21 protein-coding genes are annotated in these 57671 nt (G+C 67.9%); 6 read left to right on the top strand and 15 right to left on the bottom strand.

Annotated elements, in window-relative coordinates; all coding sequences use genetic code 11:
- Positions 1-146: 146 nt before the first annotated feature.
- The 6 genes from CAG33_RS17815 to CAG33_RS17840 form a co-directional block, all read right to left on the bottom strand.
- A complete protein-coding gene (locus CAG33_RS17815) occupies positions 147-356 on the bottom strand; it encodes a hypothetical protein (RefSeq protein WP_139833021.1) in 210 nt (69 codons plus the stop codon).
- Between the two features lie 216 nt (positions 357-572).
- Positions 573-2528, bottom strand: a complete 1956-nt coding sequence (locus CAG33_RS17820; RefSeq protein ID WP_085639780.1) for a MacB family efflux pump subunit — start codon at positions 2526-2528, stop codon at positions 573-575.
- Positions 2529-2530: 2 nt separating this feature from the next.
- The gene (gene macA / locus CAG33_RS17825) at positions 2531-3679 is read right to left on the bottom strand and encodes a macrolide transporter subunit MacA (protein WP_085583613.1); all 1149 of its coding nucleotides are present in this window, start codon (positions 3677-3679) and stop codon (positions 2531-2533) included.
- 66 nt (positions 3680-3745) lie between these two features.
- Positions 3746-18412 carry a non-ribosomal peptide synthetase gene (locus tag CAG33_RS17830; protein ID WP_085639782.1) on the bottom strand — a complete coding sequence of 4889 codons (14667 nt, stop codon included), beginning with the start codon at positions 18410-18412 and terminating at the stop codon, positions 3746-3748.
- A complete protein-coding gene (locus tag CAG33_RS17835; RefSeq protein ID WP_085639784.1) occupies positions 18409-31476 on the bottom strand; it encodes a non-ribosomal peptide synthetase in 13068 nt (4355 codons plus the stop codon). The genes CAG33_RS17830 and CAG33_RS17835 overlap by 4 nt, the downstream gene beginning before the upstream one ends.
- Before the next feature lie 158 nt (positions 31477-31634).
- Entirely contained in the window at positions 31635-38048 is a 6414-nt protein-coding gene (locus CAG33_RS17840; protein ID WP_085639787.1) for a non-ribosomal peptide synthetase, read from the bottom strand.
- Positions 38049-38523: 475 nt separating this feature from the next.
- Between CAG33_RS17840 and CAG33_RS17845 the strand changes: the two genes are divergently transcribed.
- From CAG33_RS17845 to CAG33_RS17860, 4 genes are all read left to right on the top strand, one after another.
- On the top strand, positions 38524-39318 hold the full coding sequence (locus tag CAG33_RS17845; RefSeq protein ID WP_085583607.1) for a helix-turn-helix transcriptional regulator: 795 nt from the start codon (positions 38524-38526) through the stop codon (positions 39316-39318).
- A gap of 68 nt (positions 39319-39386) precedes the next feature.
- Positions 39387-40799, top strand: a complete 1413-nt coding sequence (locus tag CAG33_RS17850) for an efflux transporter outer membrane subunit (protein ID WP_085632687.1) — start codon at positions 39387-39389, stop codon at positions 40797-40799.
- Positions 40800-40940: 141 nt separating this feature from the next.
- Positions 40941-41546, top strand: coding sequence for an SCO family protein (locus tag CAG33_RS17855; protein ID WP_085583603.1), 606 nt, complete (start codon positions 40941-40943; stop codon positions 41544-41546).
- On the top strand, positions 41546-42025 hold the full coding sequence (locus CAG33_RS17860; RefSeq protein ID WP_085639790.1) for a copper chaperone PCu(A)C: 480 nt from the start codon (positions 41546-41548) through the stop codon (positions 42023-42025). The genes CAG33_RS17855 and CAG33_RS17860 overlap by 1 nt, the downstream gene beginning before the upstream one ends.
- A gap of 49 nt (positions 42026-42074) precedes the next feature.
- Here CAG33_RS17860 and CAG33_RS17865 read toward each other — a convergent pair whose 3' ends face one another.
- Positions 42075-42491: an organic hydroperoxide resistance protein gene (locus tag CAG33_RS17865; RefSeq protein ID WP_085639793.1), complete on the bottom strand. Its 417-nt coding sequence runs from the start codon at positions 42489-42491 to the stop codon at positions 42075-42077.
- 194 nt (positions 42492-42685) lie between these two features.
- On the bottom strand, positions 42686-43714 hold the full coding sequence (locus CAG33_RS17870) for a sterol desaturase family protein (protein ID WP_085583597.1): 1029 nt from the start codon (positions 43712-43714) through the stop codon (positions 42686-42688).
- 273 nt (positions 43715-43987) lie between these two features.
- Here CAG33_RS17870 and CAG33_RS17875 point away from each other — a divergent pair, with 273 nt between their 5' ends.
- Entirely contained in the window at positions 43988-46198 is a 2211-nt protein-coding gene (locus CAG33_RS17875) for an LTA synthase family protein (RefSeq protein ID WP_085639796.1), read from the top strand.
- 49 nt (positions 46199-46247) lie between these two features.
- Here the strand turns inward: CAG33_RS17875 and CAG33_RS17880 are convergent, their stop codons facing one another.
- On the bottom strand, positions 46248-48278 hold the full coding sequence (locus tag CAG33_RS17880; protein WP_085639799.1) for a TonB-dependent receptor: 2031 nt from the start codon (positions 48276-48278) through the stop codon (positions 46248-46250).
- Between the two features lie 327 nt (positions 48279-48605).
- Between CAG33_RS17880 and katG the strand changes: the two genes are divergently transcribed.
- A complete protein-coding gene (gene katG, locus CAG33_RS17885) occupies positions 48606-50873 on the top strand; it encodes a catalase/peroxidase HPI (protein ID WP_085583591.1) in 2268 nt (755 codons plus the stop codon).
- 203 nt (positions 50874-51076) lie between these two features.
- Here katG and pepN read toward each other — a convergent pair whose 3' ends face one another.
- From pepN to CAG33_RS17915, 6 genes are read right to left on the bottom strand one after another with little or no spacing between them, the layout of a single operon-like run.
- Positions 51077-53734 carry an aminopeptidase N gene (gene pepN, locus CAG33_RS17890; RefSeq protein WP_085583589.1) on the bottom strand — a complete coding sequence of 886 codons (2658 nt, stop codon included), beginning with the start codon at positions 53732-53734 and terminating at the stop codon, positions 51077-51079.
- A 10-nt stretch (positions 53735-53744) separates the two neighbouring features.
- On the bottom strand, positions 53745-54575 hold the full coding sequence (locus CAG33_RS17895) for a DUF2797 domain-containing protein (RefSeq protein WP_085583586.1): 831 nt from the start codon (positions 54573-54575) through the stop codon (positions 53745-53747).
- Positions 54572-54832, bottom strand: coding sequence for a YeaC family protein (locus tag CAG33_RS17900; RefSeq protein ID WP_085583584.1), 261 nt, complete (start codon positions 54830-54832; stop codon positions 54572-54574). The genes CAG33_RS17895 and CAG33_RS17900 overlap by 4 nt, the downstream gene beginning before the upstream one ends.
- Before the next feature lie 33 nt (positions 54833-54865).
- Positions 54866-55735: a rhomboid family intramembrane serine protease gene (locus CAG33_RS17905; RefSeq protein ID WP_085583582.1), complete on the bottom strand. Its 870-nt coding sequence runs from the start codon at positions 55733-55735 to the stop codon at positions 54866-54868.
- On the bottom strand, positions 55732-56706 hold the full coding sequence (locus CAG33_RS17910) for a metallophosphoesterase (protein WP_371857687.1): 975 nt from the start codon (positions 56704-56706) through the stop codon (positions 55732-55734). Before CAG33_RS17910 ends, CAG33_RS17905 begins: the two co-directional genes overlap by 4 nt.
- Positions 56703-57593 (bottom strand): NAD(+) kinase, encoded by an 891-nt coding sequence (locus CAG33_RS17915; RefSeq protein ID WP_085583578.1) that lies wholly within the window; start codon positions 57591-57593, stop codon positions 56703-56705. Before CAG33_RS17915 ends, CAG33_RS17910 begins: the two co-directional genes overlap by 4 nt.
- Positions 57594-57671 lie beyond the last annotated feature (78 nt).

The raw sequence follows: 57671 nt of genomic DNA on the forward strand, positions 1-57671 counted from the left end.
CAGCGCATAACGCACCGGCACGACGAACAGCTCGGCCTGGCTCGCCGGGCACGGCATCACCGGGCTGTTGATGTCCACATGGGGCTGGGCTCTGGCCGCACGCTCGGCCTGAGCAGCCTGGTCAACCATGGCCAGTTTTTCGGCGCTCATGGGGCGAGGCCCTTGTCAGTCAGTAACCGCTGCGTCAATGCGCTGTTGAGGCGATCCAGGCGCTGACGGGGTGTGAAGCCGGGCTCAACGTGGATGCGGCAGGAGGTGCCGAGGGCTTCGGTGCTGCTGAAGGCCAGCACCCTGGAGTCGTGACGGAAAGGGGGAATCCGCAACGCGAAGTGCGCCGCGTCGGACGGCCGATACATACGCTTATCCTTGCGCAATGAGGAAAGGAGCGCGATGTCCAAACCCTCCATGGTTCGTGCTCGCGAGAATGGGCGGGCACGCTACCAAGGCCAAAAACGGATAGATGTAGGGATAATCTCCAAGTTTTGAAGGACGCTTCCGGTACGAGGATCCGCTGTTCAACAAGCGCAAAAAAAGCCGCGATCATGTCGCGGCTACTTTTCATGAACGCCCGTTCAGTCCCGGGCCAGCGCCTCGATGGGGTCGAGCCTGGACGCGTTGCGCGCCGGGACGAAGCCGAAGACGATGCCGATCAGGCTCGAACAGACCACGGCGGTGAGCACCGCCAAAGGCGAGAACACCATCTCCCATTCCTTGATGAACACCGAGAACAGGTGGCCGATGGCGTAGCTCAGGGCGATGCCGACGGCGCCGCCGAGCAGGCAGACCATCACCGCCTCCACCAGGAACTGCTGGCGGATGTCCGACTGCCGGGCGCCGACGGCCATGCGGATGCCGATCTCGCGGGTGCGCTCGGTGACCGACACCAGCATGATGTTCATCACGCCGATGCCGCCCACCACCAGGGAAATCACCGCGATCAGCGACAGCAGCAAGGCCAGCGAGCGGCTGGTCTTCTCCACGGTCTGCATGACGCTGTCGAGGTTGTTGGTGAAGAAGTCCTTGGTGCCGTGGCGCTGCAGCATCAGTTTGGTGACGTTGTCCTCCACCACTTTGCTCGGCTGGCCGTCCTTGATCCGCACGCTGATGCTGTCCAGGTAGCGCTGGCCCAGCAGGCGCCCGGCGGCGGTCTCGTAAGGCACCCAGACGTTGAGGGTCTTGCTGGCGAACAGGTTGCGGTTCTCCGCCGCCACGCCGATCACCGTGCACGGCAGGTTGCCGATCAGGATCACCTGCCCCAGCGGATCGACGCCTTCGCCGAACAGCCGGTGGCGGGTGTTGTAGTCGATCACCACCATCTGCGCCTGGCGCCGGGCATCGCTGTCGCTGAACGGGATGCCCGCCTCCATCTTGATCCCGCGCACCTGGAAGTACTGGTGGCTGACGCCGTTGACCTGGGCATCGACATCGATGTTGCGGTAGCGCAGCAACTGGTTGCGCCCCACCACCGGGGTGGCGCTGTCGACGTAGTACAGCCCGTTGAGCGCGGTCACGTCGGCGGGCACCAGGGTTTCGATGGCGCCTGAGCGGCTGTCGCCGAAACTGGCGCCGGGGTAGATGTCGATGGTGTTGCTGCCGATGGCCTGGATGTCGTTGAGCACATAGCGCTTGGCGCCCTCGCCGATGGCCGAGATCGACACCACCGAGGTGATGCCGATGACGATGCCGAGCATGGTCAGCAAGGTGCGCATGCGGTGCGAGATCAGCGCGACCCAGGCCATGTTGAACGCTTCCTTGAACAGCCCCAGGCTCGCCACCAGGCGCCTTGTGGTGCCGGGCCTGGGCGCGGCGGCGGTGTCGTTGGGCAGCGCGTCGGTGGCGCGTTCGTTGCGCCGGTCGCTGAGGATCTGGCCGTCGCTGACTTCGATGATCCGCTCGGCGTTGGCGGCGACCTTCGGGTCGTGGGTCACCAGGATCACCGTGTGCCCGGCGGCGTGCAGCTCCAGCAGGATGCGCATCACTTCCTTGCCGCTGGCGGTGTCGAGGGCACCGGTGGGTTCGTCGGCGAGGATCACTTCGCCGCCGTTCATCAAGGCGCGGGCGATGCTCACCCGCTGCTGCTGGCCGCCGGAGAGCTGGCTGGGCCGATGGGTCAGATGGCCGTCCAGCCCCAGCCGCGCCAGCAGCTCCTTGGCCCGGGCATGGCGCTGCGGTTCCGGGGTGCCGGCGTAGATCGCCGGCATCTCGACGTTGTGCACCGCGCTCAGGTGCGGCAGCAGGTGGTAGCGCTGGAAGATGAAACCGAAATGGTCGCGGCGCAGTTCGGCCAGGGCCTGGTTGTCCAGGTCGCGGGTTTCCTGGCCGTTGATCTTGTAGCTGCCGGCGGTGGCGTAGTCTAGGCAGCCGAGCAGGTTCATCAGGGTCGACTTGCCGGAGCCCGAGGCGCCGATGATCGCGACCATTTCCCCGGCCTCGATGGTCAGGCTGATGTCGTTCAGCGCCAGGAACTCGCGGTCGCCGGCGGTGAAGCTGCGGCGGATGCCGCTCAGTTGCAGCAACGGTTCGGTCATGCTCACGCCCCTGCCGTGCGGGTCACCGGATCGCCGATCACCACCCGGTCGCCTTCGGTCAGGCCCTGGTTGATCTGCACCTTGACGTTGTTGTTGATGCCGGTCTGCACGTTGCGCGCCTGGGCATGGCCCTTGGCGTCCAGCACCCGCACCGGGAAGCTGCCGTCGGCGTTGCGCGGCCCCAGCGCGGCCACCGGCACGGTCAGCACCGACTTGGCGGTGTCGAGCACCACCCGCACCTGGGCGGTCATGGCGATGCGCAGGCGGTGGTCGGGGTTGGGCACGTCGAACAGGGCGTTGTAGAACACCGCCGTGTTCTGCTTCGGCGTGCCGGCCGGCGGGGTTTCAAGGAAGTTCTGCGGCGCCGGCTCGGTGCCGCGCAGCTTGCCGTAATAGCGTTTGTCCTCGCCGAGGATGGTGAAATACACCTCCTGCCCCGGCGCGATGTGGATCACGTCGGCCTCCGACACCTGGGCCTTGACCGTCATGGTGTCCAGGTCCGCGAGCTTGAGCAGCACCGGCGCCAACTGGTTGGCGATCACGGTTTGGCCTTCCTGGGTGACGATGCCCACCACGTCGCCGTCGATGGGCGCGACGATCCGGGTGTAGGCCAGGTTGACCTTGGCCGTGTCGATCTGGATGTGCGCGCTCTTGATCTGCGCATCCAGCGCCAGCAGGTTGGCGGCCTGCACTTCGTAGTTCGACTGCGCGGTCTCGAAGTCCTGCCGCGAGATCGACGCGTCGTCCTGCAGGTCCCGGTAGCGCTCGTAGATCGCTTTGGTCTGCTTGAGCTGGGCCTGGGTCGCCCGGCGCTGGGCCTGCAGGTTCTCTTCATCGACCAGGGCCTGGCGCAGGGTGTTCTGCAGCACCAGCGGATCGATCTCCGCCAGCCACTGGCCCTTCTTCACCTTGTCGCCGACCTTGACCTTGAGCGACTTCAGTTGCCCCGAGACCTGGGCGCCGACGTCCACCTGGCGGATGCCCTCCAGCAGACCGGTGGCCAGCACCGCGTTTTCAATGTCACCGCGTTCCACCGTGGCGGTCAGGTACTGCGGCGCCTCGGCCGGTGCCTGCACCGTGTAGAACACCAGCCCGGCCACCAGCGTCAGCGCCACGGCCAGACCGACTTTGCGCAACTTCGACTGTTCCATAAATGACCACAATTCCGTTCAGGGTTGGGCCCGGTCGGTGACCGGGCCCGGTTGGAGAAACACCGCTCAGGACAGCACCTGCCCCGCCGGCACGGTCAGCCCGTCATGCCACCACGCCGCGAGACTGAAGACGTTGGGCGCCTTGAGGATCGTGAAGTGGTTGCCCGGCCCGTACCACACCGCCAGGTCCGTGGCCTGCCGCCGCCAGCCCTCGACCATCGCCGCCTGCTCGCGCTGGTTGCCCGCCGCGTCCAGGGTCGGGTCGTCCACCAGCGCCAGCCGCACCGGCCCGGTGTAGGCCAGCGCCGGTCGGTAGACCGTGCGCAGCGCCGTGGCGAAGGTGCGCACCGGGCCGTCCATGGCCTGGGGCGAGGAACGCTCGGAAAGAATTCCCGCGCGCACCATGCCCCTATGCAACAGGCGCATCTGGGTGTCCCCGTCGGCCTCGGCGAAGGCCGGCGGGTCGATGCCCAGGGACTTGCCGCTGGCCAACTGCAGCGACTCGACCAGCCGCTGCAACGCCGCCGTGGCGGTGTACGGTTTGCCCGCCACGCCGTTGCCGCCGGGGGACTCGCTGTCGATCAGGCTCAGGGACGCCACCTCGCGGCCCTGGGCTTGCAACAGCGCCGCCATGGCGTACGCCACCCAGCCGCCGAACGAGTGGCCGATCAGGTGTACCGGCCCCTGTGGGTAGAGCTGCCCGAGGGCCTGCACATAGAACGCGGCGGCCGCCTCGACCCGGCTGTGCGGCACCGTCACGCCGTCGAGGCCACGGGGCTGCAAGCCGAAGATCGGCCACTCCGGCCCCAGCGCCTCGGTGAGGTGGACGAAACCGATGACGTTGTCCCCCGCCCCCGGCACGCAGAAGATCGGCGCATGGCCGGGGTGGCCGCTCTGGATGGTGAGCAACGGCTGGTAGCTGGCCGGTTCCGGCGCGGCCGCCGCCTCCAGCGCCTGAGTGAGGGCATGCCCCATCGCCTGGACAAGGGGCGGTTTCATCAGAGTGCGGTGATCGCCGGGCACGTCGATGCAGCGCAGCAGGTCTTGCGGCACATGCCCGCCCCAACCGCGCAGCGGGTCGGGCTGTTCCTGCCCGGGCATCAAGTCCTGCGCCCGGAACAGGTGCACGGCCTGGCTGGCCGGGCTCACCCGGTAGTGCTCCAGCGCCTGCCCATGGGCCGCCTCACGGTCGAAGTAGTGCCAGGCGTCGGTGACCCCGGCCGCCGAAAGTTCAGGGTCCGACAACTGCTGATCGCGGCAACGCGCGAACAGCTCATTGAAGTCGAGCCGTTCGATCTCGGCCTCCAGCAACGCCACTTGCGCGAGCGCCGCTTCGCCCTCCTCGCCACGGTCCAGGGAATAGGCCCGGCAGTGTTGCAGCAACTGGTGCCTGTCCAGGTGTTCGCCGGTCCAGCGCGACTTGTCCTGGTGGGCGGGGTGCGGCGCGTAGGTGTCGATCAGGCCGACGAAGGCCACCGGCTCGTCCATGCCGATCAGTTGCTGGGCGATTTCGTACGACAGCAGCCCGCCGAACGACCAACCGGCCAAGCGGTACGGCCCATGGGGCTGAACCGAACGCATGATGCCGATCATCCTCGCCGCCATGCATTCCACTGTACGCAGCTGCGGTTGGCCGAGGGTGACGCCGGGCAGGCCGTAGACCGGGAAGTCGCCGCCGATGTGCAGGGCCAGCGCCGGGAAGTACATCTCCCGGCCGCTGAACTCGTGCACCAGGAACAGCGGCGTGCCCTGGTCGCCGGGACGCACCACGATCAGGCCGTCAGGCTGTTGCTCGCCCTCCTGGCGCCCGGCAAGCCGCGTGCACACCCCTTCCACGGTCGGGGACTGGAACAGCTCGGCCAGCGTCACCGCAAGGCCGGCTTGTTTCATCTGATTGATCAAACGGATCGCCAGCAGCGAATGCCCGCCCAGTTCGAAGAAGCTGTCGTGGCGGCCGACCCGGCCGATGTCGAGCAGCTCGGCCCAGATCTGCGCTACCGCCTGTTCGGTCTCGCCTTGCGGCGCGACGTAAGGACGGTCGCGCAGCACTTCGGCATCCGGCGCCGGCAGGGCCTGGCGGTCGACCTTGCCGTTGGGCGACAGCGGCAAGGCGTCCAGCGGCACGAAGGCCCCCGGTGCCATGTACTCCGGCAGCCGCTGCGTGATGTGCGCCCGCAGCGCCTCCGCGGTCGGCATTTCGCTGCCGGTGCGCAGGGTGAAATAGGCCACCAGCCGCTCGTCGCGCATCAGCACCACTGCCGTCCGCAGCGCGGGGTGCTCGATCAGCCGCGCTTCGATTTCGCCCAGTTCAAGGCGCAGGCCGTGCAGCTTGACCTGGAAGTCGTTGCGCCCCAGGAACTCCAGGTTGCCGTCGGTGCGGTAGCGCACCAGGTCCCCCGTGCGGTACAGGCGGTCGCCGGCCACGAACGGGCTGTCGATGAACCGCTCGGCCTGCAGCTGCGGCAGGTTCATGTAGCCTCGCGCGACCCCCACGCCGCCGATGTGCAGTTGACCGCTGACACCCAAGGGCACCGGCAAGTCATTGGCATCGAGGACATACAGGCGGGTGTTGCAGATGGCCTTGCCGATCGGCAGCTCGGACTCCGGCACCGGCCGGTCCGGCTCCAGCGTCCAGGCCGTGCTGTCGACCGTCGCCTCGGTCGGCCCGTAGACGTTGTGCAAGCGCACCCACGGCAGGCGCCGGCGCACCGCACGGGCCAGCGCGGCGGAGAGTTCCCCGCCGCCGCAGAACACGTCGGTGAGGCTGGTGCACTGGCCGGCCTCCTCCAGTTCGAGGAACTGCTCCAGCAACGCCGGCACGAACTTGACCACGGTGATCTGCCGCTCACGGATCACCCGCGCCAGATAGGCCGGATCCCGGTGGCCGTCGGGCCGCGCGAGCTCCAGCCGCACGCCGCTGGTGAGGGGCCAGAAGAACTCCCACACCGACCCGTCGAAACTGAACGGTGCCTTTTGCAGCAGCGCGGCGGACGCCGTCGGCGGGCAGATCTGCGAGCCCCAGTGCACCAGGTTGCACAGGCCTCGGTGTTGCAGCATGACGCCCTTCGGCGTACCGGTGGAGCCTGAGGTGTAGATCATGTAGGCCAGGTGGCCGGCACTCAGGCCCGGCACCGGAACGTCATGGGCCGGGGCATCCTGCCAAGTGCAGCGGTCGAAGTCGATCAACAGGCTGTCGGCCCCGTCGAACAGCGGCCGAGTGGCCGGGTGCACCAGCACCGCCACCGGCGCGCTGTCCTTGAGCATGTAGGCCAGCCGGTCCGCCGGGTACCCCGGATCCAGCGGCACATAGGCGCCGCCGGCCTTGAGGATGGCCAGCAAGCCCACCACCAGGTCCAGCCCGCGCTCGACGCAGATCGCCACCCGCGCATCCGGCTGCACGCCTTGGCTGCGCAGGTGATGGGCGAGGCGGTTGGCCTGGGCATTGAGCTCGCGGTAGGTCAGGCGCTGCGGCCCCGCCGCGACTGCCACCGCATCTGGCGTGCGCGACACTTGCGCCTGGAACAGCTCATGCACGGTTTGCTCCAGGTCATAAGCGGTTTCGGTGGCGTTGAACTCGCCGAGTACGCGTTGCCGTTCCTGCGGCCCCAACAGGTCCACCCGATCCAGCACGGCCTGGTCATCCTCGACCATGGCCTGCAACAGACGCTTGAAGTAGCCGACAAAGCGTTGCACCGTCGCTTCGTCGAACAGCGCCGTGGCGTAGGTCAACGCACCGCGGACGCCGTCCGGCGTCTCGCCCAGCCGCATCGACAGGTCGAACTTCACGAAGCGGCTCGGCTCGGCAATGCCTTCGAGGGTCAGCTCGCCCAACGCCAAGACCGGCGCCATGCTGCTGTCCCAGCCCAGCAAGGTCTGGAACAGCGGGCTGTGCGACAGACTGCGCACCGGCCGGCTGACCTCCACCACTTGCTCGAACGGCAAATCCTGGTGGGCCTGGGCCTCCAGCGTGCACGCCTTGACCCGCGCCAGCAGCGCAGCGCCGCTCAGGCCCCCGGAGGTGTCGATGCGCAGCGCCAGGGTGTTGACGAACATGCCGATCAAGCCTTCGATCTCGGCCCGGATGCGGTTGGCCACCGGTGAGCCCACCACCACCTCGGACTGGCCCGAGAGCCGGGTCATCAGCACCGCCCAGGTGCCCATCATCACCATGTACGGGGTCACGCCGTGGCGCTGGCACAGTGCCTTGAGCCCGGCGCTCAAGCCGGCGTCGAACCAGACCTCCACACTGCCGCCGGCATGGTCCTGACGGGCCGGGCGCGGCCGGTCGGTGGGCAGGGTCAGCAGGGTCGGCGCACCAGCCAGGGCTTGCTGCCAGTAGTCGCTCTGGCGCTGCAGCACCTCGCCGCTGAGCCAGCGCCGTTGCCACACCGCGTAGTCGCTGTATTGCAGCGCCAACGGCGGCAACGGGTCGGCCTCGCCGCGGCTGAAGGCCTGGTACAGCGCCGTCAGCTCGCGGGTCAGCACCCCCATGGACCAGCCGTCGGAGATGATGTGGTGCATCGTCAACAGCAGCACATGATGGTCGTCCGCCATGCGCAGCAACCGTCCGCGGATCAGCGGATCGTCCTGCAGGTTGAACGGCTCGCGCGCCTCTCTCTCGATCCGCACCTGCAGAACGTGTTCAGGCCGCTCGACCTGCAGCAACAGGCCGCTGTCGTCCGGCATGATCAGCACTTGAGGCCCGTCGTTGACGGCCGCGAAGCGGCTGCGCAAGGTCTCGTGGCGGGCGACGATCCGCGCCAATGAGCGCTGCAGCGCGTCTTCGTCGAAACGCCCGCGCAGGCGCAGGGCAAACGGAACGTTGTAGGCGGTGTTGCCCCCTTCCATCTGCGCCAGGAACCACAGCCGCTGCTGGGCGAACGACAGCGGCAGCGCCTGGTCGCGAGGCGCCGGCACGATGTCCGGCAGCGTGCTGCGGCCCGAACGGGACAGCACCTCGGCCACGGCGGCCAGTTCGGCGTTGGCGAACAGGTCGCTCAACGCCAGTTCCACGCCCAGGCGCTGACGCACCTGGGACACCATGCGCATCGCCAGCAGCGAATGCCCGCCCAGTTCGAAGAAGTGGTCGTGGCGCCCCACCCGCTCCACTTGCAGCACCTCGGCCCACACCTGCGCCAGGGTCTGCTCCAGCGCCGTGGCCGGCGCCTCGTAGGCGCGGGTCAGCAGCGCGTCCTGTTCGGGGGCCGGCAAGGCCTTACGGTCGACCTTGCCGTTGTTGTTCAGCGGCAAGGCGTCGAGCCGCACCCAGGCCGACGGCACCATGTAGTCCGGCAGCCGCGCCTGCAACTGCGCGCGCAGGCCGGCGCTGTCCACGGACGCGTCATCGGCCGAGTAGTACGCCACCAGGCGCAGCGGCTCCTGGCCGTCACGACGGGCCAGCACCACCGCTTCCTTGAGCCCGGCGCAACCGAGCAGGCGGTTTTCGATTTCCCCCAATTCAATGCGGAAGCCGCGCACCTTCACTTGATCGTCGTTGCGCCCCAGGCACTCCAGTTGACCCGGCGCGATCCAGCGCGCCAGGTCGCCGGTGCGGTAGAGCAAGGCGCCCGGGTGGTCGCAGAACGGATCCTTGAGGAACTTCTCGGCCGTCAGGTCGGGCCGGTTCAGGTACCCCATCGCCACGCCCTGCCCGCCGATGTACAGCTCGCCGGTCACGCCGAAAGGCACCGGCTGCTGCCGCGCATCGAGGACGTACACCTGGGTGTTGGAGATCGGCCCGCCGATGGACACGCTCTCGGCGTCGGTCGCCACCTCCTGCACCTCGAAGGTCGTCGCGTAGGTGGTGGTTTCGGTCGGTCCGTAGCAATGCACGATGCGCAGGTCCGGCGCCTCGGCCCGCAGACGGCGGAACGCCGCCGGGTCGCCGCGCTCGCCGCCGCACAGCAGGATGCGCAGGCCTTTGAGCGCCTGCGGAATCAGCTGCACGTACTGGTTGAACAGCGCGGTGGTGACGAACAGCACCGTCACCCCGCTTTCGGCCAGCTCACGGCCGAACAGCGCCGGATCGAGCAGCGTGCGGTGGTCGATCACCACCACCCGGCCGCCGTTGAGCAGCGGGCCCCAGACGTCCATGGTGCTGGCGTCGAACGCCGGGTTGGAGGCGAACGCCACCCGGTCCTGCGGGTTGAAGTCGGCGTAGCCGTTGTTGATCGCCAACCGGCCGATGGCCCGGTGCGGCACCATCACGCCTTTCGGCGCGCCGGTGGAGCCGGAGGTGTACATGATGTACGCCAGCGATTCGGACGACTGCGGCAGGTTCGGGTCGTGCGTCGGTTGCCCGTCCAGCGCCAGGGTGTCCAGGTCGATGCGGAGCACCGGGTGGTCGGCCTCTTCGCCGCTGAAGGTCAACAGCAGCATCGCTTCGCAGTCCTGCACCATGAACGCCTGGCGCTCGGCCGGGGCGTTGATGTCCAGCGGCACGTAGGCCGCCGCGCATTTGCTGATCGCCAGTTGCGCCGCCAGCAGGTCGAGCGAACGCGGCAGCAGGATCGCCACGTTGTCGCCCGGCTCCACGCCGTGCTCGATCAGGTGATGGGCCAGACGGTTGGCCCATCGGTTCAGCTCGGCGTAGGTCACCGAGGCCGCGCCATGCACCGCCGCCACGGCGTGCGGGTGTTCCTCGGCCTGCCACTCGAACAGACGATGCACGGTCAGGGCCGCCGGGTATTTGCGGAACGTGGCGTTGAATTCCGACAGCAAGCGCGTGCGCTCGGTGTCCGGCAGGATCGAGAGCCGGTCGAGCTGCAGTTGCGGCGTCTGTTCCAGCGCCTGCACCAGGTTGCCCACCGCCTGGAGCATGTACCGGCAGATCCGCTCGGCTTCGATCCCGGCGGCCGTCAGGGCCGTGAGGCTGAAGTCCTCGCCCAGGTCATCGACGCTCAGGCTCAGGCGGTAGCTGCTGTGCTCCTCGGCATTGAGCAGTTGCATGCCCTCCCACGCGGCACCGGTCTCGGCGGACGGCGCGGCCGCCGCACCGCTGTGGCGGTAATTGAGCAACGCATTGAACAGCGGCGCGCCGGAAGCGATGCCGCTGCACCGCTGCGCCAGCGCCAATGACGCTTGTTCGTGGCGCAACAGACGGTTGAGCCGCTCATGGACGGCCAATACCCCGTCCTTCACCGTCTGCCCGGTCATCTCGACCCGCAGCGGCAGCGTGTTGATGAACACCCCCAGCGCCCGCTCGACGCCTTCGCCGCCGTTCAGCCGCCCCAGCAGGACCGTGCCGAACACCACGTCGTCGCGGCCCGACAGTTGCCCCAGCACCTGGGCCCACGCCAGGTGCATCAGGCTCGCGGCGCTGACGCCCAGTTGCCTGGCCTGGGTTCTGACCCGGAGGCTGAGGCCACGATCCAGCGACTGTTGCGAATGGCCGGTGCAGAGGTCGTCTGCCGTGCCCTGGCCGAACGGCACGGTCGGCTCGTCGACATCGCCGAGCATCTCGCTGAAGAACGCCAAGTGCTCCTGCTCGCCCAACCCCAGACGGGTCTGGGCCACGTGGTTGCGGTACGGCACCGGTGCCGGCAGTTGCTCCACCCGGTCGAGCAGCACGGCGTTCATCTCGTGCTGCAGCACTTGCAGCGCCACGTGGTCCATCACCAGGTGATGGAACAGCAGCAACGCCACCACGCGCCGGTTGTCCGCGTCCCAGGCATGCACCACCCGCATCAGCGGCGCCTGATCGACGGCCATGCGGTAGTGCCCGACATCGAACCGCGCGCGCAGCTGCGCCAGTGCGTCACCGCCGCCGATGTCCAGCGCTTCGCACACCAACGGTGCCCGGCGCCAGACCACTTGCACCGGCTCGTCCAGCCCTTCGTGGAACAGCGACGTGCGCAGGATGTCGTGACGCTCGATCACCCGTTGCAACGTCTCGACGAAGGTGTTCAGGCGTTGTTCGTCGGCAAACGCGAACTGCGCCTGCAGCACGTACGGATCGCCCTGGGTGGCCGACAGGTGATGGAACAGGATCCCGGCCTGCAGCGGCGCCAGCGGGTAGATGTCCTGCACGTTGGCCGCACCGCCCGGAATGCTGGCGATGATGCGGTCGATGGCGGCCTGATCGAGCGCAACCAGCGGCAGCAGCTCAGGGGTGATCCGCCGGCAGTCCGGCGTGATGCGGTTGGCCGGCACCTCGACCTCCGGCGCGCTGCTCACGGCGGCGGCCAGTGCGGCGAGGGTCGGCTGGCTGAACAGCGCATGCACGTCCACCGCCAGCCCGGCACGGCGCATGCGCGCCGCCAGGTTGACCGCCAGCAGCGAGTGGCCGCCCAGTTCGAAGAAGTGGTCGTGGCGCCCCACCCGCTCGACGTTGAGCAGTTCGCACCACAACCGCGCGAGGGTGATTTCCGTCTCGCCGACCGGGGCTTCGTACTCGCGCACGATCACCGAAGCCTGATCCGGCGCCGGCAACGCGCTGCGGTCGACCTTGCCGTTGGGGCTCAGCGGCCAGGCGTCGAGCCGCACCCACGCCGACGGCACCATGTAGGCCGGCAGGCGGGCGTGCAGATGCGCATGCAGGCTCTCGATGGCAGGCGCGTGTTCGCCGACGGTGTAGTACGCGACCAGCCGCACATCACCCGGCGCATCTTCGCGGGCCAGCACCAACGCCTCGCGCACGCCTTCGGCTTGCAGCAGGCAAGCCTGGATTTCGCCTAGCTCGATGCGCAGGCCGCGGATCTTCACTTGGTCGTCGTTGCGCCCCAGGTACTCGATGTTGCCGTCGGCCCGGTGACGGGCCAGGTCGCCGGAGCGGTAGATCCGTGCGTCGGCCTGCTCACTGAACGGATCCTTGAGGAAACGTTCCGCCGTCAGGTCCGCACGGTTGAAGTAGCCCCGAGCGACTTGCACGCCGCCGATGCACAGCTCGCCGACCGCACCGCGCGGCACCGGTCGGCCGTGGCCATCGAGAAGGTACACGCGGGTGTTGCTGACCGGTTTGCCGATCGGCGGCGCGCCTTCCGGCAGCGCGGCGCCGGGCTCCAGCGTCCACACCGTGCTGTCCACCGTGGCCTCGGTCGGGCCGTAGACGTTGTGCAGCCGCACCTGCGGCAAGCGCTCGCGCACGCTGCGCACCAGCGCTTCGGTCAGCTCGCCGCCCCCGCAGACGATGTCGGTGAGGCTGGCGCACTGGCCGACCTGCTCCACGTCGAGGAACTGCTGCAGCAGCGCCGGCACGAACTGCACCACGCCGACCTGTCGCTCACGGATCACCTGCACCAGGTACGCCGGATCGCGGTGCCCCTCGGGGCTGGCGAGCACCAGGCGCATCCCGGCGGTCAGCGGCCAGAACAGCTCCCAGACCGAGGCGTCGAAACTGAACGGGGTCTTCTGCAGCAGCGCATGGCCTTCGCCCTGCGGACACAGCTGCGCGCTCCAGTGCAGCAGGTTGTTCAGGCTGCGGTGCTCGACCATCACGCCTTTCGGCGTGCCGGTGGTGCCGGAGGTGTAGATCACGTAGGCCAGGTGTTGCGGGGTCAGCCCTTCGGCCGGCAGGTTGTCGTCCGGTTGCGATGCCCAGACGGCCTTGTCCAGATCAACCACCTGGGCGGCGGATTCGCCGAGCACACTGCGGGTCGCGCCGTGCACCAGCACCGCCACCGGCGCGCTGTCCGCCAGCATGTAGGCCAGACGCTCCGCCGGGTACGCCGGATCCAGCGGCACGTAGGCGCCGCCGGCCTTGAGGATGGCCAGCAGGCCGACCAGCAGCTCGGGGCTGCGCTCGACGCAGATCCCCACCCGCGCATCCGGGCCCACGCCCAACCCGCGCAGGTGCCGGGCCAGTCGGTTGGCCTGGCGGTTCAGGTCGGTGTAGTTCAGCGCTTGATCGCCGCTCTGCACGGCCACCGCAAGCGGTGTGCGCAATGCCTGGGCCTCGAACCGACCATGAACGGTCCCGTCCGCCGCGACCAACGACGCGGTGGCGTTGAAGTCGAGCAGCAGTGTCCGTCGTTCGTCCTCAGACAGGATCTCCACCCGCTCAAGGATCGCCTGGTCGTTGCCGACCATGGCCCGCAACAGTTGCCGGAAGTAGCCGACAAAACGCTGCACGGTCGCTTCGTCGAACAGCGCCGTGGCGTATTCGAGCGAACCGCCGATCGCGCCCCGGGCCTCGCCCAGGGTCAGCGACAGGTCGAACTTGGCGACCGGGTTCTGACCGGCCAGGCCTTCCAGCGTCAACTCGCCCAAGGCCAGGTCCGGCGCCACGCTGCTGTCCCAGCCAAGCAGGGTCTGGAACAGCGGGCTGTGGGCCAGGCTGCGCTCCGGCTTGACGATGTCCACCACTTGCTCGAACGGCAGGTCCTGGTGGGCCTGGGCCTCCAGCGTGCGCGCCTTGACCTGGGCCAGCAGCGCTTCGGTGCTCAGCTCGCCCGAGGTGTCGATGCGCAGCGCCAGGGTGTTGACGAACATGCCGATCAGGCCTTCGATCTCGGCCCGGCTGCGGTTGGCCACCGGCGAGCCGATCACCACGTCCGTTTGGCCGGACAGGCGACCGAGCAGCATCGCCCAGGCGCTCATCATCACCATGTACAGGGTCACGCCGTGGCGTTGGCTCAGGGCCTTGAGCCCGGCGCTCAGGGGCGCGTCGAGGATCACCTCGACGCTGCCGCCGGCATACGCCTGACGGGCCGGGCGCGGACGGTCGGTGGGCAGCGAAAGCAGCGTCGGCGCACCGGCCAATGCCTGCTGCCAGTAGTCGCTCTGGCGTTGCAGCACTTCGCCGCTGAGCCAGCGGCGCTGCCACACGGCGTAATCGGTGTACTGCAAGGCCAGCGGCGGCAACGGATCGGGCTCGCCATGGCTGAAGGCCTGGTACAGCGCCGTCAGCTCGCGGGTCAGCACGCCCATGGACCATCCGTCGGCGACGATGTGGTGCACGGTCACCAGCAGCACATGATGGTCATCCGCCAACTGCACAAACTGCCCGCGAATCAACGGGCCGGCCTGCAGATCGAACGGTGCCGAGGCTTCCCGGCCGATCAGCGCCTGCAAGGCCTCTGGCGCAGCGTTGCGCAAATCCACGGTCGGCAGCGTCAGACCTTCGCTGTCCGGGGCGATCAGCACCTGCGCTTCGTCGTTCACCGCTGTGAAGCGGCTGCGCAGGGTTTCATGGCGGGCCACGATCCGAGACAGCGCACGTTGCAGCGCGTCCCTGTCGAGGGTTCCGCGCAGGCGCAGGGCGATCGGGATGTTGTACGCCGTGTTGGCCCCCTCCATCTGCGACAGGAACCACAACCGCTGCTGGGCGAACGACAGCGGCAGCGCCTGGTCGCGCGGCGCCGGCACGATGTCCGGCAGCGTGCTGCGGCCCGAACGGGACAGCACCTCGGCCACGGCGGCCAGTTCAGCGTTGGCGAACAGGTCGCCCAACGCCAGTTCCACGCCCAGGCGCTGGCGCACCTGGGACACCATGCGCATCGCCAGCAGCGAGTGGCCGCCCAGTTCGAAGAAGTGGTCGTGGCGTCCTACCCGTTCGACCTGCAATACCTCGGCCCAGACCTGTGCGAGGGCAGTCTCCAACTCGCCCTGGGGCGCCTCGTACTCGCGGGTGAACAGCGCGCTGCGCTCGGGTTTCGGCAAGGCCTTGCGGTCGAGCTTGCCGTTGGCGGTCAGCGGCAAGGCGTCGAGCCGGACGAACGCCGACGGCACCATGTATTCCGGCAGTTGGCTCAGCAGGTGCGTGCGCAGTTCGCCGACCTCCAGCGGCTCGACCCCGGACTGGGCGGTGAAGTACGCCACCAGCCGCACCTGGCCAGGCTCATCCTCCCGGGCTAGCAGCACCGCCTCCTGGATCCCCGGCAGGTGGTTGAGGCAGTTCTCGATCTCGCCCAACTCGATGCGCACGCCGCGGATCTTCACCTGGTCGTCGTTGCGCCCCAGGTACTCGATGGAGCCGTCCTCGCGCCAGCGCGCCAGGTCGCCGGTGCGGTACATGCGGCCGGGGTTGAACGGGTCTTGCAGGAAGCGTTCTTCGGTCAGCTCCGGCCGGTTCAGGTAGCCCCGGGCGACGCCGGCGCCGCCGACGTACAGCTCGCCGGCCACGCCGATCGGCACCGGACGCTGCTGTTCGTCGAGCAGGTACACCGTGGCGTTGGCCACCGGGCGGCCGATGTGCAGGGTCTGCCCCGCCTCGATCAGGCCCGAAGTCGCGACCACCGTGGCCTCGGTCGGGCCGTAGTTGTTGATGACGTCGAAGGTCTGGCTGCGGCCGAACTGGCGCAGGCGGTCGCCGCCGATCAGCAGCGTGCGCAGGGTCGGGTGTTCCAGGTTCTGGCCGAAGGCGTACTCGGCCACCGGGGTCGGCAGGAAGCTGACGTCCAGCGGCTGCTCGCGCCACCAGCCGAGCAGCGCGTCGATGTCCTCGGTGCCGTCGTGGACCGGCGCCAGGTGCAGGGTCGCGCCCGCGCACAGCGCCGGCCAGACCTCCCAGGCCATGGCGTCGAAGCCGAAGCCGGCCAGACTCGAAGTGTGGCGCCCGGCGCACAGGTCGAACGCCGCGCAGTGCCAGTCGATCAGGTTGCCCAGGGTCTGGTGCTCGACCATCACGCCTTTCGGCAGGCCGGTGGAGCCGGAGGTGTAGATCACGTAGGCCAGGTGCCCGGGGGTGAGGCCCGGGATCTGCGGGTTGCCGGTGTCGTCCGCCGGCCATTGTTGGAGGTCGAGGTCGAGCACCGGCACCGCCAGCGCCGGCAACCGCTCGCGCAAACCGCTTTGGGTCAGCACCGCCACCGGGGCGCTGTCGCTGAGCAGGTACTCCAGGCGCTCGGCCGGGTGCGCCGGATCCACCGGCACGTAGCCGGCGCCGGCCTTGAGGATCGCCACCAGGCCGACCAAGGTGTCGAGGCCACGGCGGGCGACGATGGCCACGCGGTCGTCGGGGCGCACGCCCAGCCCGGTCAGGTGCCGGGCCAGGGCGTTGGCCCGACGGTTGAGGTCGGCGTAGGTCAGCTGTTCGCCGAGGAATGCGGCGGCCACGGCGTCGGGCCGTTGCGCGGCCTGGGCCTCGAAGCGTTGCTGGGTGGTGAGGCCTTGCGGGTAGTCGGCGGCGGTGGCGTTGAAGCCGAACAGCACTTGCTCACGCTCGGCCGTTGGCAACACCGACAGTTCATGGACGGGCAGATCCGGCGTCTGCTCCAGCGCCTGGACAAGGCCTTTCACCGCGCTATGCATGTAACCGCAGACCCGCTGCGGATCAAGTTGCGTGGAGGCCAGCAGCATCAGGCGGAAGGCGTCGCCGAAATCGTCGACGCTGAGCGTCAGCGGATAGTTGCTGCGTTCCTCGGCATGCAGGTTGGTGATGCCTTCCCAGGCCGTCTGCGCCTGAGCGTGCGCAGCCGCCGCGCCATGGCTGTGGCGGTAGTTGAACAATGCGCTGAACAACGGCGTCGGCGCGGCCACCTGGCTGCACCGCTGGGCCAGCGCCAGCGGCGCATGTTCGTGGCGCATCAGGGTGGTGAGGCGCGCGTGGGTCGCCTGGACGGCGGCGCGTACGCCCTGCCCGTCGATGTCCAGCCGCACCGGCAGCGTGTTGATGAAGATGCCCAGGGCCCGGTCAATGGCTTCGGCGCCTTGCAGGCGCCCCATCAGCACCGTGCCGAACACCACCGACGGCTTGCCGGTGAGCGTGGCCAGCACCTGTGCCCAGGCCAGGTGGAACAGGCTCGCCGCACTCACGCCGAGTTGCCGCGCCTGCGTGCGCAGGCGCTGCCCCAGCTCCGCCTCCACCGGCATGCCCAGCTCGGCGATGCCTTGACCGTCACCCTGCACGTCCTGCAAGCCGAACGGCAGCGTCGGTTCGTCGATGTCGCCGAGCATGTCGCGAAAGAACGCCTCATGTTCCGCTTCGCTGATGCCCAGCCGCGCCTGGGCCACGTAGTTGCGGAACGGCACCGGCCGCCCCAGCCGTGCGCCCTGCCCCGACAGGCACTCGCGCATCTCGTGGCTCACCACCTCCAGCGCCGAGTGGTCCATCGCCATGTGGTGGAACAGCAGCGTGGCGATGATGCGTTGCCCGGCGGTGTCTTGGGCATACGCCAGACGCACCATCGGCGCCCGGCTGACGTCCAGGCGGAAATGCCGCGGGTCAAAATGTTCATTCAATTGCGCCAGCGCATCGGCTTCGCCGTCCTGCGGCACGAATTCTTCCAGCGGCAGGTGCGCCCGGCGCCAGACCACTTGCAGCGGCGCGTCCAAACCTTCCCAGACCACGGCCGTGCGCAGGATGTCGTGGCGGTTGATCACGGTCTGCAAGGCCTGGGCGAACGCCTGGAAACGCTGCATGTCGGTGAACGCGAACTGCGCCTGCATCACGTAGGGATCGCCTTCGCCGCCGCTGACGTGGTGAAACAAAATGCCCTCCTGCAGCGGCGCCAGCGGGTAGATGTCCTGCACGTTTTCGGCGCCGCCCGGTACGTCGGCGACGAGGTGGTCGAGGGTGTCCTGGCTCAGCTCCGCCAGGGTGACCATCGCCGGGGTGATGCGGGTGGTGCCGGGGACGATGCCGTTGGCCGGCACCTCCACCTGGCCGTGTTTGGCGGCGGCATACCCGCCGGCCTTGATCAGCTCGATCAGCGCGGCCTTGTGCTCGCGCAGCAGCGCCAGCACCGCCGGATCGCTCAGGGCCTGCTTGTTGCCTTGCACCCGCAGTTGGTCGTCCGTGACCGCCAATTGGATGTCTTTCGCTTTGAGTGTCGCCAACAGTTCGATCAGGTTCACAGAACGATCTCCATTCTTTCCGTAATTGCCGCGTAACCGGCCAGGGTCGGGTGTTCGAACAGCGCCCTGACGTCGGCTTCCATGCCTTCTTGTCGCAACCGGCCGATCAGACTGACCGCCAGCAGCGAGTGCCCGCCCAATTCAAAGAAATGGTCGTGCCGGCCGATCCGCTCCACCTTGAGCAGTTCGGCCCACAGCCGCGCGAGGATGATTTCCGTCTCCCCCTGCGGGGCTTCGTATTCGCGGGTGATGACCGAGGTCTCATCCGGCGCCGGCAGTGCCCGGCGGTCAAGCTTGCCGTTGGGGCTCAGCGGCAACGCCTCCAGGTGCACGAACGCGGTCGGCACCATGTAGTCCGGCAAGCGGGCCAGCAGATGGCTGCGCAGGCTCGCGGCGTCTTGCCGCTCGCCGGTGCAGTAGGCCACCAGCCGCTTGTCTCCGGACGCCTCTTCGCGGATCAGCACCGCTGCCTCGCGCACGCCGTCGACCTGCTCCAGGCACGCCTGGATCTCGCCCGGTTCGATACGCAGCCCGCGCAGTTTCACTTGGTCGTCGTTGCGCCCCAGGTACTCAAGCTGGCCGTCGGCCCCGTACCGGACGATGTCGCCGGTGCGGTACATCCGGGCGCCCGGCCGGGCGCTGAACGGATCCTTGAGGAAACGCTCGCCGGTCAGCTCCGGTCGGTTCATGTACCCCCGGGCCACCTGCACCCCGCCGATGCACAGCTCGCCCGGCACCCCTTGCGGCACCGGTTGTTGCCCGGAGTCCAGGACGTACAGCAGGGTGTTGTCCACGGCACGGCCGATGGGCGGCGCGTGCTGCGGAGCGGGAGCGGACGGGTCCAGCGTCCACACCGTCGCATCCACCGTGGTTTCGGTCGGGCCGTAGACGTTGTGCAAACGCACCTGCGGCAGACGCTCGCGCACCTTGCGCGCCAGCGCGGCGCTCAGCTCGCCGCCGCCGCAGAACACATCGGTGAGGCAGGTGCACTGGCCGGCCTGCTCAAGTTCGATGAACTGCTGCAGCAGCACCGGCACGAACTGGATCACGCTGATGCGCTGCTCGATGACCAAACGCACGAGCTCGGCCGGGTCGCGGTGGTCGTCCGGGCCGGCCAGCACCAACCGCAGACCGGCGGTCAGCGGCCAGAAAAGCTCCCACACCGACGCGTCGAAACTGTACGGCGTCTTCTGCAACAGGGCGCCATCCACCGCCTGCGGGCAGTGCCGGGCGCTCCAGTGCACCAGGTTGACCAGGCTGCGGTGCTCGACCATCACGCCCTTCGGCCGCCCGGTGGTGCCGGAGGTGTAGATCACGTAGGCCAGGTTCGACGGGCTCAGGCCCGGCACCGGCGGGGCCGTGTCCGGGTTGGCCTGCCAGGTGCAGCGTTCGAGGTCGACCTGCGCCACCCCGGTGCCCTCCAGCAAGGCGCGGGTGGCGCCGTGCATCAGCACGGCCACCGCTGCGCTGTCCTTGAGCATGTAGGCCAAGCGGTCCGCCGGGTAGCCCGGATCCAGCGGCACGTAGGCACCGCCGGCCTTGAGGATCGCCAGCAGGCCGACCACCATGTCCGGCCCGCGCTCGACGCAGATCGCCACACGCGAGTCCGGCCCGACGCCCAGGTTTTGCAGGTGATGGGCCAGGCGGTTGGCCTGCCCGTCCAGCTCGGCGTAGCTCAGGCGCTGCCCGCCGCACTGCACCGCCACGGCCAGCGGCGAACGTTGCGCCCGGGCCTCGAACAGAGCGTGGACGGTCCGCTCCAGGTCGTGGCCGATCTCGGCGGCGTTGAGGCCGGACAGCACCTGGCGGCGCTCCTCGTCCGGCAGCACCGCCAACCGGTTCAACGGTTGCTGCGGTGACTGCTCCAAGGCGTCGACCAGCGCCGTCAGCGCCTGCTGCATGTAGCCGCACACCTTCGCGGCGCCGATGCGGGCCGGTGTCATCGCCGTGAGCGTGAACCCGCTGCCCAGATCGTCGACACTCAGGCTCAACGGATAGTTGGTGCGTTCCTCGCTGGCCAGGACCTCGACGCCCTGCCAGGCCTCGCGGATGGCCTGTTGTCGCGCTTCGCTTTCGCCATGGCGATAGTTGAGCATTGCGCTGAACAGCGGCAACGTCGCGGCCACCCCGCTGCAACGCTGGGCCAGCGCCAGCGAAGCGTGCTCATGCCCCAGCAGGGCCGTGAGCCGGTCATGGGTCGCCTTGACCCCGGCCCGCACGCCGGTCTCGCCCAGGTCCACCCGCAGCGGCAAGGTGTTGATGAACATGCCCATTGCCCGGTCGGCGCCGCTGCCGCCCTGCATCCGGCCCAGCAGCACGGTGCCGAACACCACCCGCTCCTGGCCGGACGCTGCCCCCAGCACCCGCGCCCAAGCCAGATGGAACAGGCTGGCGGCGCTCACCCCGGCGAGCCGCGCCTGGCTGCGCAGGCGCAGGGCCAGCGCTTCAGGCAGCGCCCGGCTGGCCTCTTCGATGCGATTGCCGTCACCGCGCACATCCTGCAAGCCGAACGGCAACGTAGGTTCGTCGATGTCGCCGAGCATGTCGCAAAAGAACGCTTCGTGCTCCTGCTCGCTGACGCCCAGACGGGTCTGGGCCACGTAGTTGCGGTAAGGCACCGAGGCCACAGGCACGCGGTCTTCGCCCCGCATGATGGCCTGCATTTCATGGCCTACCACGTCCAGCGCCGTGTGATCCATGGTCAGGTGATGGAACAGCAGCATCGCGGCGATCCGGCCATTGGCCGGATCCTGCGCATGCACCAGCCGGATGATCGGCGCCTGGCTGATGTCCAGGCGCACCTGCCGCGCATCGAACCGCGCCTGCAACTGCCCGGCCACGTCGCCCTGCGCCGGATCCGCCGTCACCTCTTCGAGCGACAGCGCGGCATGGCGCCAGACCACCTGCACCGGCGTCGCCAACCCCTGCCAGACCACGCCGGTGCGCAGGATGTCGTGCCGAGCGATGACTTGATCGAGCGCTGCGGCGAAGGTCGCCAGCCGCGCCGGGCTGTCGAACGCCATCTGCGATTGCAGCAGGTACGGGTCGCCCTCCACGGCGCTGAGGTGGTGATAGAGAATCCCCTCCTGCAACGGCGCCAGCGGGTAGATGTCCTGCACGTTGGCCGCACCGCCGGGCACCGTGGCGATCACCCGGTCGATGCTGTCTTGATCCAGCTCGATCAGGGTCAGCAGGTCCGGGGTGATGCGGGTGCAGCCGTCCGGGATACGGTTGGGCGGCACGGCCACTTCGCGCCCGCTGCCCACCGCCGCGGCCAGCGCCGCCAAGGTCGGCTGGCTGAACAGCACGCGCACGTCGGTGCTCAGGCCGATCTGGCGCATGCGCTCGATCAGGCTCACCGCCAGCAGCGAATGCCCGCCCAGTTCGAAGAAATGATCGTGGCGGCCGACCTGCTCCACCTTCAGCACGTCCGCCCAGATCTGCGCCAGCGCGGTTTCGACCGGGCCCTGCGGCGCTTCGTAGCCACGGCTCAGCCAGGCGTCCGGCCCCGGCTCGGGCAAGGCCTTGCGGCCCAGCTTGCCGTTGGCGGTCAGCGGCAAGGCGTCGAGCCGCACATAGGCCGCCGGCACCAGCGCCTGCGGCAACAGGCTGTGCAGATGGCTGCGCAGTTCGTCGATGCCGACCGCTGCCTGGGCGGTGAACCACGCCAGCAGTTGCCCGTCGCGCACCAGCGCCACGGCCTCCTGCACCGCCGGATGGCGGGTCAGCGCCGCTTCGATTTCCCCCAGCTCGACCCGCACGCCGCGCAGCTTCACCTGATCGTCGTTGCGGCCCAGGTACTCGATGTTGCCGTCGGGCCGCCAGCGCGCCAGGTCGCCGGTGCGGTACATGCGCGCCTGGGGCTCATCGCTGAACGGGTCGTCGAGGAACCGTTCGGCCGTCAGCGGCGCCCGGTTCAGGTAACCCCGCGCTACCCCGGCGCCGGCCACGTACAGCTCGCCGGCCACGCCGACCGGCACCGGCCGCTGCTGCTCGTCCAACAGGTAGACCCGGGCGTTGGCCATCGGCTTGCCGATGTGCAGCGCGCCGCCCGCCTCCACCGGCCCGGAGGTGGCGACCACCGTGGCCTCGGTCGGGCCGTAGTTGTTGACCACCGCGAAGGTCTGTCCGCGGTTGAACTGGCGCAGGCGGTCGCCGCCGATCAGCAAGGTGCGCAAGGTCGGGTGCTGCAGTTCGCGGCTGAACGCGTACTCGGCCACCGGCGTCGGCAAGAAGCTCACCTGCAACGGCTGCGCCCGCCACCAGTCGAGCAGTTCGTCCAGGTGCTCATTGCCGATCGCGGCCGGCGGCAGGTGCAGGGTCGCGCCCATGCACAGCGCCGGCCAGACTTCCCAGGCCATGGCGTCGAAGCCGAACCCGGCGACGCTGGCGGTGTGGCTGCCGGCGTGCAGGTCGAAGGCTTCGGCGTGCCAGTGCACGAGGTTCTCCAGGGTCGCGTGCTCGACCATCACGCCCTTGGGCTGGCCGGTGGAGCCGGAGGTGTAGATCACGTAGGCCAGGTGCGCCGGGGTCAGGGTCGGCAGTTGCGGGTTGCTGTCCGGCTGCGCCTGCCAGTCGCCGGCGTCCAGGTTCACCGCCGGCAGTGGGCCGGTCAGGTGCAGGGTCGCAGCCTGCGCGAGCACCGCCACCGGGGCGCTGTCCTGCAACAGGTAAGCGATGCGCTCTGCCGGGTACGCCGGATCCACCGGCACATAGCCGGCGCCGGCCTTGAGGATCGCCAGCAGCCCCACCAGCATGTCCGGGCCGCGGTTCACGCAGATCGCGATGCGATCGTCCGGCCGCACGCCGAGACCGAGCAAATGATGGGCCAGGCGGTTGGCGCGGCGGTTGAGCTGAGCGTAAGTCAGTTGTTCCGCGCCTTGGATGACCGCAGGCGCCTGCGGGTCGCGCTCGGCCTGGGCCTCCACCAGGGCATGGATCGTCGCGCCCCGGGGATAGGCCGTCACCGGCGGGTTGAAGCCTTCCAGCAATTGAGCCTGCTCTTCGGTCGAGAGGATCGGCAGACAGTTCAGCGCCACCTCCGGCGACTGCTCCAGCGCGTCGACCAAGCGCTCCAGCGCCGTGTGCATGTAGGCGCAGATGCGCTGCGCGCCGATCCCGCCCGCCGCCAGCACCGTCAGGGCGAACCCTTCGCCCTGGTCATCGACGCTGAGGGTCAGCGGGTAGTTGCTGCGCTCTTCGCCGCCCAGCAGCTGCACGCCCTCCCAGATCCCTTCGCCGTCGCGGGCCTGGTGTTCGGCCGCGCTGTAGCGGTAGTTGAGCAGCGCGCTGAACAGCGGCGACGAGCCCGGCACGCCGCTGCAACGCTGGGCCAACGCCAGCGAGGCATGCTCATGGCCCAGCAGCGCGGTGAGCCGGCCATGCACGGCCCTGACCCCGTCGCGCACGCCTTGGCCGACGTCGACCCGCAACGGCAAGGTGTTGATGAACACCCCCAGCGTCCGGTCGGCGCCCTCGCCGCCCTGCATCCGGCCCATCAGCACGGTGCCGAACACCACGTCGCGCCGGTTGGCCAGCACGCCCACAACCTGCGCCCAGGCCAGGTGCATCAGGCTCGCGGCGCTCACGCCCAGTTGCCGCGCCTGGCCGCGCAGGCGAAGGCTCAGGCCGTCGTCCAGCGGTTGCTGGGCGTCCTCGATGTCGCGTCCGTCACCTTGCACATCGTGCAAACCGAAAGGCAGCGTCGGCTCGTCGATGTCGCCGAGCATGTCGCGGAAGAACGCCTCATGTTCCTGCTGGCCCGCGCCCAACCGGGCCTGGGCCACATAGTTGCGGTACGGCGTCGGCGCGGCCAGCGTGTCGGTGCGGTCGAACATGAACGCGCGCATTTCCTGGCCCACCACCTCCATGGCGGTGTGGTCGAGGATCAAGTGATGGAACAGCACGATCGCCACCACCCGCCGCTGCGCCGGATCCTCGGCGTAGACCATGCGCAGCAGCGGTGCGCGGCTCAGGTCGAAGCGGTGATGGCGGGCGTCGAAGCGTTGGTGCAGCTGTTCGAGGATGTCGCCGTCCGCAGGCGCCAGCGCCACGTGCTGCAACGCCAGGTCGGCATGGCGCCAGACCACTTGCTGCGGGCTCGGCAAGCCTTCCCAGACCACGCTGGTGCGCAGGATGTCGTGGCGGGCGATGACCTTCTGCAACGTCGCGGCGAAGGCATGCAGGCGCTCGACGCTGTCGAAGGCCATGCGCGACTGCAGCAGGTACGGGTCGCCCTCTTCGGCGCTGAGGTGGTGATAAAGGATGCCCTCTTGCAGCGGCGCCAGCGGGTAGATGTCCTGCACGTTGGCGGCACCGAACGGCACCGTGGCGACGATGCGGTCGATGGCGGCCTGATCCAGCTCGGTCAGGGTGAGCATGTCCGGGGTGATGTGCGTGCAGCCCTCGGGAATGCGGTTGGCCGGCACGTCGATCTCGCGCCCGCTGCCCACCGCAGCGGCCAGCGCCGCCAGGGTCGGCTGGCTGAACAGGGCGCGCACGTCGGTACTCAGGCCGATTCGGCGCATGCGTTCGATCAGGCTGACCGCCAGCAGCGAGTGGCCGCCCAGCTCAAAGAAATGGTCGTGCCGACCGACGCGCTCGACCTTGAGCAAACTCGCCCAGATCTGCGCCAGGGCGGTTTCGACCTCGCCCTGCGGGGCTTCGAAACCACGGCTGATCAGCGCCTCCCGGTCCGGCGCCGGCAAGGCCTTGCGGTCCAGCTTGCCGTTGGCGGTCAGCGGCCAGGCGTCCACGCGCACGAAGGCGGACGGGATCATGTAGTCCGGCAGTTGGCCTTGCAGGGCCGCGTGCAGTTCGGCGGCGGTCGGCGCCGAAGCGTTGTTGCCCGCGATGAACCACGCCACCAGGCGCTTGTCGCCCGGTTCGGCCTCACGCACCAGCACCACGGCTTCGCTGACGCCGGCGCAGGCGGCGAGGCGGGTCTCGATCTCGCCGAGTTCGATGCGGAAACCGCGCAGCTTCACCTGATCGTCGTTGCGCCCCAGGCACTCCAGTTGGCCCGGCGCCATCCAGCGTGCAAGGTCGCCGGTGCGGTAGAGCAAGGCACCGGGCCGGTCGCTGAACGGATCCTTGAGGAATTTCTCGGCGGTCAGGTCCGGCCGGTTCAGGTAACCCAGCGCCACGCCGTCCCCACCGATGTACAGCTCACCGGTCGCGCCGCACGGCACCGGCTGCTGCCGGGCGTCGAGCACGTACACCTGGGTGTTGGAGATCGGCCCGCCGATGGACACGCTCTCGGCGTCCGCCGCCACGTCGCGCACCTCGAAGGTGGTCGCGTAAGTGGTGGTTTCGGTCGGTCCGTAGCAATGCACGATGCGCAGGTCCGGCGCCTCGGCCCGCAGACGGCGGAACGCCGCCGGATCGCCGCGCTCGCCGCCGCACAGCAGGATGCGCAAGCCTTTGAGCGCCTGCGGGATCAGTTGCACGTACTGGTTGAACAGCGCGGTGGTGACGAACAGCACCGTCACCCCGGACGCCGTCAGCGCCCGGCCGAACGCCTGCGGATCGAGCAAGGTGCGGTGGTCGATCACCACCACCTGGCCGCCGTTGAGCAGCGCACCCCAGACGTCCATGGTGCTGGCGTCGAATGCCGGGTTGGAGGCGAACGCCACCCGGTCTTCGGCATTGAAGTCGGCATAGCCGTTGTTGATCACCAGCCGCGCGACGGCGCGGTGCGGCACCAGCACGCCTTTGGGGGTGCCGGTGGAGCCGGAGGTGTACATGATGTACGCCACCGATTCGGACGACTGGCGCAGCTCCGGGTTGTGCACCGGGTGATGGTCCAGCGTCAGGGTGTCGAGGTCGAGGCGCCACGGGGCATATTCGGCGGCCTCGTCGGTGCGGGTCAGCAGCATGACCGCCCGGCTGTCCTGCGCCATGAACGCCTGGCGCTCGGCCGGGGCGTTGATGTCCAGCGGCACGTACACCGCCGCGCATTTGCCGATCGCCAGTTGCGCCACCAACAGATCCAGCGACCGGGGCAGCAGCGTCGCCACGCTGTGGCCCGGCTGCACGCCCAGTTCGATCAGGTAGTGGGCGAGCCGGTTGGCGCGCTGGTTGAGTTCGCGGTAGCTCAACTGCGCCTCGCCCTGCACCGCCGCCAGCGCATCCTGACGCAGCGCGGCCTGGGCTTCGAACAGGCGGTGGACGGTCTGCTTGCACGGGTATTCGCGGCCGGTCAGGTTGAAGCCGATCAGCAGCCGCTGGCGCTCGCCCGGCGACAGCACCGACACCTGATGCAGCGGCCTGGCCGGGTCGTGCTCCAGTGCGTCGACCAGCCCCAGCAGGGCCGTCTGCAGCAGGTGGCAGACCCGCGCCCCGTCCACGTCCGGCACGGCCTGCACCGTCAGGCGCAGCCCTTGGCCGAAGTCGTCGACGTTGACCGCCAGCGGGTAGTTGCTGCGCTCGCGGGAGCTGAGGACGTGGATGCCGTCCCAGTCCAGCGCCGGCGCCTGCGGCGCGCTGTGGCGGTAGTTGAGCAAGGTGCTGAACAGCGGCAACGCGCCCGGCACGCCGCTGCAACGCAGGGCCTGGGCCAGTGACGCCTGTTCATGGCCGAGCAGTTGCGCCAGCCGTTGATGGGTGGCACGCACGCCCTCTTCCACCGGCGCCGATCCGGCGCCGACCCGCAGCGGCAACGTGTTGATGAACATGCCCAGCGCCCGGTCGGCGCCCTCGCCGCCCTGCATCCGCCCGAGCAGCACGGTGCCGAACACTACGTCGTCGCGGCCGGACATCTGCGCCAGCACCTGGCCCCAGCCTTGGTGCACCAGGCTCGCCAGGCTGATGCCGAGCCGTCGGGCCTGCTCGCGCAGGCGTTCGACGAGGCTGTCGTCCAGGGCCATCTCGCTTTCGATGACGGTGCTGCCGTCGCCGTGCACGTCGTGCAGACCGAACGCCACGGTCGGCTCCTCGATGTCGCCGAGCATCTCGCGAAAGAACGCCTCGTGGGCCTCGGCCGCCGCGCCGAGCCGCGCCTGCGCCACGTAGTTGCGGTACTGCACCGCCGCCGGCCCTTGAGCGGCGCGGTCGTTGAGGGCATCGCCCATCTCCGCCACCAGCACCTCCAGGGCGGTGTGGTCGAGCACGATGTGATGCAGCAACAGGATGCCGACCCAGCGGTTGCGTTGCGGATCCTGGGTGTAGGCGAACCGCATCAGCGGCGCGCGCTCGAGATCCAGGCGATAGCGGCGCGGATCGAAGCGTGCCTGCATCTGGCGCAGGACATCGCCGTCCAGCGGATCGACATCGACCCGTTCCAGCGCCAGCGGCGCCTCGCGCCAGACCACTTGCACCGGCTCCTCAAGGCCTTCGCCGACCACGCTGGTGCGCAGGATGTCGTGACGGGCGATGACGCTGTTCAAGGCCCGCACGAACGCCTTGACCTGCGTCAGCGTATCGAAGGCGAACTGCGCCTGGAGCACGTACGGATCGCCGTCGGCGGTGGCCAGGTGGTGGTAGAGAATCCCGGCCTGCAGCGGGGCCAGGGCATAGATGTCCTGCACGTTGGCGACGCCGCCGGGCACGGTCTCGACGATGCGGTCGATGGCCGCCTGGTCCAGCGTGGCCAGCGGCAGCAGGTCCGGGGTGATGCGGGTGCAGCCAGGCTCGATGCGGTTGGCCGGCACGCTGACCGTCTGCGCCGCGCCCAGGGTCGCCGCCAGCGCAGCCACGCTCGGCTGGCCGAACAGCACGCGCACGTCGCAGTGCATGTCCTGCTGGCGCATGCGTTCGATCAGCTTGACCGCCAGCAATGAATGGCCGCCCAGTTCGAAGAAGTTGTCATGCCGGCCGACCGAGTCCAGCCCCAGCACCGCCTGCCAGATCGCGGCGATACGGGTCTCCGTTTCGCCGACCGGCGCTTCGAAGCCACGACGGGCGAAGGCCTCGCCGTCAGGCTGCGGCAACGCCTTGCGGTCCAGTTTGCCGTTGGCGGTCAGCGGGAAGGCGTCGAGCCGCACGAACGCGCTCGGCACCATGTAGTCGGCCAGCGACAGCAGCAGGCGGTCGCGCAGGTGCGCCGCGCTCGGCTCAAAGCCCTCGTCGGCCAGCCAGTACGCCACCAGGCGTGGCTCGCCGGGGCTGTCCTCGCGGGCGATCACCACCGCTTCGCGCACCCCGTCGCACTCGGTCAGGCGCGCTTCGATCTCGCCCAGCTCGATGCGGAAACCGCGGATCTTCACCTGATCGTCGTTGCGCCCCAGGTATTCGAGGCTGCCGTCCGCCGCCCGGCGCGCCAGGTCGCCGGTCTTGTACAGGCGGGCCTCGGCGCGGTGGCTGAACGGGTCGGCGATGAAGCGTTCGGCCGTGAGGGTCTCTCGGTTCAGGTAGCCGCGGGCCACCCCGGCGCCGCCGACGTACAGTTCACCGGCCACACCCACCGGCAACGGTTCGCCGCGGGCGTCGAGCACATACAGTTGCAGGTCGGGGATGCGCACGCCGATGGGGCTGGCGCCGACCGATTGGGCGTCCGCCGCCTCCAGCGGCCGATAGGTCACGTGCACCGTGGTCTCGGTGATGCCGTACATGTTCACCAGGCGGGTGCCGGCATTGCCGACCCTCGCGTACCAGGGCTTGAGCGAGCCGGGTTCCAGCGCCTCGCCGCCGAAGATCACCTCGCGCAGGGAATGCTGCAACGGGCTGCGGCCCTGGGCTGCGATCAGCTGGCGGAACGCGCTGGGCGTCTGGTTGAGCACCGTGACGCCGGCGCGGCACAGCAGCGCGTAGCACTCGTCCGGCGAACGGCTGATGCGCTGCGGCACCACCAGCAACTGCCCGCCGAACGCCAGCGCGCCCCAGATCTCCCAGACCGAAAAGTCGAAGGCAAAGGAATGGAACAGCGCCCAGACGTCCTTCGGGTTGAACTGGAACCAGTCGTGCGTCGCCGAAAACAGCCGGGCCACGTTGCGGTGCTCGACCATCACCCCTTTGGGCTGGCCGGTGGAGCCGGAGGTGTAGATCACGTAGGCCAGGTGCGCCGGTGTCAGCTCCGGGACCTGCGGGTCGAAGTCCGGTTCGGCCTGCAGGTCGTGGTCGTCGAGGTCCACCGCCGGCGCCGTGGTTGCCCCCAGCCGGTTCCGTGTGCCGGCCTGCATCAGCACCGCCACAGGCGCGCTGTCTTTGAGGGTGAAGGCGATCCGCTCCAGCGGATAGGCGGGATCGATGGGGACATAACCGGCGCCGGCCTTGAGCACCGCCAGCAGGCCGACGATCATCTGCGGACCGCGTTCGACGCAGATCGCCACCCGGTCATCCGGGCGGATGCCCATGGCCAGCAGGCGGTGGGCCACCCGGTTGGCCTGGCGGTTGAGCCCGCCGTAGCTGTAGGTCTTGCCTTCGAACAGCAGCGCCACGGCCTGGGGCCGGCCCTGTGCGTGGGCTTCGAACTGCTGATGGATCAACGGCGTGTCGGGGAACGTGCGCAACGGCGCGTTGACGCCATGCAGCAGGTATTCGCGCTCGGCGGCCGGCAGGATGTTCAGGCTGTGCAGCGGCGCCTGCGGGCGCTCCTGCAAGGCATCGGCCAGGCTCTCCAGCGCCGTGTGCAGGTAGCCGGCGATACGCTCGGCGCCCAGGGCTTCGTCGGCCAGCGCGGTGATGCGCAGGTCCTCGCCCAGATCGTCGATGTTGACGGTCAATGGGTAGTTGGTGCGTTCGCGGGCGCCCAGCACCTGCACGCCCGGCGCCAGGTCGATCACCTCGGCCACCTCTTCGGCGCTGCTGTGGCGGTAGTTGAGCATGGCGCTGAACAGCGGCGTCGGCACCGCCACGGCGCTGCAGCGCTGGGCCAGCGCCAGCGGGGCCTGCTCATGGGCGAGCAGCGCGGTCAGGCGCCGATGGGTCGCCAGCACGCCGTCGCGCACGCTGCCGTCGCCGACATCCACCCGCAGCGGCAGGGTGTTGATGAACATGCCCAGGGCCTGCTCGACGCCGTCGCCCGCCTCCATCCGCCCCAGCAGCACGGTGCCGAACACCACCGCCGTGCGCCCGGACAACTGCCCCAGCACCCGCGCCAGCGCCAGGTGCATCAGGCTCGCCACGCTCACCCCCAACTGCCGGGCCTGCCCGCGCAGGCGCAGGCTCAGGTCGCTATCGAGCATGCGCCAGGCCTCTTCGATGCCTTGGCCGTCGCCCTGCACGTCGTGCAGGCCGCCGGGCAGCGTCGGCTCGTCGATGTCGGCGAGCATGTCGCGGAAGAAGGCCTCCTGCGCCGCCTCGTCCGCCTCCAGACGGGCCTTGGCCAGGTGATTGCGAAACGGCACGGCCGCCGCAACCTCTTCGCCGCGGCCGAGCAGGTGCGCCTGGATTTCCCGGCGCACCACGTCGAGGGCGACGTGATCCATGATCATGTGGTGAAACAGCAGCAGGGCCACCACCCGGCCGTTGGCCGGATCTTCGGCGAACGCCAGCCGCAGCAGCGGCGCCTGTTGCAGGTCGAGGCGGAAATGCCGCGGATCGTGCCGCGCCAGCAGTTGCGTCAGCACGTCCCCGCGTCCGTCCAGCGGCATTTCTTCGCAGACCAGCGGCGCCTCGCGCCACACCACTTGCAGCGGTTCGTCCAGGCGCTCCCAGACGAAGGCCGTGCGCAGGATGTCGTGGCGGCCGATCACCCAACGCAGCGCGTCGGCGAACGCTTCCAGCCGCTCGCGGCCGTCGAAGGTGAACCGCGCCTGGGACACGTAGGGATCGCCTTCGGCCGCCGAGAGGTGCAGATACAGCAGGCCCTGCTGCAAAGGCGCCAGCGGGTAGATGTCCTGCACGTTGGCCGCCCCGCCCGGCACGGCGGCGACGAGGCGGTCGAGGGTGTCCTGATCCAGTTTCGCCAGCGGCAGCATGTCCGGGGTGATGCGCAGCGCCGGGCTCTGCCAGTCGCCGCCGTGGCGGGCCACCAGTTCCAGCAATTGCGCCTTGTGTTCGGCGAGGCTGTCCCACAACGCATCGTCCAGCGCGTCGTCGTTGCCCAGAATGACCAGATCTTCATCGTCCTGTTGAAGGCGGATCGCATGGGTGGAGATAACAGCCATCAGTTCACTGAATTGCATGAGGTAACCTGCTGTAATTTCGAAAAAAGAAGCGCGCAGCATCGAGTCCGTGCCCGCTGCGCACAGCCTGGAAAAGCTAAAACATCAAGCCCCGTGGGGCTGACATGGGAAGCGGGGACAATCCCCTGTGGCGAGGGCTCCCTTGCCACAGGGGCCGGTCAGAGCCGCCGCTTGCGGTCGAGCACCGGGATGGTGGTCTGCGGGATGTCCACCTGCCGGGCCTGGCCTTGGGTGTGCGCCGCCAGGGCCGCCAGCGTCGGCTGGCTGAACAGCGTGCGCGCATCCACGTGCAGCCCGGCCTGGCGCATGCGCGCCACCAGGCTTACCGCCAGCAGCGAGTGGCCGCCGAGCTCGAAGAAGTGGTCGTCGCGCCCGACTTGCTCAAGCCCCAGCACTTCGGCCCAGATCTGCGCCAGGCGGATCTCCACATCGCCCTGCGGCGCTTCGTAGCGGCGGCTGAGCACCGCCTCCGCCCCCGGTGCGGGCAAGGCCTTGCGGTCGACCTTGTCGTTGGGGGTCAGGGGCAACGCGTCCAGCCTCACATAGGCCCCCGGCGCCATGAACTCGGGCAGACGCTCCAGCACATGGGCGCGCAAGGCCTCGATGGCCGGCGCCGCGAACCCCTCGCGCACGGTGAAGTACGCCACCAGGCGCTCGTCGCGCACCGTCACCACCGCTTCGCGCACCGCCGGGTGTTCGGTCAGCCGCGCCTCGATCTCGCCCGGCTCCAGACGCAGGCCGCGCAGCTTGATCTGGAAGTCGTTGCGCCCGAGGAACTCAAGGTGGCCGTCCGGGCGGTAGCGCACCAGGTCGCCGGTGCGGTAGAGCCGGTCCCCCGGCACGAACGGGCTGTCGATGAAGCGCTCGGCCTGCATCGGCGCAAGCCCCCGGTAGCCCCGCGCAACGCCGACGCCGCCGATGTGCAGCTGGCCGCTGACGCCCATCGGCACCGGTTGGTCGTGGGCATCGAGGACGTACAGACGGGTGTTGCTCAAGGCCTTGCCGATGGGGATCGCGCCCTCCGGCACCGGCTCGTGGGGCTCCAGTGTCCAGCCGGTGCTGTCCACCGTGGTTTCGGTCGGGCCGTACACGTTGTGCAGGCGCACCCACGGCAGGCGCCGGCGCACGGCACGGGCCAACGCGACGGTCAGCTCGCCGCCGCCGTTGAGCACGTCGGTGAGGCCGGTGCACTGGCTGACGTCGTCCTGCTCGATGAACTGCTGCAGCAGCGCCGGCACGAACTTGACCACGGTGACGCCCTGCTCGCGGATCGCTTTCGTCACATAGGCCGAATCGCGGTTGCCGTCCGGGCGCGCCAGCACCAGGCGCAGCCCTGCGCACAGCGGCCAGAAGATCTCCCACACCGAACTGTCGAAGCTGAACGGCGCCTTCTGCAACAGCGCGCCGTGCTCGGTCGGCGGGCTGATCTGCGAGCCCCAGTGCACCATGTTGCACAGGCTGCGGTGCTCGACCATCACCCCCTTCGGCGTGCCGGTGGAGCCGGAGGTGTAGATCATGTACGCCAGGTTCGAAGCGCCGAGGCCCGGCACCGTCAGGTCGCCGGCCGGCGCGTCCTGCCAGTCGCCGCGGTCGATCTCGATCAGCGGCACGCCGGGCTCGCCGAGCAGTCGCCGGGTCGCCCCGTGCATCAGCAGCGCCACCGGTTCGCTGTCCTGCAGCATGTAGTGCAGGCGTTCCAGCGGGTAGTCCGGATCCAGCGGCACGTAGGCGCCGCCGGCCTTGAGAATGGCGAGCAGGCCGATCACCAGTTCCAGGCTGCGCTCGACGCAGATCGCCACCCGCGCGTCCGGCTGCACGCCCTGCCCGCGCAGGTGATGGGCGAGGCGGTTGGCCCGTTCGTTGAGCTCGCGGTACGTGAGGGACTGCCCTTCGAACTGCAATGCGACGGCGTCCGGCTTGCGCCGCACCTGCGCCTCGAACAGCACATGGGCGGGCTGTTCGAGCGGACAATCCACTTCGGTGGCATTGAGCCCGACCAGCAGGTGCTCAAGTTCCTGCGGCGGCAACACCGACAGTCGGTTCACAGGCTGGTGCGGGCTCTGCTCCAAGGCCTCGACCAGCGCCTGCAATGCGGTCTGCACGTAACTGCCGATCCGCTGCGCGCCGATGCCCGCCACGGCCCGGGTGGTCAAGCGCATACCGTCGCCCAGGTCATCGACGCTGAGGGTCATCGGGTAGTTGGTGCGCTCTTCGTTGGCCAGGGTCTCGATGCCCTGCCACGCCTGAACGGCAGATGCGTCCTGGGTGCGCTCGTCCGTGTGCCGGTAGTTGAGCAGCGCACTGAACAGCGGCGACGGCGACGCCACCCCGCTGCAGCGCTGGGCCAGCGCCAGCGACGCATGCTCATGCCCCAGCAGCGCCGTCAGCCGGGCGTGGGTCGCCTGCACGGCGGCGCGCACGCCCAGGTTCACGTCCACCCGCAACGGCAGCGAGTTGATGAACACCCCCAACGCCCGGTCGGCGCCCTCGCCGCCCTGCATCCGCCCCATCAGCACGGTGCCGAACACCACCCGCTCCTGTCCGGAGGTCGCCGCCAGCACCCGCGCCCACGTCAGGTGCAGCAGGCTCGCCACGCTCACGCCCAGTTGCCGGGCCTGCGCGCGCAGGCGAAGGTCCAAGTCCGCCGGCAGCGACCGCTGCGCCTCTTCGATGCCGCGGCCGTCGCCCTGCACGTTCTGCAGGCCGAAGGGCAGCGTCGGCTCGTCGATGTCGCCGAGCATCTCGCGAAAGAACGCCTCGTGTTCCTGTTCGCTGACGCCGAGCCGGGTCTGGGCCACATAGTTGCGGTACGGCACCGCCGGCGCCGACGGCTCGCTCAGGCCCAGCAGGCTGGCCTGCATTTCTTCGCGCATCACCTCCAGCGCGATATGGTCCATGGCCAGGTGATGGAACAGCAGGGTCGCGACGATCCGCCCATGGGCCGGATCCCGTGCGTAGACCAAGCGGATCAAGGGCGCCTGGCTGATGTCGAGACGGTAACGGCGGGCGTCGAAGCGCTCGTGCAACTGCGCCAGGACGTCCCCCTGTGCCGGGTCGGTAACGACTTCCTCCATCGGCAGTTCGGCTGTGCGCCACACCACCTGCACCGCTGCGTCCAGCCCTTCCCAGAGCACCGCCGTGCGCAGGATGTCGTGGCGCGCCATGACCCGGCGCAGCGCCTGCGCGAAGGCGTCCAGACGTTCGGCGTCATCGAACGCCAGCCACGATTGCAGCAGATACGGATCGCCCTGCTGCGCGGTGATGTGGTGATAGAGGATGCCTTCCTGCAACGGCGCCAGCGGGTAGATGTCCTGCACGTTGGCCGCGCCGCCCGGCACCGTGGCGACGATCCTGTCGAGGGCCGCCTGGTCCAGGCGCACCAGCGTCAGCAGGTCCGGCGTGAGGTGCGTGCAGCCGGGCGCAATGCGGTTGGGCGGCACTTCGACCTCGCGGCCGCTGCCCACCGCCGCAGCCAAGGCCGCCAGGGTCGGCTGGCCGAACAGCACACGCACGTCGCTGCTCAGGCCGGCCTGGCGCATGCGTTCGATCAGCCCCACCGCCAGCAGCGAGTGCCCGCCCAGTTCGAAGAAGTGGTCGTGACGCCCCACCCGCTCCACTTGCAGCACCTCGGCCCACAGCTGCGCGAGCACGGTTTCCACATCGCCCGACGGCGCTTCGTATTCACGGCGAACCTGGGCCTCCGGCCCCGGATCCGGCAAGGCATTGCGGTCCAGCTTGCCGTTGGCGGTCAGCGGCAGCGTCTCCAGGCGCACGTAGGCCCCCGGCAGCAGCGTGCCCGGCAGACGGGCCTTGAGGTGCTCGTGCAACTCGCGGATGTCCAGCGCCCGGCCCTCGGTGAACCAGGCCAGCAGTTGGCCGTCGCGCACCTGCACCACGGCCTCGCGCACGGCGTCGTGGCTGAGCAGCGCGGCCTCGATCTCGCCGGGCTCGATGCGCACGCCGCGCAGCTTGACCTGATCGTCGTTGCGCCCCAGGTATTCGAGGGTGCCGTCGTTGCGCCAGCGGGCGAGGTCGCCGGTGCGGTACATCCGCCCTTCGGCGAACGGGTTGTCGAGGAAGCGTTCGGCGGTGAGTTCGGGCCGGTTCAGGTAACCCCGCGCCACCCCCGCGCCGCCGACATACAACTCCCCGGCCACGCCGACCGGCACCGGACGCTGCCGGTCGTCGAGCAGGTGCACGGTGCCGTTGGCGATCGGCTTGCCGATGTGCAGCGCCTTCCCCGCCACGACCCGCCCGGACGTGGCGACCACCGTGGCTTCGGTCGGGCCGTAGTTGTTGATCACCTCGAACGTCTGTTCGCGGTCGAACCGGCGCAGGCGATCGCCGCCGATCAGCAGCGTGCGCAAGGTCGGGTGGCCGAGCTGACGGCTGAAGGCGTATTCGGCCACCGGCGTCGGCAGGAAGCTCACGTCCAAAGGTTGCGCGCGCCACCAGGCCAGCAGCGCATCGATGTCTTCGCCGCCCTCCTCAAGCGGGGCCTGCACCGGGGCCAGGTGCAGGGTCGCGCCCACGCACAGCGCCGGCCAGACCTCCCAGGCCATGGCGTCGAAGCCGAACCCGGCCAGGCTCGACGCATGGCTGCCGGCGCGCAGGCCGAAGGCCTCGCAATGCCAGTCGATCAGGTTCGACAGGGTGCGGTGCTCGACCATCACGCCCTTGGGCAGGCCGGTGGAGCCGGAGGTGTAGATCACGTAGGCCAGGTGCCGGTGGGTGAGCGCCGGCACATCGGGCCTGGCCGGGTTGATCGGCCAGCGGCGCCGGTCCAGCTCAACCACCGGCACGGCGGAGTTCGGCAGGCGTTCGCGCAGATCGCTCTGGGTCAGCACCGCCACGGGGGCGCTGTCCTCCAGCAGGTAGCGCAGCCGTTCGGCCGGGTGCGCCGGATCCACCGGCACATACCCGGCGCCCGCCTTGAGGATGGCCAGCAGGCTGACCAGGGTGTCCAGCCCGCGCCGGGCGACCACCGCCACCCGGTCGTCGGGGCGCACGCCGAGGCCGATCAAGTGGTGCGCCAAGCCATTGGCCTGCCCGTCGAGATCGGCGTAGGTCAACGGCCTGCCTTCATGGATGGCCGCCAGGGCCTGGGGACGCTCCGCCGCCTGCGCCTCGAAACGCCGGTGCACGGGCTGGCCCTGGCGGAAGTCGGTGCGCGTATTGTTCCAGCGCTGCAGCAACGCTGCCTCCGCCGGGGTGGCAAGGTTGAAGTCGGCCACCGCCAGGCCGGCGTCCTCCAGCCCTTGATCCAGCACCCACAGCAGGCGCTCGGCCAGGGCCTTGATGTCGTCGGCGTCAAAATAGGCTTCGTTGTAGACCAGGTACAGGCTGTCCTTTTCGTTGCTGCGGTTGCTGAGCAGATGCACCGACAGCGGCGTGCCTTCCTCGTGGTTCGAGACCTTGACCACCTCCCCTCGGGCCTCGCCGTAGCGGTACTCGTGGATGTCCTGCTCGTAGGACACCGTCAGTTCGAACAGCTGCGAGCGGTCCTCGCGCAGCAGGCCCAGCGCCCGGTTCATTTCGCTGAGGGGAAAGCGCTGATGGCGGAAGTCCTGTTTCAGCTCATCGCGGATCGCCACGATCAATTGGCTGAACGACAGCTCGCGGCCAAACCCCATGCGCACGGCGCTGACTTGGGTGAAGAGACCGAGGGTGGACTTGAAACGGGCCCCTGAGCGGTTGAGCAGCGGCACCCCCACCACCCATTCGTCGCGCTGGGCGGAGCGGCTGAAATAGACGTGCATCGCCGCCAGCAGCACATGGAACGCCGAGGCGCCGAACTCCCGCGCCACCTGCTTCATGCGCTCGTGCAGGCTGACCGGGAACGGCTGGGAAAAGATCCGGCTCGGTGCCGCAGCCGGCCCGTGGCGTTCCTGATGACGGGGCAGCAGCAGGCGCTCGGGCACGTGGCGGTACTTGTCCAGCCAGTAGGCACGGTCTTGTTCGTACCGCGCACTGCCGTGGTAACGCGCATCGTCGAGGATGAAGTCGACGTAGGACGGCGCCTCTTCGGGTGGCTGGTCGCCGCTGGCCAGCGCGTTGTAGATCTCGTCCAGCGACTTGAGCATCTCGCCGAACCCCCAGCCGTCGGTGATCAGGTGGTGGGCCAGGATCGACAGCCAGTGCCGCTGACGGTCCAGCCGTATCAGCAGGAAGCGGAACAGCGGCCCGCCGTCCAGCGTGAAGGGCTGTTCGATGCGCTCCTGGATCAACGCCCGCGCCGCCGCTTCAGGGTCGGGATGGCTGGAGAAGTCATGCAGCGGCATCGGCGCCGGCAGCGACCGCGCAAAGCGCTGCAGCGGCATGCCCTGCTCGCCCGCCCCCGGCAGCAGCACCGTGCGCACGGCGTCGTGGCGGGCCACCAGGCGTTCGAGCGCCGCCTGCATCAGCTCAGGCTCCAGCGGGCCGCTCAGGTCGACATAGCCGCCGATGTTGTACAGCGGCGAATCGCCCTGACGCAGTTGATCGAGCCAGATGTCACTCTGGGCGGCGGTCAGCGCAAAGGTTTCGGCGGTCGCGGACAGTCCGTCCGCCGCATCGGCAGCAAATGAGTTCATAAGATCCTTCTCATGTGATTGTGCCGGTATTCAAGCACCGGCCCCGGAAGCGGCATGACACGTGAAACCCGGACACCCGGGCCGGGCGCCGCGCCTGCCTTTTGCGCGGGGCCACGACGGGCGCTCGGCAACCGCCCCTTACGTCCCGAAAGGAATAGCTGAAAGTCTTGTAGGACAATTGCCATACCTGCGGCCCGCTCTAGATCCGGTTTTGCCGGCCAATCTCGCCGATCCTCCCGGTTTAGTGCCCCTGTGATTAACCGTTCAATCACCGGGGCGATTTTCGCAGCCCATTCCGCGTAGGAATCGTGGGCGCATCAATTCAGAAAAGATGGCAATTTGTGTCCCCGCTTTCCCTTACAGACGCAAGACAAACCCATAGGCTTAAATCCCTGCTCAAGGAGAAACGGGACTTGCAGGGGCGTGTGCACGGCAGACGATTCGGTAAAGGCGTGAAGACAAGGATGACAAAGACATGAATCTGACCGGCAGTATCCGCAACACGGAAAACCCGCACTTCTACTGGCAACTGGGCGAACTGATCGCCAGCACCGGCGACGAACGGTTCGCCACCAACCTATTCCAGTTGGTCGATACCCTGGTGCCGGTCAACCGGGTCGACCTGAGCGAATGGACGCTGGACGAGCGCCAGGCCAGCGTGGTCGAGGTCAAGGCACTGGGCAGCGCCGGCCAGCCGCAGACGTTCCCGCCCCCGGATCCCCTGCAGCGGCCGGACGACCATCCGTTGCTGCAGAAAATGATCGAGATGAACGACTCGCTGCTGATCCAGCTCAAGGCCTCGCTCCAGCACCGCCACCCGCATTTGGGTGTCCATCAATGCAATCTGGTGTCGCGCAACTCCAATCGCCGCTGCGTCATTTCGTTCTACCGCCCGCAAACGCACCGGGTGTTTTCCCTGCCGGAGCTGTCGTTCCTCAAGAGCCTGTCCGACACCCTGCTGCCGTTGATCGAGCGCCACGCCCACCTCAGCCGGCAGACCACCGCCCGACACCTGCGACCGCCCGTGGCCGACCAGGACCAGGCGCCGTTGCACCAGGTGTTCGAGGAGCGCCTGACCCTCAGCGAAATCAACCTGTCGGTGCGGGAAAAGGAAGTCTGCCTGGGCCTGCTGACCGGCGGCACCGTGCCGCAACTGGCCGAGCGGCTTCGGGTGAAGAACAGCTCCGTCGAGACCTACCTCAAACGCGCGACGGCCAAGCTGGGCGTCAGCGGGCGGCACGGTCTGGCGAAATGGATGGCCGGCGCCTGATCCGGCGGTCGGTTCACTTCGGGCCCCTGCACAGCGGCGCCCGTTCTTTGCGTGCATGAGGCTGTTTGATGTCCAGGTTGCCCTTTTCCCTGCTGTGCGCCGCCCTGCTTTTGAGCGGCTGTTCGTTGATTCCCGAGTATCGCCGCCCCGAGTCGCCCAATGCCGCGCAGTATCCGCAAGGCCCGGCCTACGCGGCGAACACGCAGCCTGCGGTCGGCGTCGACGACTGGCGGGGGCTGTTCAACGATCCGGCCCTGGAACAGTTGATCGAAAGCGCTTTGGCCAACAACCGCGACCTGCGGGTGGCGGCGCTCAACGTCGAGGCCTTCCAGGCGCAGTACCGGATCCAACGCGCCGACCTCTTTCCGGCGGTGTCGGCCAACGGCAACGAACTGCGCCGGCGCATGCCGCCCAGCGTCACCCGGACCAAGGCGATGATCACCTCGACCTATGCGGTGAACCTCGGGGTCAGCGCCTACGAGCTGGACTTCTTCGGCCGGGTGCGCAGCCTCAGCGAGCAGGCGCTGATGACCTGGCTGTCCACCGAAGAGGCCCGGCGCAGCGCACAGCTGAGCCTGGTGGCCAACGTCGCCAGCGCCTACCTGACCTGGCGCGCCGACCAGGAACTGCTGGCCCTGACCCAGGAAACCCTGGCCGCCGACGAACAGAGCCTGCGCCTGACCACCCGCAGCCGCGAGGCCGGCAAATCGTCGGCGCTGGAGCAGATCCAGGCGCAGACCAGCGTCGACAGCACCCGCGCCAGCCTGGCGCGCTATCAGCGGCAGGTGGCTCAGGACCTGAACAGCCTGACGCTGCTGGTGGGGGCGCCGATCCCCGAACACTTGCCGGCGCTGCCGCTGGCCAACGACCTGGTGGCGCAGTTGCCGGCGGGGTTGCCGTCGGACCTGCTGCAGCGCCGCCCGGACATCCTTCAGGCCGAGTACAAGCTCAAGGCCGCCAACGCCAACATCGGCGCGGCGCGGGCGGCGTTCTTTCCCAGCGTCAGCCTGACCGCAAATGCGGGAACGTCCAGCACCGACCTGGCCGGGCTGTTCAAGGGCGGTTCCGGCGCCTGGACGTTCCAGCCGCAGCTCAACCTGCCGGTGTTCAACGCCGGCAGCCTGCGCGCCAGCCTGGACTACGCCAAGCTGCAGAAGGACATCACGGTGGCCGAGTACGAAAAGTCGATCCAGACCGCGTTTCAGGAAGTGGCCGACGGCCTGGCGGCGCGCAAGACCTACCGGGATCAGCTTCAGGCCCAGCACGACCTCGTGCAGGCCACCCAGGACTACTACGACATGGCGCAGCACCGCTATCTGAGCGGCGTCGACAGCAGCCTGACGTTCCTCGACGCCCAGCGCTCGCTGTTCAGTTCCCAGCAAGGCCTGATCAACGACCGGCTGGCGCAACTGGTCGCCGAAGTGAACCTGTACACCGCCCTGGGCGGGGGCTGGAAGGCGCTGCCGGACGCCGCCCACTGATCGCGGCCATTTGTCGCACCATGTGTCTAGACCGCCGTTCGGCAGCCGGGAGCGCTCCCCGCTTTGCTATCATGCGCCGCTTTTACGGTAACCCCGCCCGGACGGCTGCACGCCGACGGGCTCGCAAAGGGCGCTAAATCGATGACCGCTTCGTTGACCCGCCGCCAGGTGCTGGCCGGCATGGGCGTGCTGGGCCTGGGCCTGCTCGCCGGCTGCGACACCCGTGGCGAACTGTCGTACAAGTACGGCAAGGATCTGAGCAACAAGATCCTGGGACGCACCTTCAAGCTCAAGGACACCGAAGGCAATACCCTGACGCTGTCGAGCTTTCGCGGCATGATGCCGATGGTCTTCTTCGGCTTCACCCAATGCCCGGCCATCTGCCCCACCACGCTTGCCCGTGCGGCGAAGATCAAGAAGCTGATGGGCAAGGACGGCGACCGCCTGCAGGTGATCTTCATCACCCTGGACCCTGAGCGCGACACGCCGCAGATCCTCGACACCTACGTCAAGGCCTTCGACCCGAGCTTCGTCGCGCTGTACGGCACCCTGGAAGAGACCAAGGCCACCGCCAAGGAATTCGACGTGTTCTTCGAGAAGGTGCCGGCCGGCGACACCTACACGATCTCCCACACCGCCACCAGCTACGTCTACGACTCCCGGGGCGAACTGCGCCTGGGCCTGTCCCAATCGCTTTCGGCACAAGAGTGCACGGAAGATTTGCTTACCGTTATGGAGGTCTGCTGATGCACCCCGTTCTGAACACCCTCAAACGTGCCGCTTGCGCCCTGTCCCTGCTGGGCCTGGCTTTCCAGGCGTCGGCGCAGACCAAGGTCGATGACGCCTGGGTGCGCGCGACCGTCGCCAGCCAGCCGGCGACCGGCGCATTCATGACCGTCACCGCCGACAGCGACAGCAAACTGGTCAAGGTGGCGTCGCCGGTGGCCAAGGACGTGCAGATCCACGAAATGAGCATGAAGGACGACGTGATGAAGATGGGCCCGGTGGCCTCCGTCGACCTGCCGGCCGGCAAGGCCGTGACCTTCGACCCGAACGGCTACCACGTGATGCTGATGGGCCTGACCGGCCAGGTGAAGGAAGGCGACAGAGTGCCGCTGACCCTGACCGTCGAGAACGCCAAGGGCGACAAGGAAACGGTTGAAGTGAAGGCCGCCGTGCGTTCGCTGACCCACATGCAAGGCCACGATCACAGCAAGATGCATTGATCCCCGGCTGAACCGGCCTGCCCGCGCAACGCGGGCGGGCCGCCTGGGCTCAGACCAGTTTCACCTCGACCTGGATGTTGTTGCGCGTGGCCTTGGAATAAGGGCACACCTGATGCGCATCCTCCACCAGCTTCTGCGCGGCGGCGCGCTCCATCCCCGGCAGGCTCACGTTGAGCCGCGCCTGCAGCAGATACCCCCCGGCATTGGTGCCCAGGTCCACTTCGGCGTCCACGGCCACGTCCGCCGGAACGCTGATCTTCTGTTGCGCCCCCACCGCTTTCATCGCGCCGATGAAGCACGCCGACCAGCCGGCGGCGAACAGCTGTTCCGGGTTGGTGCCGCCGCCGTTGCTGCCGGGCGAGGACAGTTTCACGTCAAGGATGTCGTCGGAACTGCGCGAAGCGCCGTCACGTCCGCCGGTGGTGTGGGTCTTTGCGGTGTACAGCACTTTCTCGATCTGGCTCATGGCGATCTCCTGATTCAGAGGCACAGCCTGTCGTCTCGGCGCCCCCGTCGATCACCGACAGGCGCACCACCCATTTCGCACAGCCTTCTCACTATAGACGGGCGTTCACGGAATGCCGGGCGTTCGCAAGATTCATGCACACCACCAAAACTGTAGGCGCTTGCCTGCAAGCGATGAGGCCGGCACAGGCGACATCACCGGTGCCTGACCCACCACCCTCGCCCCCACACGGATTCTGGGAACAGCTTGCGCGCCGTCTCCACGAACGGCGTGATGACCAGCCCGTACAGCGTCAGGTAACGCTCGCGATCCTGCTCCCCCGTGCCGAAGCGCAAGGCCTCAGGCTTCGGTGTAGTCACGTACAGCGTGCCGAACAGCCAGTCCCACAGCGACAGGTTGATGGCGAAGTTCTTGTTGAAATGGCGCGGGGCGTCGCTGTGGTGGATCTGGTGCTGGGCCGGGCTGTTGAGCACATGCTCGAGCGCAGGCCCGAACGACAGCCAGACATGGCTGTGGCGCAGGTTGGCCCCCAGGCTGTTGACGATCAGCACCAGCCAGGTCACGCCGAATAGGGTGTAGCGGCTGACCTCCCCGCCGCAGGCATACCAGACCGCGCCGGCGAAGGCGCCGAGGCCGGCGGTGATGACGAGCCGCTCGACCAGCGACTCGACGATGTGGATCCGGCTGGCCGTGGCCGGCACCAGCACCGGCGCCGAATGGTGGACCTTGTGGAATTCCCACAGCCAGCGGGAATGAAAGGCCCGGTGGATCCAGTAATGCAGGAAATCCCTGAACAGGAACACGCCCAGCCCGTAGGACACGGCGAGCAACGGATGATCGGGAAGTTGTTCCCGGGCGCCCCACAGTTGCGTGAAAAACCGCTGGTAGTCGCCGGAGCGCAGGATGTACGGATCGACCAGGCCGACGACCGGCAGCACCAGCGCGACCCGCAGGATGGCCTTGATGAAGTAGTAGCGGTAATCCAGCCACGCCGAGCGGTGGCCGTGGATCCGGCCACCACCGATGAACTGCCAGAACGAACCCGCCCCGGTCAGGCCACGCCGTTTGCGGTGACGGAACAGCCCGTAGGCCACGGCGTAGGAGGCCAGCAGAAACACCACGCCGAGGCGCCCGTTCAGATCGAACAGGCCAAGGAACTGCCCGGTGACCGGAGCGATCACGAAATGGTTGAGGCCTGTCGAGAGTTGCGCGAACACATCCACGAGGATCGGACTCCATCAGAGGTGGCGCATTGTAAATCGCAATGTTTCGCAAATGCAGCCGGCCGGATCAAAGGCATTAATACTTTTTAAATAGGTTGATACAAAAAAGCGTCCCCTGTCCCAACCGCCCGCGCCCGCGATTCGCCTGCCCGTGCCCGCCGGATGTGTCCGGGGCCGATCTTGGCCTGCGTTTAATCGCGCGATCCGAATGCCTGCCCTTGGTATCATCGCGCACACTTTTATGACGGTTTGATGGCTGGAAGGTCTTTTTTCGTGAACGCTCTCTTTCACCGGTTGCGGCATCCTCACGCCCGCCTCTTCTCCCTGATCACCCTGGCGCTGATCGTGCCCGTGTGCCTGCGTGCGGCGCTGGGATGGTCGTCCACGTTCGGTTACCTGTCGGACCTGGCCATCGGCAGCCTGCTGGTGGTGCTGCTGCACCGCCGGCCGTGGTGGCTGGCGCTGCCGCTGCTGCTGTTCTGGGGACTGCTGGCGGTGGCGACCGCTGAACTGGTCAGCGCCGTCGGCCGCCTGCCGAACCCGGCGGACCTGCATTACCTGATCGACCCGCAGTTCGTGGAAAACTCCACCGGCGGCGGCTTCGCCCATCCCGGCGTGGCCGTTGCCCTGCTGCTGGCCCTGGCGCTGTGGCTGCTGACCCGTTGGGCCGGCCGCGCCACCGAAGCCAAGGCATTGCCCCGCGCCGCCTGGGCGGCGCCGCTGCTGCTGTTCGGCGCCCATTGGGCCGCGCAGCATGTCGCCCCCAGCGACGCCGACCCGTGGCGCCTGTACAACCTGCCCCATCAATTGCTCGCCGCCCAGGTCGCCGACGCGCAGATGCAGGCCGAAGAATGGCTGGCGGGCGACGTCGAACACACCGCCCCGCCCATGGCCGGGCTCACCGACCTGGACCTGAACGGCCACAAGCTGCTGAGCGCCCCGGGGCAGGCCCGCAACGTCCTGATCGTCGCCCTGGAAGGCATCCCCGGCGCCTACATCGGCGCCAACCGTGAGGCCATCGGCAGCCATTACCGGGAAAACCTCATGCCCAACCTCAGCCGCTGGGCCGAGCGCGGCATGAACACCCCGGACTACGTGCTGCACACCCACCAGACCATCCGCGGCCTGTACGCCATGCTCTGCGGCGATTACGACAAGCTCGACAACGGCACGCCCAAGGGCGTCGAGATGCTCACCCAGAACGAACGCAACCAGGCCTGTCTGCCGTCCCAGCTGCGCCAGCACGGTTTCGCCACCCACTACCTGCAAGGCGCCGGCCTGCGGTTCATGGCCAAAGACAAGATCATGCCGCACATCGGTTTCGATGCGACCCACGGCCTTGAATGGTTCACCCGCGCCAACTACCTGGAATTCCCGTGGGGCAAGGACGACAAGGCGTTCTTCGAAGGCGCGCTGGACTACGTCGCCCAACTGAAGAAGCAGAAGCAGCCGTGGATGCTCACCCTGCTGACCGTCGGCACCCACCAGCCCTACTCCGCGCCGGACGAGTACCTGCAACGCTACGACACGCCGAAACAGGCCGCCGTCGGGTATCTGGACGATGCGCTGGAAGTGTTCCTGACCGGCCTCGAACGCCAGGGCGTGCTCAAGGACACGCTGGTGGTGATCACCTCCGACGAGTCCCACGGCATCGACGGCGTGCGCCTGGCCTCGTCCTGGGGCTTCAACCTGACCTTGGCCCCGGAGCACGCGCAATTGCCGCGGCTGAACGCCGGGGTCTACGGCCATGTCGACCTCAGCGCATCGATCCTCGACTACTTCGACCTGCCGGTGCCCGCCGCCCTGAGCGGCCGTTCGCTGTTTCGCGACTACGACACGGGCCGCGAGATCATGTCCTTCACCAACGGCAAGCTGCGCTACCACAACGGCCAGGGCGTGCTGACCGAGTGCGACATGCCGCGCCGCTGCCGGGATTACGCCAGCGCCGGCTTCATCGCCGACAGCGCCACGTTCAAGGGCAACGCCAGCGGCCAGAGCGCACGGCAGATCGCCGCCCGCGCCACGGCGCTGGACCTGTCGCTGCTGCGTTCGCCGCTGAATCAGCGCTACCAGTTCGGCAGCTCCAACGTGATCCCGCTGCAGGCGCAGATCAAGGACGACTGGGCCGACAACCTGATCGGCGCGCAGTACCTGGAGATGCCCAAGGGTTCCCACACCCGCGTGCGCCTGACCGTGCGCTCGGTCGATCCGGCGCAGGCCGCCTTCATCCAGCTCAAGGCCAAGGAAATGGAGCAGGACGTGCAACTGGGCCTGCCGACGGAAATGGTCGCCACCGCCGATCAGCCGCTGGAGATGGACTTCAGCTTCGACAACCCGATGGCGCGCAAGGCGTTCTCCTTCCACCTGCTGGGTTACGGGGCGGGCGCGGTCGAGGTCAGTGACTTCAGCGTGATCACCGAACTGCCCGGCCAGGATGACCTGCTGGACGAAGTGCCGGCGGACGACACGGCGCAGTCGAGCTGAGGCCGGCGCCGACGTCCCGCCTAGCGTGGGACGTCGGCGGATCCGTGGATCAGAACGTGGTGCGCAACCCCACCTGGATGCTGCGCCCCTGCGCCGGCGCAATGTCGCGCAGGATCGAACTGGCGTAGCGTACGGTCTGGTCAGTCAGGTTCTCGGCATTGACGAAGGCCAGCCATTTGCTCCGGCCGACATCGAAGTTGTAACCCACATTGGCCCCCAGCGTGGTGTAGCCGTCAGTTCGGCTTTCGTTGTCCGGCACGCGGTGCTGCGAGCTGGCGTGCTCGACATCGAGCCGCGCCTGCCAACGGTCCAGGCTCCAGACCAGCCCGCTGTTCAGGCGCAGCGGCGCGATGCGCGGCAGGTCTTGGCCGGTGTCGAGGTTTTTCGCCCGGGTGTAGTCGCCGGACAACTCCAGGGCGAATTTGCCGTAGGCGTTTTCGCCGAGCTCCCAGCGATCCTGCGCCTCGATTCCGCTGAAGCGCGCACGCACGCCCGAATAGGCGTACTCCGGCATGCCGTCGGCGTCTTGTTCGCCTTCATCATTGAGCGTGCGACCGGTACTCAACAGGCCGATGTAGTTGGAGAAGTGGCTGTAGAACACACCGACGCTGCCCTTGTGGGTGCCGTTGTCGAAACGCAGCGCCAGGTCGCTGGACACCGCCTTCTCTTTCGACAGGCCGGCATCGCCGACCTCGTAGGTGCCGGTAGCCACGTGGGCGCCGTTGGCATACAGCTCGTAGAACGTCGGCGCCCGTTCGGTGTAGCCCAGGGTCGCGGCGACCGACCAGACAGGCGTCAGGGTGTACACCGCACCGGACGACAGGCTGCCGGCGGTGAAGTTGCTGGAGCGGCCGGCCTCGGCGAAACGCTCCTTGCCTTTGGCGTCGGGGTCGACGGTGGTGTGTTCCAGGCGTCCGCCCAGGGTCAGCAGCAACCGGTCCGTGGCTTGCAGTTCCTCCAGGAGGAACAGCGCGCCGGCGTTGGTGTCGGTCTGCGGCACGAACGCTTCTTCGCCCAGCGCAGAGAATTCATTGCGGCTGACCTGGGCGCCGATCACACCGTTGAGCGGCCCCAGCGGCTGGTGCCGGGCTTCGACCCGCGCTTCGTAGCCTTTGTTCTTGAAGGTGGTGCCGGTTTCGCCGCCTTCGATTTCCCGGTGTTCGTAATCGGTGTAGCCGGCGTCGAACTTCACCGAACTGAAGGGGCCGTCCAGGTTGCGGATTTCCGAGGCAAAGGCGTAGTGGTCCTGTTGCATGCGGATGCGCACGTCGTCTTCGGCGGGCGAGCCGTAGTTCGAATCGTAATGGCTGTAGGAAAGACCGGCATAACCGTCGTCCCAGGTGTAGGAACTCCCCACCGCGCCGCCGTCCTGGCGACCGTCGCTGTTGGCCAGACGGTGCTTTTTCGCATCACCGTCATCGTCGGCGCGTTCACGACCGGTCTTGGCGTAGCCGGGGATCTTCAGGTCGTTGAACTCCCGGGCGCTGGCGTCTACGTGCAACGCAAATTGCCCATTGCCCGCCTCCAGCTTGCCGGCGCTGCTGCGGGTGGTGTCGGCGCCGCCGTAGCGCAACTCGGCGGCACCGTGAATGCCGTCGATGGCTTCGGTGGGAATGCGGTTGTCGAAGGTGTTGACCACCCCGCCGATGGCGCTGCCGCCGTACAGCAGCGCCGCCGGGCCACGGACGATCTCGACGCGCTCGACGTTGACCGGATCCAGCGGCACCGCATGGTCATAGGACAGCGACGAGGCGTCCAACGCGCCGACGCCGTTGCGCAGGATGCGGATGCGGTCGCCGTCCTGACCCCGGATGATCGGCCGGCTCGCGCCGGGGCCGAAGTACGACGATGAAACGCCCGGTTGCTTGTTCAGGGTTTCGCCGAGGCTGCCCTTCTGCTGAAACGTCAGGTCATCGCCGGACAGCACCGTCGACGGCGCTGCGAGGGTCTGGCTGCCCAGCGGGTTGGCGGTGATGACCTGCGGTTGCAGTTCGAGGGGGTCGGCGGCGACCAGGGGCGATGCGAACAGCAGCGCAGCGGCCAGGGGCGTCAGGCGCCAAGGGAGAGGACGGGCAGACATTTCTGGATTCCATAGACAGAAGAGTGAACGTCGCCGGCAGTCATGGACGACACGCCGAGACAGGATGAAACAAAATTAATGTTATACAATAACATTTCTATTTGCCATCACTGTTCTGCCAGCCGAGATGCGGCAACCGCTCAACCACGCGGTTCTCGCGGGTGCATCCCACGTATCAACACGGCGCATCACCCCGTAAAGACCTGAAAGCTTTCCCCTATCGGCCTCCAATAGTCGGCCTATTAGCCGACTGCCGGAGTCGGGACTAGCCTTACTAGTCCGAAGTCGGCACGAGCCGGCCGCAGAAGACCTGATAAGGACCCGGACATGGCAAACGAATCGAAATGCCCGTTCAATCACGCCGCCGGCGGTGGCACGACGAACCGCGACTGGTGGCCCAATCAACTGAACCTGAAGATCCTCAGCCAGCATTCGCCCAAGTCCGATCCGCTGGGCAAGGACTTCGACTACGCCAAGGCCTTCAAGAGCCTGGACTTCCAGGCCCTCAAACGCGACCTGACGGCGCTGATGACCGACTCCCAGGACTGGTGGCCGGCCGACTTCGGCCACTACGGCCCGCTGTTCATCCGCATGGCCTGGCACAGCGCCGGCACCTACCGCACCGCCGACGGCCGCGGCGGCGCCGGCTCCGGCCAGCAGCGCTTCGCACCGCTCAACAGCTGGCCGGACAACGTCAGCCTCGACAAGGCCCGGCGCCTGCTGTGGCCGATCAAGCAAAAGTACGGCCGCAACATCTCCTGGGCCGATCTGATCGTGCTGACCGGCAACGTCGCGCTGGAGTCCATGGGCTTCAAGACCTTCGGCTTCTCTGGCGGCCGCCCGGACGTCTGGGAACCCGATGAAGACGTCTACTGGGGTTCGGAAACCACCTGGCTCGGCGGCGACAACCGCTACGGCAAAGGCCCGGACGTGCAGCCGCCGGGCGACGGCACCCTGGTGGCCGAACCGGCCATCCACGGCAGCGAGGAAAGCCGCACCAACCAGGGCGAGCGCAATCTGGAAAACCCGCTGGCCGCCGTGCAGATGGGCCTGATCTACGTCAACCCGGAAGGCCCTGAAGGCAATCCCGACCCGGTGGCATCGGCCAAGGACATCCGCGAAACCTTCGGCCGCATGGCCATGAACGACGAAGAGACCGTGGCCCTGATCGCCGGCGGCCACGCGTTCGGCAAGACCCACGGCGCCGGCCCCGCCGACCATGTCGGCCCGGAACCGGAAGCGGCAGGCCTTGAGCAGCAGGGCCTGGGCTGGAAAAGCACCTTCGGCACCGGCAAGGGCGGCGACGCCATCACCAGCGGCCTGGAAGTGACTTGGACCACCACGCCGACGAAATGGAGCAACAACTACCTGGAGAACCTGTTCGGCTACGAATGGGAACTGACCAAGAGCCCCGCCGGCGCCCATCAGTGGAAACCGAAGAACGGCGCCGGCGCCGGCACCATTCCCGATGCCCACGACCCCGGCAAACGCCGTGACCCGACCATGCTGACCTCCGACCTGGCCCTGCGCTTCGACCCGGCCTACGAGCAGATTTCGCGGCGCTTCCTGGCCAACCCCGATCAACTGGCCGACGCCTTCGCCCGGGCCTGGTACAAGCTGATCCACCGCGACATGGGCCCGCTGTCCCGTTACCTCGGTCCGGAAAATCCCAACGAGGAACTGCTCTGGCAGGATCCGATCCCGGCGGTCGATCACCCGCTGGTGGGCGACAGCGAAATCGCCGAGCTCAAGAGCAAAGTGCTCGCCTCAGGGCTCACGGTGTCGCAGTTGGTCTCCACCGCTTGGGCCGCCGCATCCACCTTCCGCGGCTCTGACAAGCGCGGCGGCGCCAACGGCGGGCGTCTGCGCCTGGCGCCTCAGGTGTTCTGGGCGGCGAACCAGCCCGAGCAACTGGCCAAGGTGCTGGCGACACTCGACGGCATCCGCAATCAGTTCAACGACAGCCACGGCGGCACGAAAATCTCCTTCGCCGACCTGATCGTGCTGGCCGGCAATGCCGGCGTCGAACAAGCGGCGAAAAATGCCGGGCATTCGGTCACCGTGCCCTTCTCGCCCGGCCGCACCGACGCCACGCAAGACCAGACAGACGTGGACTCCTTCGGTTTCCTTGAACCGCACACCGACGGCTTCCGCAACTACGCCAAGGCCACGTACCGGGTATCGGCCGAAGCGCTGCTGATCGACAAGGCGCAACTGCTCACCCTGTCGGCGCCGGAGATGACCGTGCTGCTCGGCGGCCTGCGGGTGCTGGACACCAACGCCGGCCAAACCAAGCATGGCGTGTTCACCGACCGTCCCGGCACCTTGACCAACGACTTCTTCCGCAACCTGCTGGACATGGGCGTCGAATGGGCGCCGACGTCGAAAGCCGCCGATGAGTTCGAAGGCAAGGACCGCAAGACCGGCAACGTGAAATGGACCGCGACCCGGGTGGATCTGGTGTTCGGCTCCAACGCGCAGCTGCGTGCGCTGGCCGAGGTGTACGCCAGTGCCGATGCGAAGGATCAGTTTGTGAAGGACTTCGTGGCAGCGTGGAGCAAGGTGATGGAGCTGGACCGGTTTGACCTGAAATAGCGTCAAGCCAAAGCCGGTGGGAGCGGGCCTGCCCGCGATGACAGACACTGACGCATTGCCTGGTCAGACGTCATCGCTGGCAAGCCAGCTCCCACAGGGTTCTGTGGAGTGACCGGCACCTGGATCAACCCCACATCCACATCAGGCCGGGCTCCCACAGGGTTTTGTGGGGTTGCCGGCTCTTGGCCAGCCCCACATCTACCTCAGGCCAGGCTCTTGCTCACCACTTCATACACATCGCTGGACAGCTGGCCGGACGCGAGGATCCGCTCCAGTTCGCCCTTCATCAGCGCCTGACGGGCGCTGTCGTATTTGCGCCAGCGGGTCAGCGGCGCCAGTTGCCGCGAAGCGATCTGCGGGTTGAGCGCGTTCAGTTCGATCACAAGGTCCGCCAGGAAGCGATAGCCCGAACCGTCCGCCGCGTGGAAGTTGATCAGGTTCTGCCCGGCGAACGCGCCGATCAGCGCACGTACCTTGTTCGGGTTCTTGATGCTGAACGCCGGGTGCTGCATCAGCGCCTTCACCCGGGCCAGACCGCCCGGCAAGGTGCTGCCGGCCTGCACGCTGAACCACTGGTCCATGACCAGCGGATTGTCCTTGAAGTGCTCGGCGAACGTGGCCAGGGCCTTGGCCTTCTGCTCCTCGAACGGCGAGTTGACCAGCACGGCCAGCGCCGTCAGGCGTTCGGTCATGTTGTCGCAGGTGTCGAACTGCTCAAGCGTGGCGGCGAGCACCTCAGGCTTGCCGCTGAGCATCAGGTACGACAGCGCGATGTTCTGCAGCGCACGGCGGGCGAAGTGCTCGGCTTCGGCCACGTACGGCGTCTTCTTCGACAGGTCGCGGTTGGCCTGGTAACGCAGCCACAGCGCTTCGAACAGGTTGTCCGCCAGTTGCCGGCGGGCGAACTCCCGGGCGGTGTGGATCGCGTCGACGTCGGCCGTCTCGCTGATCTCGGTCAGGTAGGCTTCGCTCGGCAGCGACAGCATCTCCGCGACCATGGCCTGGTCCAGCGACTCGTCGGCCAGCACGGTGCGCAGGGCCGACACCAGGCGCGGATCCAGCACCAGGGGCTCACCCTTCTGCTGTTGGGCGATCAGTTCCTGCAGCACCAGCACCGACAGTTGCTGACCGGCATCCCAACGGTTGAAGCCGTCGCTGTCATGCTGCATCAGGAACATCAGCTGGTCGCGGCTGTACGGGAAGCTGAGCTTCACCGGCGCGGAGAAGCCGCGCAGCAGCGAAGGCAGCGGCTGCTCGGCGACGTCGACGAAGGTGAAGGTCTGCTCGGCCTCGGTCACCGAGATCACCCGGGAGGTGCCCTGCGCCGAGGCTTCGCCCGCCAGGCGCAGCGCGACGGCGTTGCCCTGGCTGTCCAGCAGGCCCAGCTCGACCGGGATCACGAACGGCAGCTTCTCGACCTTGTCCGGGGTCGCCGGGCAGCTCTGGCGGAACGTCAGGCTGTAGGTCTTCGCAGCGGCGTCGTAGGACTCGCTCACCGCCAGGCGCGGCGTGCCGGCCTGGCTGTACCAGCGCTTGAACTGGGTCAGGTCGACGCCGTTGGCGTCCTCCATGGCCTTGACGAAATCGTCGCAGGTCACGGCCTGGCCATCGTGGCGCTGGAAGTACAGGTCGCTGCCCTTGCGGAAGCCCTCGGCACCCAGCAGCGTGTGGATCATGCCGACCACTTCCGAGCCCTTCTCGTAAACGGTGAGGGTGTAGAAGTTGGAGATCTCGATGAAGCTGTCCGGGCGCACGGCGTGGGCCATGGGGCCGGCGTCTTCGGCGAACTGGTGGGTGCGCAGGTACGCCACGTCCTGGATGCGCTTGACCGTGGCCGAGTTCATGTCCGAGGAGAAACCGGCGTCGCGGAACACGGTGAAGCCTTCCTTGAGCGACAGCTGGAACCAGTCGCGGCAGGTCACGCGGTTGCCCGACCAGTTGTGGAAGTACTCGTGGGCGACGATGGCCTCGACCCGCTGGTGCGCGGCGTCGGTGGCGGTCTCGGCGCGGGCCAGCACGGCGCTGGAGTTGAAGATGTTGAGGCCCTTGTTCTCCATGGCGCCCATGTTGAAGTCGTTCACGGCGACGATCATGAAGATGTCCAGGTCGTACTCGCGGCCGTAGACCTCTTCGTCCCAGCGCATGGACTTCTTCAGGCTGTTCATGGCGTGCTGGCACTTGTCGATGTTTTCCGGCTCGACATAGATGCGCAGCGCCACGGTGCGCTGGCTCATGGTGGTGAAGCTGTCCTCGACGCACCACAGGTCACCGGCCACCAGCGCGAACAGGTAGGCCGGCTTCATGAACGGGTCTTCCCAGGTCGCCCAATGCCGGCCGTCTTCGCCGGGGCCCGAGGCGACCGGGTTGCCGTTGGACAGCAGCACCGGGTAGCTGTGCTGCTCGGCCACCACGGTGGTGGTGAACTTGCTCATCACGTCCGGGCGGTCGAGGTAATAGGTGATCTTGCGGAACCCTTCGGCCTCGCACTGGGTGCAGAACATGCGGCCGGACTTGTACAGGCCTTCCAGCGCGGTGTTGCTCTCCGGGTGGATGCGCACGCTGGTGTCGACCGTGAAGGTCTCGCTGGCCGGGTGCAGGGTCAGGTGGCTGTCGGTCAGTTGGTAGTCGGCGGCGCCCAGTTCCTGGTCGGCCAGGGTCACCGACAGCAGCTCCAGCTGCTGGCCGTCGAGCACCAGCGGCGGCAGGCCCGGGCCGCGGGCCGGGTTGCGGCGCATCACCAGTTGCGCGTGCACCAGGCTGTGATCCTCGAACAACTCGAAGGTCAGGTGCGTTTCGTCGATCAGGTACTCGGGCGCCTGATAGTCCTTCAGGTAGATCATCTTCGGTTGTTCGGTGCGCATGCTGGCGTCCTTATTGATGCACGGCGAGCTGGTAGGCCGTGTACTTGCGAATGTTGATCACGCCGGTGTCGAAGATCAGGTACTGGCCCTTGATCCCCAACAGGGTGCCTTCGGCAATCGGGTTCTTGTCCAGGTTGAAGCTGACGATTTTGGCCGGGTATTGCTCCACCGGATAGCGGATCTCCAGCGGTTGTACGTCGGTAACTTTCTGAATCGCTTGTAGGCCGAATCGCTGCTGCAGGCCCAGCAGGCCTTCGGCGCAGCTGTCGAACAGCCGGTCGCGCACCTGCACCAGGTCCACCGCCTCGGCATCGCCCTTGAGCAAGGCGCGCCAGTTGGTCTTGTCCGCCACCTGGGTGCGCAGCAGATCCTCGACGAACCCCGACTGCTGGCGGGTGGCGACACGCAGGATCGGCAGCGCCTGGCTGGCGCCCTGGTCGAGCCAGCGGGTCGGCAGCTGGGTGGCGCGGGTGATGCCGACCTTGATCCCGGAGGAGTTGGCCAGGTACACGACGTGGTCGGTCATGCAGAATTTTTCGCCCCACTCGGGCTCCCGACAGGTGCCGGCATCGTAGTGGCACCGCTCCGGGCTCATGATGCACACGTCGCACTGGGCCAGCTTGGTCATGCACGGGTAGCAGTAGCCCTGACTGAAGCTGGTCTTGGTCTTGCGTCCGCAATGGGTGCAGTGGATCGCCCCCAGGTACTCCAGACGCAGCGTGCTGCCGATCAACGGGTTGACCGGCACCTCGACGCCGTCCAGACGAAACGCGTACTGCACGTCGGCCCCGTCCAGGCGCGCCGACATCTTGCTGATGGAACCGCGGCCGATCTCGATCAATGGATGGCGTCCGACTTGAACAGGATGTTCGGCACTTCGATCGACTTCGACGAGCATTCCTGCGGGCCCATGTAACCGGTGCGCTCTTCCTCGGGCAGGTTCTGGATCTCCCAGGCGATCATCGCCTGCAGCGACAGTTCGCGCTGCTCGGCGGTGAGCTTGTTGCCGTCCGACCACTTGCCGATCTCCACCGCCAGCTTCAGGCTGCGGTAGATGTCCGGGGTGATGTTTTTGATCATTTCGTTGAAAGAGGACATCAGGGTCTCCGGTCTCTTTTTCCAGTAAACGGTTCAGGCGGCCAGTTTACGGCGGTTGTACAAACCGCCCAACAGGCCGGTGAAGCATCCGATGAACAGCCCGCCGACGTGGGCGGCGTTGGCGATCTGGCCGAAGCCGATGGCCGAGACCAGCCCGGACAGGCACACCAGCAGCCACACCAGCATCATCACCAGCACGCCGCGCGGCAGGCGGTAGGCCGGGTTCGGCGCCAGCAGCTGGAAGATCCAGCAGTGCCCGAGCAGGCCGTAGAGCACGCCGGACAGTCCGCCGAACAGGGTCGGGCCGCTGAACAGGTATTGGGCGAAGTTCGACACCAGGCTGAACAGCAGCGTCAGGCCGATCAGGTTGACGCCGCCCTGGCGCGACTCGATGCGCCGCCCCAGCTCCCAGTACCACATGCCGTTCATGGCCAGGTGCAGGATGCCGAAGTGGATCAGCATCGGCGTGACCAGCCGCCACCACTGCCCCGCCGCGAGGCTGTCCGCCAGCGGCGTGAACTGGATGTACTCGCCGACCACGCGGAATTCGAGGAAGGTCAGCCAGCGCATCGTGTCGAGGTTGTCGCCCAGCAGGGTCAGCGCGGCGACGATCAACGTCAGCAGCAGGACGGACGCCGTGGCCTTGGCGTACTTCAGCTGTTCGACGAAGCCCGGACGGCTGAGGGGCTGCCCCGCCGGGATGTCCAATTGCAGGTCGGGGTCGCCGGCCGGGAAGCGCTCGTACAGCGAGCGCACGTCGTCGCTGATCTCCGCCGGCACCCACAGCACCTGCTCGCCCGCCTCTTCGCTGACGCGGTGGGGCACCTGCATGCGCTGCAGCAGTTTGACGAAGCCGCTCAGGTCCGCCGCCAGGGGCAGACGCAATACCGCCACCGCGCTCATCGCAGCACCTCCGGCCGCTCGACGTCGACCCAAACGAACTTGTGCGGATCGAGGCGGGTTTCCTGATCCAGGCGATAGGCCACCAGCTTGCCGTAGAGCACCGCGCTGTAGTCCAGGCAGGCGAGGTTCGGCCGGATCGGCGCCGGCTTGCCGCTGCGCCAGTAGTGGCCGACGAACAGCAAAGGCTCATCGATGCCGTAGCGCAGCAGGCTGTTTTTCTCGCTCGAGGTCAAAGGCTTCTGCGCCACCGGCTCCGGCAACGCGTCGGGCTGGAACACAATGTCGCCGTAGGTCTGCGGATCGTCCTCCCAGAACTTGGTGCGGAAGAACGAACGCACCAGGCCGTCGCCGCTGGTCATCGTCAGGCCGTCCGGCAGGCGCATGTCGGTGCCGCGCAGCAGGCGGTCGAACACGGTGCAGGCGAAGCTGCCCGGCACGGCCGAGGCTTGGAGGAAGTGTTCGTCAATGCGCGCATCGGGGAACAGGCCGCGCAACGGTTCGATCATGCCGGCGTCCCAGCAGGCGTGCACCACGCGGAAACGCCCGGCGTCCGCCACCAGCGGCAGTTCGTAGAACCATTGCAGGAAGTCGTGCCAGTCGTGCGGGTGCTGCTCGAACTGGGTCAGGGTCTCGTGCAGCAGGCGCGCGTGGCGCGGCGTGTGCTCGCGCACGAACTGCTTGCCGCTGCCGGGCAGCGCCGGCGTGCTCCAGCCCAGGGCGTTGAATTCGTGGTTGCCCATGATGCACAGCGCCTGGCCGGCCTCGACCATGTCGTGGACGATGTGCAGCGCCTCGCGGATCCGCGGGCCGCGGTCGATGATGTCGCCGACGAACACCGCCATGCGCGACGGATGCCGCCAGACGCCGCCCTGCTTGTGGTAGCCGAGCCGGTCCAGCAGATGCTCCAGCGTCAGGGCGCAGCCGTGCACGTCACCGATCAGGTCGTAACTTCGCGCAGGATCGAGCATCACTCGCCTCCGCCACCCAGCCTGCTGCCCCAGCCGAGCTTGGTGCGGCAGACTTCGTAGTAGTTGTGGTCCAGCGGATGGATCAGGCGCAGCTTCTGCGCCTTCTTGCTGACGGTGATGGTGTCGCCCGGCGCGCAGGTGAAGTGGTTCTGCCCGTCGCAGGACACTTGCGGGTAGATCTGCATATCTTTGGACACGACGATTTTCAGCTCACTGTTGCCATCGACCACGATGGGCCGCCCGGACAAGGTATGGGGGTACATCGGCACAATCACAATGGCGTCGAGCTTGGGATGCATGATCGGGCCGCCGGCGGACAGCGCATAGGCCGTGGAGCCGGTGGGCGTGGAGACGATCAGGCCGTCGGCCTTCTGGCTGCAGACGAATTGGCCGTCGATGTACAGCTCGAACTCGATCATCCGCGTCGACTTGCCGGGGTGCAGCACCACGTCGTTCAGCGCATCGCCCTGGCCGATGGCTTCGGCGTGGCGGCGCACTTCGGCCTGGAGCAGGAAGCGGTTCTCCACCAGGTAGTGGCCGTCGAGCACTTCGGCGACCTTGACCTCCAGCTCGTCGGGGCGGATGTCGGTGAGGAAGCCGAGGCTGCCGCGGTTGATCCCCAGCACCGGTATGTTGTGCCGGGCCAGCGCCCGGGCGGCGCCGAGCAGGCTGCCGTCGCCGCCGACGACGATGACCATGTCGCAGACCTCGCCGAGCATCTTGCGCGAGGACGTCTGCAGGCCGTGGCCCGGCAGGACTTCGGCGATGGTGTCTTCGAGGATCACGTGCAGGTGGCGATCGAGCAGAAAGCGTTTCAGTCGGCGGACGGTATCCAGCACCTGGGAGCTGCCCAGGCGACCGATGATGCCGATATTGCGAAATTGCTCCATGGGACTCCTGCGGGGGGGATGCGGCGAAAAGCACGATTATGGGCGAAAGCGGCGCATAGACAAAATCCTTTCAGCCAC

The sequence above is a fragment of the Pseudomonas sp. B3(2017) genome, from assembly GCF_002113595.1.
Classification (GTDB): domain Bacteria; phylum Pseudomonadota; class Gammaproteobacteria; order Pseudomonadales; family Pseudomonadaceae; genus Aquipseudomonas; species Aquipseudomonas ekonensis.

Excerpts from the sequence above, each read along its gene's own strand:
- CAG33_RS17815 (WP_139833021.1), bottom strand. The coding sequence starts at position 356 with ATGTATCGGCCGTCCGACGCGGCGCACTTCGCGTTGCGGATTCCCCCT.
- CAG33_RS17820 (WP_085639780.1), bottom strand. The coding sequence starts at position 2,528 with ATGACCGAACCGTTGCTGCAACTGAGCGGCATCCGCCGCAGCTTCACC.
- macA (WP_085583613.1), bottom strand. The coding sequence starts at position 3,679 with ATGGAACAGTCGAAGTTGCGCAAAGTCGGTCTGGCCGTGGCGCTGACG.
- CAG33_RS17835 (WP_085639784.1), bottom strand. The coding sequence starts at position 31,476 with ATGCAATTCAGTGAACTGATGGCTGTTATCTCCACCCATGCGATCCGC.
- CAG33_RS17840 (WP_085639787.1), bottom strand. The coding sequence starts at position 38,048 with ATGAACTCATTTGCTGCCGATGCGGCGGACGGACTGTCCGCGACCGCC.
- CAG33_RS17845 (WP_085583607.1), top strand. The coding sequence starts at position 38,524 with ATGAATCTGACCGGCAGTATCCGCAACACGGAAAACCCGCACTTCTAC.
- CAG33_RS17850 (WP_085632687.1), top strand. The coding sequence starts at position 39,387 with ATGTCCAGGTTGCCCTTTTCCCTGCTGTGCGCCGCCCTGCTTTTGAGC.
- CAG33_RS17855 (WP_085583603.1), top strand. The coding sequence starts at position 40,941 with ATGACCGCTTCGTTGACCCGCCGCCAGGTGCTGGCCGGCATGGGCGTG.
- CAG33_RS17860 (WP_085639790.1), top strand. The coding sequence starts at position 41,546 with ATGCACCCCGTTCTGAACACCCTCAAACGTGCCGCTTGCGCCCTGTCC.
- CAG33_RS17865 (WP_085639793.1), bottom strand. The coding sequence starts at position 42,491 with ATGAGCCAGATCGAGAAAGTGCTGTACACCGCAAAGACCCACACCACC.
- CAG33_RS17880 (WP_085639799.1), bottom strand. The coding sequence starts at position 48,278 with ATGTCTGCCCGTCCTCTCCCTTGGCGCCTGACGCCCCTGGCCGCTGCG.
- katG (WP_085583591.1), top strand. The coding sequence starts at position 48,606 with ATGGCAAACGAATCGAAATGCCCGTTCAATCACGCCGCCGGCGGTGGC.
- pepN (WP_085583589.1), bottom strand. The coding sequence starts at position 53,734 with ATGCGCACCGAACAACCGAAGATGATCTACCTGAAGGACTATCAGGCG.
- CAG33_RS17900 (WP_085583584.1), bottom strand. The coding sequence starts at position 54,832 with ATGTCCTCTTTCAACGAAATGATCAAAAACATCACCCCGGACATCTAC.
- CAG33_RS17905 (WP_085583582.1), bottom strand. The coding sequence starts at position 55,735 with ATGAGCGCGGTGGCGGTATTGCGTCTGCCCCTGGCGGCGGACCTGAGC.
- CAG33_RS17915 (WP_085583578.1), bottom strand. The coding sequence starts at position 57,593 with ATGGAGCAATTTCGCAATATCGGCATCATCGGTCGCCTGGGCAGCTCC.